Annotated in this window: 50 protein-coding genes and 1 pseudogene (2 of these 51 cut by a window edge); 43 read left to right on the forward strand and 8 right to left on the reverse strand. The window is 51.7% G+C overall.

Annotated features, from left to right (window positions below):
* From BLW34_RS00475 to BLW34_RS00585, 23 genes are all read left to right on the forward strand, one after another.
* A protein-coding gene (locus BLW34_RS00475) for an LOG family protein (protein WP_090574273.1) crosses the window boundary here: on the forward strand, positions 1-244 show its end. It extends 503 nt beyond the left edge of the window; 244 of the gene's 747 nt are visible here — the last part of the coding sequence; the start codon falls outside the window, past its left edge; the stop codon is at positions 242-244.
* A 109-nt stretch (positions 245-353) separates the two neighbouring features.
* Entirely contained in the window at positions 354-2,879 is a 2,526-nt protein-coding gene (locus BLW34_RS00480) for a glycogen/starch/alpha-glucan phosphorylase (protein WP_090574712.1), read from the forward strand.
* An 11-nt stretch (positions 2,880-2,890) separates the two neighbouring features.
* Positions 2,891-5,053: a glycogen debranching protein GlgX gene (glgX, locus tag BLW34_RS00485; RefSeq protein WP_090574715.1), complete on the forward strand. Its 2,163-nt coding sequence runs from the start codon at positions 2,891-2,893 to the stop codon at positions 5,051-5,053.
* The gene (locus BLW34_RS00490; protein WP_090574275.1) at positions 5,050-6,261 is read left to right on the forward strand and encodes an acetate/propionate family kinase; all 1,212 of its coding nucleotides are present in this window, start codon (positions 5,050-5,052) and stop codon (positions 6,259-6,261) included. The genes glgX and BLW34_RS00490 overlap by 4 nt, the downstream gene beginning before the upstream one ends.
* On the forward strand, positions 6,251-7,990 hold the full coding sequence (locus tag BLW34_RS00495) for a SulP family inorganic anion transporter (protein ID WP_218138704.1): 1,740 nt from the start codon (positions 6,251-6,253) through the stop codon (positions 7,988-7,990). The genes BLW34_RS00490 and BLW34_RS00495 overlap by 11 nt, the downstream gene beginning before the upstream one ends.
* The gene (ppk2, locus tag BLW34_RS00500) at positions 7,974-8,828 is read left to right on the forward strand and encodes a polyphosphate kinase 2 (RefSeq protein ID WP_090574277.1); all 855 of its coding nucleotides are present in this window, start codon (positions 7,974-7,976) and stop codon (positions 8,826-8,828) included. The genes BLW34_RS00495 and ppk2 overlap by 17 nt, the downstream gene beginning before the upstream one ends.
* 258 nt (positions 8,829-9,086) lie before the next feature.
* Complete coding sequence (locus tag BLW34_RS00505) at positions 9,087-10,163, forward strand: efflux RND transporter periplasmic adaptor subunit (protein ID WP_218138705.1); 1,077 nt, start codon at positions 9,087-9,089, stop codon at positions 10,161-10,163.
* 10 nt (positions 10,164-10,173) lie between these two features.
* On the forward strand, positions 10,174-13,365 hold the full coding sequence (locus BLW34_RS00510) for an efflux RND transporter permease subunit (RefSeq protein ID WP_090574282.1): 3,192 nt from the start codon (positions 10,174-10,176) through the stop codon (positions 13,363-13,365).
* Position 13,366: 1 nt separating this feature from the next.
* Complete coding sequence (locus tag BLW34_RS00515) at positions 13,367-14,833, forward strand: efflux transporter outer membrane subunit (protein WP_090574284.1); 1,467 nt, start codon at positions 13,367-13,369, stop codon at positions 14,831-14,833.
* 45 nt (positions 14,834-14,878) lie between these two features.
* Positions 14,879-16,525: a phosphoglucomutase (alpha-D-glucose-1,6-bisphosphate-dependent) gene (gene pgm / locus BLW34_RS00520; RefSeq protein ID WP_090574286.1), complete on the forward strand. Its 1,647-nt coding sequence runs from the start codon at positions 14,879-14,881 to the stop codon at positions 16,523-16,525.
* Positions 16,526-16,577: 52 nt separating this feature from the next.
* Positions 16,578-18,230, forward strand: a complete 1,653-nt coding sequence (gene pgi / locus BLW34_RS00525; RefSeq protein WP_090574288.1) for a glucose-6-phosphate isomerase — start codon at positions 16,578-16,580, stop codon at positions 18,228-18,230.
* Between the two features lie 47 nt (positions 18,231-18,277).
* Positions 18,278-18,460: a hypothetical protein gene (locus BLW34_RS15395; RefSeq protein ID WP_143037835.1), complete on the forward strand. Its 183-nt coding sequence runs from the start codon at positions 18,278-18,280 to the stop codon at positions 18,458-18,460.
* A 60-nt stretch (positions 18,461-18,520) separates the two neighbouring features.
* Positions 18,521-20,125 (forward strand): peroxidase family protein, encoded by a 1,605-nt coding sequence (locus tag BLW34_RS00530; RefSeq protein ID WP_090574290.1) that lies wholly within the window; start codon positions 18,521-18,523, stop codon positions 20,123-20,125.
* Positions 20,126-20,377: 252 nt separating this feature from the next.
* The gene (locus BLW34_RS00535; RefSeq protein ID WP_090574292.1) at positions 20,378-22,042 is read left to right on the forward strand and encodes a lipoxygenase family protein; all 1,665 of its coding nucleotides are present in this window, start codon (positions 20,378-20,380) and stop codon (positions 22,040-22,042) included.
* Between the two features lie 375 nt (positions 22,043-22,417).
* Positions 22,418-23,440 (forward strand): hypothetical protein, encoded by a 1,023-nt coding sequence (locus BLW34_RS00545; RefSeq protein ID WP_218138706.1) that lies wholly within the window; start codon positions 22,418-22,420, stop codon positions 23,438-23,440.
* A gap of 108 nt (positions 23,441-23,548) precedes the next feature.
* Positions 23,549-23,839: a hypothetical protein gene (locus tag BLW34_RS00550; protein ID WP_090574296.1), complete on the forward strand. Its 291-nt coding sequence runs from the start codon at positions 23,549-23,551 to the stop codon at positions 23,837-23,839.
* Between the two features lie 87 nt (positions 23,840-23,926).
* Entirely contained in the window at positions 23,927-24,712 is a 786-nt protein-coding gene (locus tag BLW34_RS00555; protein WP_090574298.1) for a hypothetical protein, read from the forward strand.
* A 37-nt stretch (positions 24,713-24,749) separates the two neighbouring features.
* Positions 24,750-25,550, forward strand: a complete 801-nt coding sequence (locus tag BLW34_RS00560) for a bestrophin-like domain (RefSeq protein ID WP_090574300.1) — start codon at positions 24,750-24,752, stop codon at positions 25,548-25,550.
* 431 nt (positions 25,551-25,981) lie between these two features.
* The gene (locus tag BLW34_RS00565) at positions 25,982-26,287 is read left to right on the forward strand and encodes a DUF2934 domain-containing protein (RefSeq protein WP_177165905.1); all 306 of its coding nucleotides are present in this window, start codon (positions 25,982-25,984) and stop codon (positions 26,285-26,287) included.
* Positions 26,288-26,318: 31 nt separating this feature from the next.
* The gene (locus BLW34_RS00570; RefSeq protein WP_090574304.1) at positions 26,319-26,879 is read left to right on the forward strand and encodes a lipid-binding SYLF domain-containing protein; all 561 of its coding nucleotides are present in this window, start codon (positions 26,319-26,321) and stop codon (positions 26,877-26,879) included.
* A gap of 34 nt (positions 26,880-26,913) precedes the next feature.
* Complete coding sequence (locus tag BLW34_RS00575) at positions 26,914-27,768, forward strand: DUF2092 domain-containing protein (protein ID WP_177165906.1); 855 nt, start codon at positions 26,914-26,916, stop codon at positions 27,766-27,768.
* A complete protein-coding gene (locus BLW34_RS00580; RefSeq protein WP_090574306.1) occupies positions 27,765-28,640 on the forward strand; it encodes a hypothetical protein in 876 nt (291 codons plus the stop codon). Before BLW34_RS00575 ends, BLW34_RS00580 begins: the two co-directional genes overlap by 4 nt.
* Positions 28,641-28,870: 230 nt before the next feature.
* Positions 28,871-29,803 carry a transporter gene (locus BLW34_RS00585; protein ID WP_090574308.1) on the forward strand — a complete coding sequence of 311 codons (933 nt, stop codon included), beginning with the start codon at positions 28,871-28,873 and terminating at the stop codon, positions 29,801-29,803.
* A gap of 84 nt (positions 29,804-29,887) precedes the next feature.
* Here BLW34_RS00585 and BLW34_RS00590 read toward each other — a convergent pair.
* The 4 genes and pseudogenes from BLW34_RS00590 to BLW34_RS16705 form a co-directional block, all read right to left on the reverse strand.
* Positions 29,888-30,046: pseudogene (locus tag BLW34_RS00590) on the reverse strand (DDE-type integrase/transposase/recombinase); the annotation flags it as partial.
* Between the two features lie 187 nt (positions 30,047-30,233).
* On the reverse strand, positions 30,234-30,989 hold the full coding sequence (locus tag BLW34_RS00595; protein ID WP_371263896.1) for a fatty acid desaturase family protein: 756 nt from the start codon (positions 30,987-30,989) through the stop codon (positions 30,234-30,236).
* A gap of 807 nt (positions 30,990-31,796) precedes the next feature.
* Complete coding sequence (locus tag BLW34_RS00600) at positions 31,797-32,195, reverse strand: hypothetical protein (RefSeq protein ID WP_218138707.1); 399 nt, start codon at positions 32,193-32,195, stop codon at positions 31,797-31,799.
* A gap of 301 nt (positions 32,196-32,496) precedes the next feature.
* Positions 32,497-32,631: a hypothetical protein gene (locus BLW34_RS16705; RefSeq protein WP_256203509.1), complete on the reverse strand. Its 135-nt coding sequence runs from the start codon at positions 32,629-32,631 to the stop codon at positions 32,497-32,499.
* Positions 32,632-32,847: 216 nt separating this feature from the next.
* On the opposite strand from BLW34_RS16705, the gene BLW34_RS00605 reads away from it, so the two are divergent.
* The 10 genes from BLW34_RS00605 to BLW34_RS00650 all read left to right on the forward strand — a co-directional run bounded on the left by BLW34_RS00605 (position 32,848) and on the right by BLW34_RS00650 (position 44,068).
* Complete coding sequence (locus tag BLW34_RS00605; RefSeq protein WP_090574315.1) at positions 32,848-33,912, forward strand: sulfotransferase family protein; 1,065 nt, start codon at positions 32,848-32,850, stop codon at positions 33,910-33,912.
* A gap of 74 nt (positions 33,913-33,986) precedes the next feature.
* Positions 33,987-36,578, forward strand: a complete 2,592-nt coding sequence (locus tag BLW34_RS00610) for an MGH1-like glycoside hydrolase domain-containing protein (RefSeq protein WP_218138708.1) — start codon at positions 33,987-33,989, stop codon at positions 36,576-36,578.
* Positions 36,544-38,022: an alpha-amylase family glycosyl hydrolase gene (locus BLW34_RS00615; RefSeq protein WP_090574317.1), complete on the forward strand. Its 1,479-nt coding sequence runs from the start codon at positions 36,544-36,546 to the stop codon at positions 38,020-38,022. The genes BLW34_RS00610 and BLW34_RS00615 overlap by 35 nt, the downstream gene beginning before the upstream one ends.
* Positions 38,023-38,112: 90 nt before the next feature.
* On the forward strand, positions 38,113-38,511 hold the full coding sequence (locus tag BLW34_RS00620) for a SemiSWEET family sugar transporter (protein WP_090540531.1): 399 nt from the start codon (positions 38,113-38,115) through the stop codon (positions 38,509-38,511).
* Between the two features lie 131 nt (positions 38,512-38,642).
* The gene (locus tag BLW34_RS00625; RefSeq protein ID WP_090574319.1) at positions 38,643-39,443 is read left to right on the forward strand and encodes a hypothetical protein; all 801 of its coding nucleotides are present in this window, start codon (positions 38,643-38,645) and stop codon (positions 39,441-39,443) included.
* 223 nt (positions 39,444-39,666) lie between these two features.
* Positions 39,667-40,092, forward strand: a complete 426-nt coding sequence (locus BLW34_RS00630) for a hypothetical protein (RefSeq protein WP_143037836.1) — start codon at positions 39,667-39,669, stop codon at positions 40,090-40,092.
* Between the two features lie 516 nt (positions 40,093-40,608).
* Positions 40,609-41,448: a glycosyltransferase family 2 protein gene (locus BLW34_RS00635; RefSeq protein ID WP_090574324.1), complete on the forward strand. Its 840-nt coding sequence runs from the start codon at positions 40,609-40,611 to the stop codon at positions 41,446-41,448.
* Between the two features lie 2 nt (positions 41,449-41,450).
* Positions 41,451-42,419: an NAD(P)-dependent oxidoreductase gene (locus BLW34_RS00640; protein ID WP_090574326.1), complete on the forward strand. Its 969-nt coding sequence runs from the start codon at positions 41,451-41,453 to the stop codon at positions 42,417-42,419.
* Positions 42,420-42,421: 2 nt separating this feature from the next.
* A complete protein-coding gene (locus BLW34_RS00645) occupies positions 42,422-43,258 on the forward strand; it encodes an aldolase/citrate lyase family protein (protein ID WP_090574328.1) in 837 nt (278 codons plus the stop codon).
* A gap of 174 nt (positions 43,259-43,432) precedes the next feature.
* The gene (locus tag BLW34_RS00650) at positions 43,433-44,068 is read left to right on the forward strand and encodes a glycosyltransferase family 2 protein (RefSeq protein ID WP_090574330.1); all 636 of its coding nucleotides are present in this window, start codon (positions 43,433-43,435) and stop codon (positions 44,066-44,068) included.
* A gap of 287 nt (positions 44,069-44,355) precedes the next feature.
* Here the strand turns inward: BLW34_RS00650 and BLW34_RS00655 are convergent, their stop codons facing one another.
* The 4 genes from BLW34_RS00655 to BLW34_RS00670 all read right to left on the reverse strand — a co-directional run bounded on the left by BLW34_RS00655 (position 44,356) and on the right by BLW34_RS00670 (position 47,982).
* On the reverse strand, positions 44,356-45,729 hold the full coding sequence (locus BLW34_RS00655) for a hypothetical protein (RefSeq protein WP_218138710.1): 1,374 nt from the start codon (positions 45,727-45,729) through the stop codon (positions 44,356-44,358).
* Positions 45,707-46,747, reverse strand: coding sequence for an Lnb N-terminal periplasmic domain-containing protein (locus BLW34_RS00660; RefSeq protein ID WP_090574332.1), 1,041 nt, complete (start codon positions 46,745-46,747; stop codon positions 45,707-45,709). The genes BLW34_RS00655 and BLW34_RS00660 overlap by 23 nt, the downstream gene beginning before the upstream one ends.
* A gap of 244 nt (positions 46,748-46,991) precedes the next feature.
* Complete coding sequence (locus tag BLW34_RS00665) at positions 46,992-47,426, reverse strand: YMGG-like glycine zipper-containing protein (protein ID WP_256203510.1); 435 nt, start codon at positions 47,424-47,426, stop codon at positions 46,992-46,994.
* 58 nt (positions 47,427-47,484) lie between these two features.
* Complete coding sequence (locus BLW34_RS00670) at positions 47,485-47,982, reverse strand: hypothetical protein (RefSeq protein WP_090540547.1); 498 nt, start codon at positions 47,980-47,982, stop codon at positions 47,485-47,487.
* Positions 47,983-48,693: 711 nt separating this feature from the next.
* On the opposite strand from BLW34_RS00670, the gene gspG reads away from it, so the two are divergent.
* The 10 genes in view from gspG to BLW34_RS00720 are tightly spaced (at most 9 nt apart) and all read left to right on the forward strand, a layout consistent with a single transcriptional unit that may run on beyond the window.
* Positions 48,694-49,128 carry a type II secretion system major pseudopilin GspG gene (gene gspG, locus BLW34_RS00675; RefSeq protein ID WP_090540549.1) on the forward strand — a complete coding sequence of 145 codons (435 nt, stop codon included), beginning with the start codon at positions 48,694-48,696 and terminating at the stop codon, positions 49,126-49,128.
* Between the two features lie 9 nt (positions 49,129-49,137).
* Positions 49,138-50,328 (forward strand): type II secretion system F family protein, encoded by a 1,191-nt coding sequence (locus tag BLW34_RS00680; protein ID WP_090574334.1) that lies wholly within the window; start codon positions 49,138-49,140, stop codon positions 50,326-50,328.
* Positions 50,325-52,016 (forward strand): GspE/PulE family protein, encoded by a 1,692-nt coding sequence (locus BLW34_RS00685; RefSeq protein WP_090574337.1) that lies wholly within the window; start codon positions 50,325-50,327, stop codon positions 52,014-52,016. Before BLW34_RS00680 ends, BLW34_RS00685 begins: the two co-directional genes overlap by 4 nt.
* A complete protein-coding gene (locus tag BLW34_RS00690) occupies positions 51,997-52,848 on the forward strand; it encodes a hypothetical protein (protein WP_090574339.1) in 852 nt (283 codons plus the stop codon). Before BLW34_RS00685 ends, BLW34_RS00690 begins: the two co-directional genes overlap by 20 nt.
* On the forward strand, positions 52,836-53,372 hold the full coding sequence (locus tag BLW34_RS00695) for a PilN domain-containing protein (RefSeq protein WP_090540625.1): 537 nt from the start codon (positions 52,836-52,838) through the stop codon (positions 53,370-53,372). Before BLW34_RS00690 ends, BLW34_RS00695 begins: the two co-directional genes overlap by 13 nt.
* Positions 53,354-53,908, forward strand: coding sequence for a hypothetical protein (locus BLW34_RS00700; protein ID WP_090574341.1), 555 nt, complete (start codon positions 53,354-53,356; stop codon positions 53,906-53,908). The genes BLW34_RS00695 and BLW34_RS00700 overlap by 19 nt, the downstream gene beginning before the upstream one ends.
* A 1-nt stretch (position 53,909) precedes the next feature.
* Entirely contained in the window at positions 53,910-54,503 is a 594-nt protein-coding gene (locus tag BLW34_RS00705; protein WP_090574731.1) for a hypothetical protein, read from the forward strand.
* Positions 54,500-56,788, forward strand: coding sequence for a FecR domain-containing protein (locus BLW34_RS00710; RefSeq protein WP_090574343.1), 2,289 nt, complete (start codon positions 54,500-54,502; stop codon positions 56,786-56,788). The genes BLW34_RS00705 and BLW34_RS00710 overlap by 4 nt, the downstream gene beginning before the upstream one ends.
* Positions 56,789-56,792: 4 nt before the next feature.
* On the forward strand, positions 56,793-57,299 hold the full coding sequence (locus BLW34_RS00715) for a type II secretion system protein (RefSeq protein WP_090574345.1): 507 nt from the start codon (positions 56,793-56,795) through the stop codon (positions 57,297-57,299).
* 6 nt (positions 57,300-57,305) lie between these two features.
* Positions 57,306-57,671, forward strand: the 5' portion of a protein-coding gene (locus BLW34_RS00720) for a type II secretion system protein (protein ID WP_090540629.1). Its footprint extends 18 nt past the window's final position; the window shows 366 of its 384 coding nt (coding positions 1-366); its start codon is at positions 57,306-57,308; the stop codon falls past the right edge of the window.

Below are 57,671 nucleotides of genomic sequence, written 5' to 3' on the forward strand. Positions count from 1 at the left end.
GATCTGGCAGCTGTTGCAGGTGAGGCATCTGCACGATACCCCGCTCATCTTTACCGGTCCCATGTGGAAGGGTCTGGTCGACTGGGCGACGCAGATGATGTTGCGCCCGGGATTCGAATTGGCCAACGCCGCAGACATGAAGATTCCACGTTGCGTGGATAGCGCCGATGAGGCGATTGCCCTTATTCGAGAACACCATGTGCTCTGGTTAGCCGAGCATGCTAAAAGCAAGACTGCGGGTTAGGTCATGAAGTCGCTGAGTGGATCGCATACTCACTGACGAGAATCAACTGCGGAACAAAGATGGCCGAAGCTGGACAGAGTTCAAAAAGACATCGAGAGGAATCAAAATCATGAACGGTAGAACACCCCCAAAACAAGCACAAGCAAAAACTGTGGAATCAGCGGCCGCTACCGGTCTGATCGATGCGGATGTGCGCACTGGCATGCAGGCTGCCGTGCTCAAGCAAGCGGTCATGGACCATCTGCACTATTCCGTTGGACGCCTGGCGGCGGTGGCGACTGCGCATGACTATTACCGCGCATTGGCGCTGGCGGTGCGCGATCGCATGCAGCAGCGCTGGATGAGCACCACCCAGACCTATTTTGATCTCAGCCGCAAGATTGCCTGCTATCTCTCGGCGGAATTTCTCATGGGGCCCCACCTGGGTAATAATCTGGTAAATCTCGACATCGAACAAGAAGCCCGCACCGCGCTGGCCGAGTTGGGTCAGGATCTCGACAATATCATGGCCTGCGAGGAAGAGCCGGGGCTGGGTAATGGCGGCCTGGGGAGGCTCGCCGCCTGTTATCTCGACTCGCTGGCGACATTGCAACGTCCTGCCATTGGCTACGGCATCCGCTATGAGTTCGGTATCTTTGACCAAGAGATCCAGGATGGCTGGCAGGCGGAGATCACCGACAAGTGGCTGCGCTACGGCAATCCGTGGGAGATTGCCAAGCCCGAAATTGCCTACTACGTCAATTGGGGGGGCCACACTGAACATTATCGCGATGAAGCGGGCAGCGATCGCGTGCGCTGGGTGCCGTACCGCGTGGTGAGGGGCGCTGCCTACGACACGCCTATTCAGGGTTATGGTGTCAATACCTGTAACACCTTGCGGCTGTGGAGCGCTGAAGCGGTGGAATCTTTCAACTTCCAGGCGTTCAATACCGGTGATTACTATCAGGCGGTGAATGACAAGGTGGTTTCCGAAACGGTCACCAAGGTGCTTTACCCCAACGACGAGCCGGAAATCGGCAAGCGGCTGCGCCTGGGACAGCAGTATTTTTTCGTTTCCTGCTCACTGCAGGATATGCTGCACCTGCTCGATCTCACGGGTGTTCCGGTGGAGCATTTTGCCCAACGGTTTGCCGTGCAGCTTAACGATACGCATCCTTCCATTGGGGTGGCTGAGCTGATGCGCTTGCTCGTGGACGAGCGGCGACTGGATTGGGATACGGCCTGGGTGATCACCGTGCAGACCTTCGGGTACACTAATCACACGCTGTTGCCCGAGGCGCTGGAAACCTGGCCGCTGCCGATGTTCCAGGCGTTGTTGCCGCGGCATCTGGAGATCATTCACGAAATCAACCGCCGTTTTCTCGATGAGGTGCGTGCCAGGTTTCCAGGCGATGAGGCGCGTGTGGCCAGGATGTCCTTAATTGGCGAAGGGGATGACAAACGGGTGCGCATGGCACATCTCGCCACCGTCGGCAGCCACGCCATCAATGGCGTCGCCGCGCTGCATTCCGATCTGCTCAAGGCCAGCGTGCTGAAGGATTTTTATGAACTGTGGCCGGAGCGCTTCAGTAATAAGACCAACGGCGTCACGCCGCGCCGTTTTCTGGTGCTCGCCAATCCGGAATTGCGCGGGTTGCTCAATGACACGCTTGGCGAGCAGTGGCCGGCGGATCTGGGACAGCTGCGCCAGCTTGAGGCCAAGGCCGATGATGCCGCCTTCCGGCACAAATGGCGCGTGGTCAAAGAAACCAATAAGAAGCGCCTAGCCGATTACATCCGGGCGCGCACCGGCATCGAGCTCGACCCCGGCTGGCTGTTCGATATTCAGGTTAAACGGATCCACGAATACAAGCGCCAGCATTTGAACGTATTGCACATCGTCACGCTCTACCGCCACCTCAAAGCGCATCCGGGACTAGCGATTCCGCCACGCGCGTTCATCTTCGGCGGTAAAGCCGCGCCAGGCTATTTCATGGCCAAGCGTATCATCAAGCTCATCAATGCCGTGGCTGAGACGGTTAATGCTGATGCGGATGTGAATACGCGCATGAAAGTAGCCTTTGTACCCAACTTTAATGTCCAGAATGCCCACCTTATCTATCCGGCTGCCGATCTGTCGGAGCAGATTTCCACTGCCGGCAAGGAGGCATCGGGTACCGGCAACATGAAGTTCATGCTCAACGGCGCGCTCACTATCGGCACGCTCGATGGCGCCAACGTGGAAATGCGCGAAGAAGTGGGGGCGGAGAACTTTTTCCTGTTTGGCTTGACCGCCGAGGAAGTGGAGCGCATCAAGCGTGAAGGCTACCGGCCGGCTGACTGCGTTGCTGGTAACGCCGAGTTGCGCATGACACTGGAACTCATCAGCAGCGGTCATTTTTCCCGGGGGGATAGCGAGGTATTTCGTTCCGTTGTCGACAACCTGACCCAGTCTGATCCGTTCCTGGTGCTGGCAGATTACGCCGCCTATATCGGGTGCCAGGAGCAAGTGAGTGCTGCGTGGCAGGATAAGGAAAACTGGACGCGCATGTCGATCCTCAATACCGCGCGCAGCGGTAAATTCTCCTCCGATCGCGCTATCGGCGAGTACTGCGACGAAATTTGGAATGTCCATCCGGTAACGGTGAAGTTGTAGGGAGCATGGCCATGTCGTCGCAAACTAAAGCGAGATCACCAAGCACGCGCAACGCAGACGAAACCGATTTGATATCGGCGATCGGTCACAAGACTTCGCCGCCTCATACGATCCAGTCGGGATCCCGGTTTCCGCCTGGCGCCACTGCCGGGGCGGGCGGCGTCAACTTCTGCATTTTCAGTCAATATGCGAGCCGGGTCGATCTGCTGTTGTATGCCAGTGCGGACAGTCTCGCGCCGTTTCAGATCATCCCGCTTGATTCCGAACAGAACCGCAGTTTCTTCTTCTGGCATGTATTCGTGGAGGGCTTGCCCGCCGGGACCTATTACACCTGGCGCATGGATGGCGCGGGCGACACTGCCACGACCGGGCGGCGTTTCTACCCTGAAAAAGAACTGCTTGATCCCTGGGCGCGGGCAGTGAGCGATGCGCTGTGGGATCGCGGGCTCGCCCGCACTGAGCAGGACAGTCGCTCGAATCGCTTGCGCGCCATCGTCGCCGAGCCGCTCCCGCGAGCAACATCTGCATCGCATTGGAAGCAGGTCAGCTTGGAAGGCGCGGTGATCTATGAGTTGCATGTGGGCGGTTTCACCCGCCATCCGTCGGCGGCAGTGGGACACCCTGGCAGCTTCGCCGCACTTAAGGAGAAGATTCCCTATCTGCAGGCGCTGGGTGTGACCCATGTCGAGCTGTTGCCGGTGATGGCTTTCGACACGCAGGATGTGCCGCCCGGTGTGGCGGAGCGTGGTCTGCATAATTATTGGGGTTACAGTACACACAGTTTCTGGGCGCCGCATCCGGGGTATTGCATTGATCCAGCGCGCGCCGCTCAGGAGTTCCGCGACTTGGTCGATGGGCTGCATGCGGCTGATATCGGTGTGCTGCTGGATGTGGTTTTCAACCACACGGCGGAGGGGGGCGAAGCGGGCCCGGTGATTCATTTCCGCGGGCTTGCCAACGACATTATTTACCACCTCGATGCCATCGACCAGCGCCGCTACCTTGATTTTACCGGTTGCGGCAACACTGTGAACTGCAATCATCCATTGGTGACGGCATTCATCGTACATTGCTTGGAATACTGGGTGGAGGTGCTCGGAGTGGACGGTTTCCGCTTCGATCTTGCCAGCGTCTTCGTGCGCGGTGACAATGGCGTACCACTCGCCAATCCGCCTTTGCCCTGGGTCATCGAATCCTCGCACATCCTTTCGCGGGTGCCGATGATCGCCGAGGCTTGGGATGCAGCCGGGTTGTATCAAGTCGGTGCTTTTCCCGGTATGGCCTGGTCGGAATGGAACGGCCGCTACCGGGATGTGATGCGCCGCTTTGTGCGCGGGGACCCCGGGCTCATTGGTGAAGTGGCGACACGTATCACCGGCAGTGCCGATCTATACGCCGACGACAAACGCAAGCCGGTTAGCAGTATTAATTTCATTACCTGCCACGACGGTTTCACTCTCTACGATTGGGTGAGCTACAACACTAAGCATAATGAAGCTAACGGGGAAGACAATCGTGATGGCAGCAACGACAATCTGAGCTGGAACTGCGGCGTTGAGGGCGAGACCGGCGATTCTGCCGTGAACGCATTGCGTATACGGCAGGCGAAAAATCTTTTGACCCTCCTGATGCTGTCGCGCGGGGTGCCCATGCTGCTGGCCGGTGACGAAGTGCTGCGCACGCAGCGCGGCAACAACAACGCCTATTGCCAGGACAACGCGCTTAGCTGGTTCGACTGGCGGTTCACCGAACGCAATGCCGGCATGCTGCGTTATACCCGTGAGCTGATCGCGTTGCGCCGCCGCCATCCCAGCCTTACCAGCGACCGGTTCTTTACGGGCGCACCGCTACCCGGGCGGGATATGCCCGATATCGCCTGGCATGGAGTGCGCCTCAACAAGCCGTCCTGGCACGATCCGCAGGCACGGCTGCTGGCTTATACGATCGCTGCTTTGCGCGATGACGAAGAGGACCTGCACGTGATCCTGAATATGTCGGATCAGTCCGTAGAAGCGCCTTTGCCGCTGATGCGCGGGCGGCGCTGGCATCTGGCGCTCGACACCGTTCAATCTTCTCCTGCCGATATTTTTGCTCGCGAGCGCCAACAGCCAGTCGTGGCAAGGGTTTACCCCGTGGCACCGCGCAGCGTGGTGGTGCTCGAGGCGCGCGCATGAGCAGCCGTATCGTTCTGGTCGTCAATGCGGGGTCATCGAGTCTGAAATTTTCGGTATTTCGCGCGGACGATGCGGCAACTTTACAGCTGGCCGCGCGCGGGCAAATCGATGGGATCGGTACGCGCCCGCGTCTGCGCGTAACAGATGCCACGGGGAGCGTCGTGGTCGAGCGCGATTTCGCGGTTGCCGAGGTCAGGGGTGTGAAAGACGCCATCAGGCTCGCCGGTGCCTGGCTGCACGAGCGCTTTCAACATGAACCACTGCTTGCCGTGGGCCATCGCGTCGTCCATGGCGGTGCCCAATTTTCCCATCCTCTGCTGATTGATGCCGAGGTGTTCGCGGCACTGGAGCAATTGATCCCGCTCGCGCCCCTGCACCAGCCGCACAACCTGGCGGCGATCCGCGCGGTGCGCGAGGCGCAACCGCAGGTGCCGCAGGTGGCGTGTTTCGACACGGCATTTCACCGAACGCATCCGCAGATTGCCGATCTCTATGCGCTGCCCTGGGAATACTATGAATCCGGCGTGCGGCATTATGGTTTCCACGGACTGTCCTACGAATACATCGCGGCGATGCTGCCGCAGGTCGCGCCCGGGATTTCCGACGGACGGGTGATCGTGGCGCATCTCGGCAGCGGGGCCAGCTTGTGCGCCCTGCGAGCAGGCAAGAGTGTAGATTCGACCATGGGCTTCTCGCCGCTCGATGGCGTGCCGATGGGAACGCGGCCAGGTGCGCTCGATCCGGGTGTATTGCTGCACCTCATCAATCAGCGCGGCCTGTCGGGTGCCGACCTGGAGAAGCTGCTGTACCGGGAATCGGGCTTGCTCGGTTTGTCCGGCATCAGCAACGACATGCGCGTGCTGCTGGAAAGCCAAGAGCCGCGTGCTCAGCTGGCGGTCGAGTATTTCGTGCACTACACCGTCAAACAGATCGGCGCGCTCGCGGCCGTGCTCGGCGGCGTGGACGGCTTGGTATTCACCGCCGGGATCGGCGAACGCTCGTCAGTGATCCGCGCGCATATTCTGCAGGCCTGCGCCTGGCTGGGCGTGTCGCTCGATACCGCTGCCAATGCGCGCGGCGGTCCGCGTATTTCAACGGAAGGCAGCGCCATCCCGGTCTGGGTCATTCCAACTGACGAAGAACTGATGATCGCGCGCCATACTTTGCTGCTGATAATCAGCGGAAAGGGTGGGCATCATGTTGACTGACTGGATACCGTTGTTGCGCGATCTGCGCCAGTATCGTAAGGAGTGGTTGACGCATGATGTGGTCGCCGGGCTGTCGGTGACAGCAGTGCAGGTGCCCACGGCGATTGCGTATGCCACCCTGGCGGGCTTTCCGCCTGAAGTCGGTCTTTACGCGAGCATACTGCCGGTGCTGGTTTATGCCTTGTTCGGTTCGTCGCGGCAGCTGGTGCTCGGGCCGGATGCGGCTACTTGCGCGATGATCGCTGCGCTGCTGCTGCCGATAGCGGAGGGCGATCTGAACTATTACCTGAAGCTCTCGGCTGCCATGGCGCTCACGGCGGGTCTGCTGATGGTCTTCGGTGGCATGACCCGCATGGGCTTCATCGTCAATTTCTTCTCGCGCCCGATCCTGATCGGTTTTCTCAACGGCATTGCGCTCAGCATCATCGCCGGACAGCTGGGCAAGCTGTTGGGTATCGCGGTGGTGAGCCGGGATTTTGGGCCGTCGCTGCTGGAACTGACCAAACGCCTCGGCGAGATACATGGTTACAGCCTGGGCGTGGGGCTGGCAACGTTGGCGCTGCTGGTTCTAACCCGGCGCTATCTTCCCCGGGCGCCGGCTGCGCTGATCGCGCTGCTGGCCACCAGTCTGGGTGTATTTCTGTTGGGGTTGGATGCGCGCGCGGTCAAGCTGGTCGGGGAGGTTCCGTCCGGACTGCCGTCATTCGCGCTGCCAGGTCTCGGTTATGAGGGGGTACAAGGGATTTTTATGAGCGCAGTCGGCCTGGTGATTGTCTGCTTTACCAGCGGCATGCTGACAGCGCGTAGCTTTGCAGCGCGCAATGGCTATAACATCAATGCCGATCAGGAGATGCGCGCGATCGGCTTCGCCAACATGGCATCGGGCCTGTGCGGTGGATTCGCGGTGACTGGCGCCGACTCGCGTACGGCGGTCAATGATGCCAGTGGTGGCAAGACTCAATTGGTTTCCGTGATTGCTGCGTTGGCCACGGCCGGGGTTGCGCTATTTCTGACACAACCGCTAGGACACTTGCCCATCCCGGCGTTGGCCGCGGTGCTGATCTTTTCCGCCTGGAGCCTGCTGGATGCGGCCGGTATACGCCGTCTGCGCGTGATCGATCGCTTCGAGTTCAGTTTGTCCTTGTTGACGACGATAGGGGTGCTGACCATCGGCGTGCTGCCGGGTGTAGTGATCGCTATCATGCTGGCGTTGCTGAATGTGCTCATCAAGATTTACCGGCCCGCAGATACGCTGCAGGGCATTGTTCCAGGCCTGGAAGGCTACAACGACCTCAGTTTTTCGGAGGACGCCCGGCCCGTTCCAGGCATGATCATCTACCGCTTCGATGCGCCGCTGCTGTTCTTTAATGCTGATTATTTCAAGGTGCGGATACTCTCTCTGGTGGATGGCGCCGAACCCAGGCCGCGCTGGTTCGTGCTCAACGCGGAATCCATCAGCCAGCTTGACAGTACCGGCGCACAGGCCGTCGACGATCTGGTCACCGAGTTGAAAATCCGCGGTGTGCATCTGGTGGTGGCGCGGCCGAAGTTGTATATGCGCAAGTACGGACAGCCAATGGGGTTAGGTCAGAAGATCGGTGCGGACAATATTTTCTTTTCCGTCCATTCTGCCGTCGAGACTATCCTGGCGCGGGAGGAACGGGGGAGTGCTGCAGATGATGGCAATTCATTACTAAAAGGAGTGAGTGAACATGAAAAAGGGGCATAACAATGAGTCTCCGGAAAAGGTTGGGGAGAAGGATGCAGAGACGCACGGCAAATCCAAATCCAAATTGAAACGTAAGGACTACGATAAGGGATTACTCGATTTGCAGGCGGAACTATGCGCCGTGCAGGATTGGGTCATCGCCACCGGTCAGCGCATCATGATTGTATTCGAGGGCCGTGACGCAGCCGGCAAGGGCGGCGTCATCAAGGCCATCGCCGAGCGCGTCAGTCCGCGCGTGTTCAGGGTCGTCGCCTTGCCGGCGCCTACCGACCGCGAGAAATCGCAGATGTACATTCAACGCTATATGGCGCATTTTCCCGCGGCGGGCGAGATCGTCATCTTTGACCGCAGCTGGTACAACCGCGCTGGCGTGGAGCATGTGATGGGTTTTTGTACCGAAGCGCAGCATCGCCGTTTCCTGGAGCTGACGCCATTTGTGGAAAAGCAAGTCGTGGAAAGCGGCATCCTCCTGCTCAAATACTGGCTGGAAGTCGGAGATGAGGAACAGGAGCGGCGCTTTCGCGCGCGCATCGATGATCCCGTGCGTCAATGGAAACTGTCGCCGATGGATCTGCCCTCGCGCGAGCGCTGGTACGACTATTCGCGCGCGCGCGACCAGATGCTAACCGCCACCGACACGGATTTCGCGCCCTGGCATATCGTGCATTCGGACGACAAGAAGCGCGCGCGCCTGAATCTGATTGCGCATCTGCTGAAGCAGATTCCCTACGAGCGCATACCGCACAAGAAGATCAAACTGCCCAAGCGCATCACGGAGCGTGCCTATGATGATCAGACGACCATGGTCGGCCGGCGCTGGATTCCAGAGATTTATTAAACCCTGCGTCTACGTATTTGTACGTATTTCTTTAACCAGCGTATTTTAATAAGCTATTAGAGAAACAGAGTGTAATCAAAGAGGGCGTTGATTTTTCCTGGACACCATTTTGAATGCCGGTGCGCCATACGGCGACCGCAAGGGAGTTTTTCTATGTGCACACGAGTCCTCGCTGTTATCCTTGCCCTTGTTGCTTTCGCCGCGCTCGCTGGCTGCTCAAAGGAAACGTCTGCACCACAGCCACGCCCGGCGCCCGAGGTGACCGTGCTGACCGTAACGCCACGGGATATTTCCTATACGCCCAGTTTCGTTGCGCAGACCGAAAGTTCGCGCCAAGTCGATATTGTCGCTCGCGTTTCGGGTTTCCTCGACCGCATTGCGTACCAGGAAGGTGATCTGGTGAAGGAAGGGCAAGTGCTGTTTCAGCTCGACCCCAAGCCGTTCAAGGCTCAACTGGAGGCTGCCCGCGGTGAGCTGCAGGCGCAGCAGGCAAGGTTTAAAACAGCGAGTGCCAATCTCAAGCGCGTCAAGCCGCTCACCGAGCAGGACGCACTTTCCCAGGCAGATCTGGATCGGGCGCAGGGCGAATTCGACGCATCGAAAGCGGCCGTGTTTGCGGCCAGCGCGAAAGTCAAAGAAGCTGAGCTGAATCTCAGTTATACGACCATCCATTCTCCGGTAACAGGTCTGGCGAGCCGCTCACTCCAGCGCGAGGGGGCGTATGTGAATGCGATGACGGAGACTGCGAACCTTACCTACGTTGCCGCGATCGATCCGATCTGGGTTACATTCAGCGTTTCGCAGAATCTGATGGCACGTTGGCGCGAGGAAAGCCAAAAAGAGCTGATTGTTATGCCAAAGAGCCTAGATTATGAGGTAGAGCTGGTTCTCCCTGACGGCACGCCATTTGCAGAGAGAGGCAAGATCAATTTTGCCGATCCCTCGTTCAGCCAGGATACCGGCTCGTTCATGGTGCGCGCGGTGCTGCCAAATCCAGAGAGGGAGCTCCGTCCCGGCATGTTCGTGACGGCATACCTGAAAGGTGCGCTGCGGCCCAACGCGGTCGTGGTGCCGCAGCTCTCGGTGCAGCAGGGCTCGAATGGTCACATTGTGTACGTGATCAAGCCGGACGGGACTGCAGAGGTGCGGCCAGTGGTGGTCGGTGACTACGAGGGCGAGAAAGACATCGTGATCGTGACTGGACTCCAGGCCGGAGACCGGATCGTGGTGGACGGCGTGCTCAAGGTGGTTCCCGGTCAGCCGGTCAAGATCATGGAGCCGGCTGCGGACAAGGATGAAGCAGTGGTGAATCCCGTCGCGGCTGGGCAGAAGTAGGGGCGGCGCCATGTTCACTCACTTTTTTATCGACCGTCCGATTCTCTCCGCTGTCATCTCGATCTTGATCGTACTCGCAGGCGCGGTGTCGATGTCTGTCTCGCCAATCGAGCAGTATCCCGATATGGCGCCACCGCAGGTTACGATTGATGCGCGCTATCCCGGCGCCACCGCTGAGGTGATCGCAAACAATGTAGCGGCGCCCATCGAGGCGCAACTGAACGGGCTGGACAATCTGCTCTATTTCTATTCAACCAGCTCCTCGAGCGGCAACGTGCAGATCGTCGTCGTGTTCAAGCAAGGCAGCAACCCGGATATTAATCAGGTCAACGTGCAGAACCGCTTAAGCCAGGCGATGCCTCAGTTGCCGGAGGTGGTGACCCAGCAGGGGATTACGGTAGATAAGAAATCGCCCAGCATCATGATGGTGGTGTCGGTCTACTCGCCCGACGAACGCTACGACTCAGCCTATATCGCCAACTATACCAATCTCTACGTGCTCGATGAGTTGAAGCGTGTGCCAGGGGCGAACCGCTCCTCGGTGTTCGGGCTCCCCGATATTGCGATGCGTGTATGGTTACGTCCTGACCGCATGGCCCAGCTTGGCATCACGGTGAGCGAAGTGAGTAGCGCGATCCAGAGTCAGAATCAAACTTTCGGCATTGGCCAGCTTGGCGCGCCACCGGTGCCGCCCTCTGTGGAGCAGCAGTTCGTGGTGACGGCGCAAGGCCTGCTCACCAAGCCGGAGGAGTTTGAGAACATCATCGTCCGCACTGCCAAGGAGGGTGCTGCCATCGTCCGCATCAAGGATATCGGGCGGGTCGAGCTTTCCCGGCGGGATTACTCCATGCCGAGCCGCATGAACGGCAAGACTGCGACCACGATCGGCGTCTATCAGCAGCCGGGCGCGAATGCAGTGGAAACTGCCAAGGGCGTACGCAAGAAAATGGAGGAGCTGAAGGCGAAATTTCCTACCGGCCTGGATTACAAGATCGTGCTCGATACTAGCCAGTTTACCCTCTACTCGATCGATAAGGTGGTGCATACCTTCTTTGAGGCGGTGGTGCTGGTGGTGCTGGTCGTGTTTGTCTTCCTGCAGTCACTGCGGGCGACCGTCATTCCGATCCTGGCGGTGCCGGTGTCGATCATTGGCACGTTCGTCGGCATGTATATGCTCGGGTTCTCGGTCAACATGCTGACCATGTTCGGTATGATTCTCGCGATCGGACTGGTGGTGGACGATGCCATCGTGGTGGTCGAGAACGTCGAAACAAACATCACCAAGAAAGGGTTAAGCCCACTGGCCGCCGCCAAAGAGGCAATGACAGAGATTGCGGGTGCGCTGATTTCGATTGTGCTGGTGCTGCTGGCAGTGTTCCTGCCAGTTGCATTTCTTGGCGGGGTGACTGGAACGCTGTACAAGCAGTTCGCGGTTACCATCGCCATTTCGATGGTGATCTCGGGAATCATTGCGTTGACTCTGTCACCGGCGCTGGCCGCAATCATCATCAAGGCGCATCACGGCAAGAAGAACCGGTTTTTCCAGGCATTCGAAAACACGTTCGAGTCTCTCCAGCGCGGATTCCTGAGTAACGTTGCTCGCGTCATGCAACTGTGGCCGGTTTCTCTCATTGTGTTCGGCGGGGTGGTGGTCGGCATCCTGCTGATGTTCCGTATTCTGCCGGCAAGCTTTGTGCCGGAAGAGGACCAGGGTTATTTCTTCGTGCTTGCCCAGGTTACCGACACGGCCAGTCTCAACGTCACGAGCCGTTTCAGCCAAGAACTGGAGCAGATCGTGCTCAAGGATCCCGCCGTACAGGATGTCGGTACGGTCAACGGTTACAGTTTTGTCGATGGTCAGCAGAACAACAGCGCTGCGCTCATGTTCGGTTTGCTGAAACCTTTTGAGGAACGCAAGGATGCGAGTCTGCTGTCATTCGATACACTGAAGCGGCTTAACGCGCAGTTCGCAACACACAAGGATGGCAAGGCTTTCGCGGTCAATCCGCCCTCGATCCCCGGCTTAGGCACCACGGGTGGTTTCGAGTTCTACATCCAGAACCGCGGTTCGGGTGATCCGCGCGCTACTGATGCTGCGCTCAAGGCGTTCCTTGCCAAGGCGCGCGAGCGCAAGGAATTGCAGGCAGTGAACACGACATTCAGTGCGAACAGCCAACAGCTGTTCGTCGATCTCGATCGTAACAAGGCCGAAGTGCTAGGCGTGCACGTGGCCGATGTCTTCAACACGATGCAGGCCTACTTCGGTTCCCAGGTGGCTGGCCAGTTCTCGCAGTTCAGTCGCGTATGGTTCGTCATTATCCAGGCTGATGCGACCTACCGTGTGAACCCGGAGGATTTCAGCAAGGTCTATGTTCGCTCGTCAAATGGCGCTAATGTGTCACTTTCATCGTTGATCACGACTCGCTATATTGCCTCGCCGAAGCTGATGACGCGCTTTAATGGCTTTCCGGCGGTGAAGATTACTGGCAGCCAGGCTCCCGGTTACAGCTCGGGAGACGCAATCCGGGCGATGGAGGAAGTGGCGCGCGATATACTGCCTGGCGACTTTGCCTACGCTTGGGCGGGACAGGCGCTGCAGGAAAAGGGTGCCGGGGGGACTTCTTCATCAGCTTTTATTTTCGGTCTGATCGTGGTGTTTCTGCTGCTCGCTGCGCAGTTCGAGAAGTGGACGCTTCCCATTGCAGTGGTGCTCACCGTTCCCTTCGCCGTCCTGGGTGCGCTGCTGCTGACCTGGCTGCTTGGGCTCGAGAACGATGTTTATTTCCAGGTCGGCTTGGTGACACTGGTCGGGCTGTCTGCAAAAAACGCGATTCTGATTTGCGAGTTTGCGATTGAGCGCGTCCGTCACGGCATGCCGCCGCGGGAGGCGGCTATTGAGGCGGCGGGACTGCGGTTGCGCGCCATCATGATGACCTCATTCGCCTTTATCCTTGGTTGCGTGCCGCTCGCGATCGCGACCGGGCCCGGCGCGAACAGTCTGCGCGCGATCGGCACCGGCGTGATTGGCGGGATGCTCGCGTCCACGCTGATCGCAATCTTTTTTGTGCCGCTGTTTTTCTGGTTGTTGGAATCGATGAGCGCGAAGTTCGCTGGCAAGAAAGCGCCTGAGGGGGGGCAGGATGAGGGTGCACCCGCATCCGCGCCCACAGAAGTATCGCCTGCAAAAGTGGAGGGCGATTGACATGCGCCGTATCGTTCTTCCCATGCTCGCAGCTGGTTTACTCACCGCATGTGCGGTGGGCCCCGATTATCTGCGTCCGGTGATCGAGACGCCCGAGAAATGGCGGGTTGACTATCCGCAGGCGGCAGCGGTCGCGAACGTCGGCTGGTGGGCTGAGTTCGGCGATCCGGCGCTCAACGCGCTCATTGAGACGGCGTTGCATGAAAACCGGGATATCCAGGCCGCCGCCGCTCGGGTGGATCAGTTCATCGGCGCGTTGCAAACCACCCGCGCGCAGTTCTACCCGCAGATCGGCTACAACGCGGACGCAAGCCGTAACCGCGCCACGGAACGTGGGCTGACCCCTCTTCCGCCGGGCACTGACCCCTATTACGCGCTCTATCGTGGCGCACTCAACGCGTCTTGGCAGATCGACCTGTTCGGGCGCATCCGCCGCCAGAGCGAAGCTGCCCAGGCGCTGGTATTTGCCAGCGAGCAGGGCCGCAGGGGGGTCATCCTCTCGGTTGTGACGAGCGTTGCGGCAAGTTACATTGGATTGCGCGCGCTCGACCGCCAGCTCGAGATCGTGCGTGCCAGCGCGGCCAACTACGCGAATACGCTGCGGATTTTCGAGCTGCGCTACCAAGGCGGCGTGGTGTCGCAGGTGGAACTCTCCCAGGCACTGTCGCAATACCAGCTGGCCCTCTCCGCGATTCCATCCATCGAGCAGCAGATCGTCGCGCAGGAGAATCTCATTTCGATCCTGCTCGGACGTAATCCCACTTCGATCCCGCGCGGCAGCACCATCGACGAACTCATCGCTCCAGCGGTTCCCCCGGACTTGCCTTCGACGCTGCTGGAGCGCCGGCCCGACATTGTGCAGGCCGAGCAGAACCTCGTAGCTGCCAATGCCAATGTTGGCGTGGCAAAGTCATTTTATTACCCGACCATCACGCTCACCGGTCTGCTCGGCTCGGCGAGCACCGCATTCGGCAACTTCCTGACAGGGCCGGCCAGCACATGGTCGGTGGCTGCCGGACTTGCGGGGCCGATCTTTACTTTCGGCGCGATCGAAGGACAGGTGAAAACCGCGGAAGCAGCCCAGCAGGAAGCGCTTGCCTTCTACCAGGCCATCATCCTCAACGCTTTCCGTGAAACGAACGACGCGCTTATTGGCGCAGTGAAGCGGCGCGAAGAAGCCGAGGCTCAGGCAAAGCGCGCCATGGCGCTTAAGGAGTACGCGCGTCTTTCCCGGCTCAAGTTCGATAACGGCTATGCGGACTATATCGAGGTGCTCTACTCGGAGAACGAACTCTTTAACGCAGAGCTTACCGCAGTGCGCTCGAAGGCCGCGCGTTATACTGAACTGGTGAACGTCTATAAGGCAACGGGCGGCGGTTGGATTGACGAAGCCGAGAAGCTCGCGCCGAAGCCACGGTTCATGACGGTGAAACCGGTGAGAGAGGATAGCTTGCCGGAAGATAAATGATTGTTTTAATTATGTTATGCTACTTATCATCAAAGGATACGAATTATGGCGATTTCCCCTGATGCAGGCAAACCGGCTCCCAAAGAGATACTCGTTGATTTGGCAAGACTTGAACGGGAGTATTACGCGCGCCGTCCCGACTTGACAGATACTGCCCAGTTAGTGAGTTTCGGCACCAGTGGGCATCGAGGTTCGCCGCTGCACGGATCATTCACCGAGGCGCACATTCTGGCGATTACCCAGGCCATTTGTGACTACCGGCAGGGCCGGGGTATTGACGGGCCGCTCTACCTGGGCAAAGACACGCACGCTTTGTCGGGGCCAGCTCAGCGGACTGCGCTGGAGGTGCTGGCAGCCAATGGTGTCACAACGATCATCCAGAAGAATGACGGCGTCACGCCGACACCGGTGATCTCACGGGCGATCCTCGTTTACAACCGGGATCGTAACGAACATCTCGCTGACGGTATCGTCATCACGCCCTCGCATAACCCGCCAGAGGATGGCGGTTTCAAGTACAACCCACCCCACGGTGGGCCCGCTGATGTCGATGTCACAAAGTGGGTCGAGCAGCGGGCCAACGAGCTATTGCGCCAAGAGAACCTCAGCGTCAAGCGGAAACCCTTCGCATCCGCTCTCCAGGCAGACACGACGCATCAGGATGATTTTGTGATGCCTTATGTCGAAGATCTGCGCAACGTGGTCGATATGGACGTCATCCGTGCAGCCGGTTTGAAGCTGGCTGCCGATCCGCTCGGCGGCGCGGCAGCACCTTACTGGGAGCCTATCAACGCCGTCTATCACTTGGATATTGCTGTCGTGAACCCGACGATCGATCCCACATTCTCATTCATGACGGTCGACCATGACGGCAAAATCCGCATGGATCCTTCCAGTCCCTACGCCATGGCCCGGCTCCTGGGTCTCAAGGATCAATACCGTCTCGCTTTTGCAAACGACGCGGACGCCGACCGGCATGGCGTGGTCGTGCCGTCCGTAGGGTTGATGAATGCCAACCACTACCTGGCGGTCGCTATTCACTACTTGCTAACTCACCGGAAATGGCCTGCCCACGTGGCTGTCGGCAAGACTCTGGTCAGCAGCAGCATGATTGACCGCGTGGTCAACAAGCTGGGCCATCCATTGTATGAGATGCCGGTGGGCTTCAAGTGGTTCGTGCCAGGGTTGCTTGACGGCTCGCTTTGTTTCGGTGGTGAAGAAAGCGCCGGAGCCAGCTTCCTGCGGCATGACAGCACCGTGTGGACCACGGACAAGGACGGTCTGATCATGGACTTGCTGGCGGCCGAGATCACGGCCAATACAGGAAAGGACCCCGGCGAGCATTACCAGGAACTGGAGGCCGAGTTTGGTACACTGTATTACACGCGGATCGATGCCCCTGCGACCCCTGCGCAGAAGGCGAAACTGGCAAAATTGTCAGCGGAAGCGGTTGCAGCACCCAAGCTCGCGGGCGAGCCCATCCGGATGAAGCTGACCAGTGCCCTGGGTAATAACGCGCCGATTGGCGGTCTCAAGGTGGTGACTGACAACGGGTGGTTTGCAGCCCGTCCCTCCGGCACCGAGAACATTTACAAAATTTATGCGGAGAGTTTTAAGGATCAGACTCACCTGGAGGCGATCGTGAGCGAGGCGCAGGAAATCGTGAGCGCTGCAGTGAGCGACGCATGGTAATGTTTCAAAGTGGCGCGGCCATGCAGACGGCAAATTAGAGGAGACTTTCATCATGACAACTGTAGTAGAACAAACCCTGCCCCTCGCCGAGCGTAATGCATGGAAAGCTTTGGCAGCGCATTACGAACATGTTCGCCACCTCCATCTCCGGACGCTCTTTGCCGATGATCCCCGGCGCGGCGAGCATATGACGGCCGAGGCGGCGGGTCTCTACCTTGATTACTCGAAAAACCTCATTACCGACGAAACGCTCAAGCTTTTAATGCAGCTCGCCGAAGAATGCGAACTTCGCCAGCGGATCGACGCCATGTTCTGCGGTGAGAAAATCAATATCACGGAGAACCGCGCTGTGCTGCATGTGGCGCTGCGCGCACCGAAAGGGGCTTCCATCATCGTGGACGGCGAAAACGTCGTTCCCCAGGTGCATGCCGTCCTCGACAAGATGGCTGACTTTTCCGACCGTGTTCGGAACGGCGCGTGGCAGGGGTATACCGGCAAACGCATTCGCAACGTCGTCAATATCGGCATCGGCGGCTCCGACCTCGGTCCGGTGATGGCCTATGAGGCACTGAAACATTACAGCGAGCGGACCATGACATTCCGCTTTGTATCGAATGTCGACGGCAGCGACTTCGCGGAAGCAGTCCACGATCTGGATCCGGCAGAGACCCTTTTTATCGTTTCTTCCAAGACTTTTACCACGCTCGAGACGATGACGAACGCCTACACGGCCCGCGACTGGTCACTCGCTGCTTTCGGGGGAGACCGCAAGGCGATCGCCAGGCATTTCGTCGCGGTATCGACGAATGCGGCGGAAGTGGCGAAGTTCGGTATCGATCCTGCCCAGATGTTCGGATTTTGGGACTGGGTGGGCGGGCGTTACTCCATGGCCTCGGCCATCGGTCTCTCGACCATGCTGGCGATCGGGCCAGTCCATTTCCGTGCCATGCTCAATGGTTTTCACCAGATGGACGAACACTTCCGGACGGCTTCATTCGAGAACAATCTGCCGGTGCTGATGGGCTTGCTCACGTTGTGGTACACCGATTTCTTCGGCACTCAGGCCGTGGCCGTGTTGCCCTATGAGCAGTACCTGAAACGATTCCCTGCCTATTTGCAGCAACTGACGATGGAGAGCAACGGCAAACAAGTTACGCTTGATGGATCCAGGGTCAGCTATAACACGAGCCCAATCTATTGGGGCGAACCGGGGACCAACGGCCAGCATTCCTTTTACCAGTTGATTCATCAAGGCACCCGGTTGATTCCTTGCGACTTTATCGCCTTCATCGAGACGCTTAACCCGCTCGGGCGGCACCACGATATCCTGATGTCAAACGTCTTTGCCCAATCTGAAGCCTTGGCCTTTGGCAAAACCAGCGAACAAGTGAAGGCTGAAGGCACACCAGATTGGCTTGTGCCGCATCGCATCTTTGAGGGTAACCGCCCGTCCAACACCCTCCTCGCCGAGCAGCTTACGCCCGAGACGCTCGGTAAGCTGGTCGCCCTCTATGAACACTCGGTCTTTACTCAGGGCGCGATTTGGGGAATCAATCCCTTCGACCAGTGGGGAGTGGAGCTGGGCAAGGTGCTGGCTCAGCGTATCATCCCGGAGTTGGAAAGCCAGGCAGAGCCTGTACTCGAACATGACAGTTCCACCAATCAACTGATCCGTCGCTATCGACGCTTCAAGGGGATTTCCTGATGAACCCGGCTGCCGTGGATTTGAGTGCCTGGAGAAAGGAATAGGCTATGCGACGCCTCCCTGCAACGGCACGGCATCTCCTGCCGCCTACCGGAGATCGAAAGCGGGCAGCTTGCGAAGAAAAGATTCAAGAAATAGCCTATCGGCTACATCCCTATCGATATCGTCGAAGTGTAGACGGAAGCAGGCAAACGCTATCTGTTCGTGACCATCGACCGCATATGTTTTAAGGACTAAGAAGAATGTAAGCCATCAATGATTTGCCACATAAATAAAAAGGGGGTGAGATTATGGACGAGTTTCTTTTTCAGATTGCTTTTCGGCTGGTAAATAGGTTTCCATGGATTGGCAGGATGGCCTCGCGCATAACCTGGCTGCGGCGGTTTATCAGTGACAATTATATCAATTGGCAGGCCTATGCCACGAACCCTCGTCCTAGACCGTTTTCCATGGCTGCACCTTATACAACATGGCAATCATTGACGGATAGAACATTCACTGGGCGGCATCTGCCAGAAGCGGAAGGAGAACAGAATCTTCCGAGTATGGGGAGAGTCGCTAATCTATGGAGAAGAAAAGAAAATAAAGAAATCCCGTCGGTCGATACCAGCATATTGTTTTCTTTCTTCGCCCAATGGTTTACTGACAGTTTTCTGAGGACGGATTTTCGCGATCGCCGGAGAAATACCTCAAATCACGAAATCGATCTTTGCCAGATCTATGGTTTGCGTGAAGAAATTACCCATTATTTGCGGCTAAAAAAAGATGGAAAGCTGAAGCATCAAATGATCGATGGAGAAATTTTTCCTCCTTACCTTTTTAACGTTGAAGAAACGACCACGGGTAATTGGGTGTTCGCTGATAAGGAATTTGAGAAGCTGCATCCCCGCTTTGTTTTGGAATTTGTTTTTAACAATGTTCCTGAGGAGCGGTTAAAACGCATGTTTGCCACAGGATTGGAGCACGGCAATTCGTCGATTGGCTATACTCTAATGAATACTATCATGCTGCGCGAACACAATCGAATTTGTGACTTGCTGAAAGAAACCTATTCAGAGTGGGATGATGAGCGCTTATTTCAGACAGCTAGAAACATCATGATTGTCCTGCTGATTAAAGTCGTCTTACGGGATTACGTTTCGCACTTTACACGGTTTGATTTTACCCTTGATCCCACACCGGGTATGGCGGAAAGGCAGCGCTGGTACCGCGCCAACTGGATCTCCTTGGAATTTAATCTCCTCTACCGATGGCACTCAATGGTGCCGGAATACTACATGGTCGGTAATAAGCGATTCAAGCTAGATGAATTTCGTAACAATACGCCTTTAGTAACGCAATATGGTGTTGGGCCATTGATAACGGCTGCTTCGATGCAAAGAGCCGGCCGTGTTGGGCTATACAACACCCCGGGTTTCTTTTTTGATCCGCTACCCATTGGTGATGATAATCGAAGTGTCATGGAGCACACCATTGAGATGGGACGGCAGGCCAAGTTGCGTTCATTCAATGATTATCGCGAGGCATTCAGCATGCCTCGCTTGAGGAGTTTTGAGGAACTCACGGATGATCCCGAACTACAGCGGGAACTGAAGGAACTCTATCATGACCGGATCGAGGATCTGGAATGGCAAGTCGGTATATTTGCCGAAGATCATGATGAAGGTTTTAGTCTTGGCCGCCTTATGGTACGTATGGTTGGGTACGATGCATTTACCCACGCGCTGACCAACCCCCTTGTATCGACCTATGTACATAACGAAATGACATTTTCGAAAGTTGGACAATTCGTTATCGAGGAAACAAACGCGCTTGAGGATATTGTTAAACGTAATGTAAAGGACAGCGACATCGTTGCAAGCTTCAGAACATCTGCTGTGTCATCAGACAGCTAACCCGAATATTTCATAAATTCGCGTGATGATCACGCAGGATTTTGATTAATAGGGAAGTTTTGAGAGAGAGGGGTGTAATGACTCATACACCCGACTGAGCAAAATCTTTCTTATTAATCAAAAGGCAAGTGAGGGCACGTGCCAATTTATGAAATATTCGGGTTAAGAGGTTGTTTAGCTTAAATGTGGAAGTGATAGCGAAATAATCCTGGAAACCGAACGAATTCCTCTTTTGTAAAGGAGCATCGCACGATGAATAAGCTACCACAAAATGAAGAAAATATACGCAAGATAGAAAATCGGAAAAATTATCTTCTTGATATGCAGGCTAAATATCAATACGCATATGAGTATGCCAATACTATCGCTGTCGTACGTAAGTTACCGTGCCGGGAGATACCCGGCATTGGGTATTGGCTGCGTGGAGGGTTAAATCTGTTACAGTTGATTCCAAGCTTGCCTAGCCTATTGGCTACTTATTTGCGCTATTTGCTCGGCAAGCCAATGGAAAGTTATCAAGACTATGTTTTTTATCCGTTTAGTCCGCCAAACCCAGATCTGGTCGATAGCTTCCAGCAAGATCTGATATTTGGTTTGCAACGTGTTATTGGGGTAAATCCAGTCGTATTGCGCGCCGTAACCCATCAGCATCCTCTACCAGAAAAACTGTCAGAATTTCAAATGCGACGCATTTTTGAGGATCAAATTGATGAGATTGATTATGCGGCGGCCATTGAACAAAAACGCGTGTATGTCCTGGACTATGCGGCCCTGGATATATTGCAGCTAAACCCCGGGCATATCGATGGTGGCCGCAAGCAATATGTCACAACGCCGATTGTAGTGTTATTTCTGCAATCAGATGGCATGTTGCGACCGATCGCAATACAGCTATATCAAGATCCTGGGCCCGACAATCCAATCTATACTTCAAAAGACGGCAATCTTTGGTTGGCGGCAAAAATGTTTGCTCAAATTGCTGACGGCAACCACCACATACTTTATACCCATGCGACCCGTATTCATTATGTCATGGAAGCCATCATTATGGCCTCACGTAGGCAGCTTTATAAATCTCATCCACTCTATGTTCTATTAAATCCACATCTTCAATATACACTCAATGTTAATCACCAGCACACTTTCCTGAAAGATCGAAAGGGACGTCCTGGCCGGTTCGGGGAGTTATTTGCTGGAGATTATGACGCGACGATTCAGTGCATGGCCAATGGCATGACGAGCTTTAACTTTAGAGCATCCGCTTTTCCTAATGATATTGCGAACCGGGAAGTCGATAATCCTGATCTTTTTTATCCTTATCGCGATGATGGAATTTTGTTATGGAACGCAATTCAAAGCTTTGTCAAAGAATATGTCGATGTATATTACAAATCTGAAGCAGATGTTACCGAGGACTATGAAATTCAGGCATGGGCAAATGATATCAGCGTACAAGATCGCGGTAGAATCCCCGGGTTTCCTGCCAAATTCGAGTCTAAGCAAGAACTCACCGAGACGCTTGGTCATATCATTTTTCTATGCACTGCTTTTCATTCGTGCATTCATTTCAATCAATACAAATATCCGGGATTTGTTCCCAATATGCCGTATTCGGCTTATGCGCCCCCTCCGATGGGAAAAAACACTGGAATCGATGCGGCTGAACTATTGAAGTTCCAACCAGCATTCCGGGCTGCTTATTCGCAAACGTGGACCTATTTCCTGACAAATTTCCGTGTCAACCGGATTGGGCAGTACCCCCTGCAGCAATTCGATCCTGAAGCACGCGATGCGATAACGCGGTTCAGAAACCAGTTAGAGAAAATAGAGGAACAAATTGATCGAAGAAATAACAACCGCTCGGTCACTTATGATCGCATGAATCCAAGGTTAATCCCAAACGGTGTAACTGTTTAATGAAGTGGATTCAAGATTGCATTGCAGAACTTATGATGGCTTGACCGTCACTGAGCGATACGCCGAAGCGTGCCTCAATGTGAGCTAGTACATTCCTATAACCGTCATTGACTACATTCTTATCTGGATTATAAAAGTCCGATCCAATTTGAAGCTGAAATGGCAGCAACTTAAAAAAGTTACTTAACTGGATGATTACAAAATACTTGATCAGGTCAATTTCTTGATCATTTGTCAATAAAGCTTGTCCCTACGTGTTTATACGTATTCTTTTAATCAGCCTATTCTAATAATCTATTGAAGCATCAGGGGTTAATAACAAAGACTGCTTATTTTTTCCTATAAGCGATCCTCAATCTTATAACGAGGTAGCGTATGTTGCGTTTTCTGAGTTCGCTGTTCACAACGCCAGCGGAGCGGACGGAAGGTCTGGATGAGGCCTTGATCGAGACAGCCATCGAGCGAGCAGTGGACGGCACGGATCGGCGTATCCGTGCCATTGGGCAGTATCGAAAACGGCTTCATCAGCCTGCGGAACGCGCTGTCACCTACGTGATCTCCCTTGTCGACGCCTTGCCTGCACCGATAGAAATAAGTCCGCGGGCATTTGGCGCGAATCCATTTTTACGCACATTCTTTGTTTCCACCGACCACTTGCGCGAAGTTTTCGGGGGCTTCAAAACTGTACGCGATTACCTGACGAATTTGACCGGGCCGGTTCCCGAGCAGATTTTCGGTCTGCTGAGTATGGACATGGAGGAGCGCAAGGTGTTCGGGGTAGAACTCGTTGGTGACACCCTGCGCCGCGATGTCATGCAAGTCACTGTGAATTTTTTCAATTATCGTTACCTTGGGCCCGCCAGCAGTGAGCTGGATACTCGCCGCGAACTGAAGAAACGCGCCTTTGATTTTTTGATCGAAAAGGCTCTGGAGCGCATTGCAGGTGAGCAAGGCAAACGCAGGGAGCTGGATCGCCAACGGCATCTCCTGAAACAAAAGCTCGCAGCCATGAAGACAGGAAGTTGGGGGCTTGATGCAATGCTGACCGATCTCGAGCGGCAGCACCCTGACCTTGCCGCTCTGGAAGCGGAGATCGAAACCATTGATGGGGAACTTGGACAATTTCATACCGATAATCTTGATCTGGAAGAGAGCCTTGCTTGTGTTGTTGATACCTTAAGCCATCCTGCAGCCTGGCTTGCCTCTCGTGAGATTCGCCTGCGCCTTGATTCCATGGGAATCAAGATTGAAGATTCATCAGCAGCATCAAAAGAAATTGTGTTGACCGAGATTTTTTCAGGTACGGGGGAGCGAAGAATCATACTTTTAGGACGTATTGCACGAGCTGACATACCGGAACCGCGGGATCTCTGGCGGGAGGCGCAACGTTACCTGTAAACGCAGTGCTGGCGGGAACAAAGCGTTGCATGATTTTTGTTACTACGACAGCTGTTGCAGCGAGGGCTGCCAGCGCGATCTTTTTAAATCCATTATGAGGAGGAAAACATGACCGGCAATGAGAAAGATCTTGGGGTGGGGATAGCGCTTTTGGAGCGACTTACCACGCAGACACTGCCAAGAGCCTTTGAAATCAAGAAAAAGGTTGACCGTGGCGAGCAATTGATCGAGTGGGATATCGATTTTCTCCAGAAGCTGCTCGAGCGAGCCGAAGAGATTAAGCCCCTCGTTGACCGGAATCCGGAATACCAGGGGGTGTATGCACAGGCGGTGCATCTTTATAAAGAGATTACTGAGCGGGCGCTCCTCAACGAGAAAGAATCCGCGCCGCCCGGATAAATTCAATCGACTTGAGATCGGCGCGCAACAAAGGAGTATCCGCTAAGCTGCCAGCAATTTTTGATAAACAAACCAGGAGTTAAATCAATGAAAACCAATATAGGGTCTTCTCTGTTTGTATTTATGATCCTTGCGTTGCAGGGTGGTCTTGCTCAATCCGCAGGAGATGGCTCAGTAATTCCTTTGCCGGAAGAGGATCGCCTGGCGATCGAGAAGTATTTGGGAAAGGGGGTTGTTGGGGAAGCTATTCCTGCGCCAGCGCTTGCCGATACTACCCGGTATCTTGCTATTAATGTTAGCGCTAGAAACTATCGTCTCGTGAGCGGGCCGGATAAAGGCAAAGTCGAGCATCATCAAACTACTCTGCTGAAACAAGACGGCGGCGGAACGACCTGGCGATATGACACCGGAGCCAGGTTCATTTTTTTCATCAACGCGAAGGCTAATGGCGATTATATCGTGACGGGTGCTACCGATAACGAGGAAGGCGTCATGACTCAGTATTTGCCTGGCGAGCCTTTGATGCTGCAAGGATTGGCGCCTGGTAAGGAACGTAACATAACGGTCGGTATGAAAGTCTTCGACTTGAGCAACCCGGACGAACAAACTCACACGGGCTCGTTGAACATCGATTACCGTTACATGGGCGCCTATAAAGTCACGGTACCGGCAGGCAGCTTCGATGCGGTTCTGGTCAAATGGACCTTCAAGGGAAAGATAGGTCCTGCCTCGCTCAATGATACCCAGTACCGGTTTTTTGTAGCTGATGTCGGCATGGTTGCGGCTGTCGAGCAAATGGATGTTTCAGCCATGCTCATCTATAACAAACAGAGGAAAATTGCGAGGGTGCTGGTCGACAAGCCGAAATCCTGACAAGGTATAAAACCAGATAGGCAGGGTAAATTAACAGATGAATTACACTGAATACACTCAAATTGTAAGTATTGTGGGCTTCTCTTCACTAGGGTTATTCATCGGCCTGCTGCTTGCCTTTGGGATTGGCCGGTATATAGGCGCTCGATGGCTGCCAGAATCGGAAAGCGAGCACACTTCCTCGGGGCTGCTCGACGGTGCCATCTTCGGGCTGTTGGGGTTGCTGATTGCCTTCACTTTCTCCGGAGCCGTTTCAAGATTTGATGATCGGAAAGATTTGGTGATCAAAGAGGCGAATGCCATCGGAACTGCTTACCTCCGGCTGGATTTGTTGTCGGTCGGAGCGCAGCCGGCACTGCGCGCTTTGTTTCGGCAATACCTGGATGCGCGTCTGGAGGTTTATCAGAAGCTACCTGATCTGGCAGCTTCGGAAGCTGCCTTGGTTCGCGCGAATGCGCTGCAAGGTGAAATTTGGTCAGCAGCGGTAAAAGCCTACCAGGAGACGGAATCAATTCCACCTGCCCTCTTGCTGTTGGCGGCATTAAATGAAATGTTCGACATCGCTACGCAACGCACTATTGTTGCGCTGGAGATGCATCCACCGACCATCATCTTCGTGATGCTATTCAGTCTGGCGTTGATAAGTTCGGTATTGGCCGGTTATACGACGGCAGGCGCACGGGGACATAGCTTGACTCATGCGGTGATATTCGCCGCCATCATTGCGGGCACGGTCTATGTGATCCTCAATATCGAATACCCTCGTTTAGGTCTGATTCGGATCGATTCCGTGGATCGGGTGTTGGTAGCCCTCAGAAAAAGTATGGAATCACCTTGAAAGTCAAAAACTGGCAAAAGGAGCGAGGAGGCGTGGAGAATTTGAGGTGACGGGTGCTGCCAATACCTATTGGGTATGGGTTACCACTTCTGGTGATTGGGCAGATCCGCCTGAAAGGCAGGAAGGCATCAAGCTTTTGACGTATTGCATAGCTTGAGTCCAAAAAAGATTTTTTGATCGCTGGTTAATAAAGGTTGCTTCTACGTGTTTGCACGTATTTTTTTAGTGAGCATATTTCGATAATCTAGTAAAGCATCAAAGCTTAATAAAAAAAGACGTTTATTTTTTCTATATACCAAAGGCCCTGGTCGGTGTGGTTAGGGCTGTCAAGCTAACCTGACAGCCCCGAAGGGTGCTAAGGGGTGCTTAGCAGGCGGGCGTAGCCTGTCCGCGCTTCGTACCCCTCATCTTCAACGATGGAGGACACAAATATGACTAAACAGACACGCATCGTGATTAACCAGCAAAGCGATCCCAAGATGATGTGGCGAGAGACTGTAAATGTTGAGCAGCACGAAGCGATGATTCGCGCGGCTGCCTACTATCACTACGCAAAGCGTGGCTACACTCCCGATCATGATCCCGATGACTGGCTTGCGGCTAAAGCCGAGCTTAAGCGTTGGATGCCCAAGTCCCAGGAATTGCCGCTTGCGTTATTTCTTCGTGCCGCCATTGAGATATTTCCTCACTCTTCACTGTTCGGCGACATAACCAGATCAAAAGAAGAATCAGTATGAAAACCAACGTAACATCAAAAGGAGAAGCAGTATGAAAACCAACTTAATGATTTGCTCAATTTTGATTATTGCTTCGATGCTAGTTAGCTGCGCTACCGGCAGCGGGCAAGGAGATCTAAAGGCTGCGGCAGAGATTGACCGTGAAGTCGATATCGCTTTAGCGCAGCTTTATCAGAATCAGCCCGAGGCAAGGGACTTGGCGGCGCGCGCGAAAGGGATCCTGGTGTTTCCACATATTCTCAAGGCAGGATTTATCGCGGGGGCTCAGTACGGGAAAGGCGCGATGCGTAAAGGGGGTAGAACAACCGGGTACTATAACATTGTTGCGGGCTCATACGGTTTGCAAGCCGGCGTACAGTCGTTTAGCTATGCGATGTTCTTCATGAACGACAAGGTGCTTGCCGCTCTTGATAGCAGCGCTGGATTTGAAGTCGGCATAGGCCCGAGTGTCGTGATTGTGGATGCTGGCGTGGCCAAGACGTTAACTACTACGACGCTTAAGGATGATGTCTATGCCTATATTTTTGGGCAGCAAGGTTTAATGGCTGGCCTGGGTTTGCAGGGGTCTAAGATCTCCCGGATTACACCCTGACCGGATCGATATTATCAGTTAAAGGAGATGGCCCATGAAGACCCAAAGACAAACGTGCATACGTACTTTACTGTACGTATCGGTCCTGATGACCACCCTAGGTTGTGCCCATCAACATGCGCTGACACGACCCGAGCCTTTGGTAGCCCCGCAAGCGGGTACGGAAGTGGTCGCAGAGCTGACAGCAAAGGATATCCTCATGGGCATGGCCGAATTCCTGGCCAAGACGCCACGGTTCAGTGTTAACCTCGAATCGAGCTATGAAGTGCTGCAGGAATCCGGTCAGAAGATTGAATTCGGCGAGAGCCGGAAAGTCATCGTGAGCCGGCCTAACGGACTGCGCGTCGAAGTAGAGCATAGCGATGGCGAGCAGCATCTGGTCCAGTACGATGGCAAGGAAATCACTGTATTCAGTCCGTCAAAGAATGTTTATGCGCAGACATCCAAACCCGGCGGGATCGATGAGGCAATCAGGTATTTTCTCAGGGATCTCGGTATGAGGTTGCCGCTCGCTATGCTCCTGACAAGCCAGTTCCCAACAGAACTCGATCGCCGTACCCAGGAGCTTGATTATGTGGAGAGTACCGTTATTGATGGGGTTCTAACCCATCATTTGGCAGGACGCACTGAAACGGTCGATTATCAGGTCTGGATTGCTGATGACGTTCAACCATTGCCGCTTCGGATAGTGTTGACTTATAAAAATGCAGAAGGTCAGCCGGCTTACCGGGCACAGTTTTCCAACTGGAATCTGACGCCTGAGGTTAAGGATTCCCTGTTTGCATTTACCCCGCCTAAGGGGGGGCAGAGGATTTCCTTTGCCGCAGAGTTGCCCAAAATTGCAGCGGAGAGATTAACCAATCCAGCGAAAACCGGGGGGCGGAAATGAAGACCAAATCTTACTTGATCATGACCGTGATCGCGGTCACACTCATTTTTTTGATAGGTACCGTGGCTGAGGCCGAGGCCCGTACGCGTGGCGGCGGTGGAGGGGGGGGAAGGGCATCCACTGGCGGGGCGAAGAAGGCTAGTGGCAGTTTTTCTCGTAGTGGCGCTGCCGCGAGCGGCAGCTTCTCGTCCGGTTCTAGGCAAGCACAAGCCGGCGCAAGGAGTGCCGGAACTCCGGCTCAAGCCGGCGCAAGGAGCACCGGAGCTCCAGCCGCCTCCGCATCGAGAACGGCCAGCCGTTCGCAGGCTGCGCAGACCGCATCGCGAACAACCAGCCGATCTCAGACCGCGCAGACGGCCAGCCGATCTCAGGCCGCGCAAACCGCGTCCACAAGCCGAGGGGAGACCCGGCAAGGCCGGCAGCAGGCTTCGACTGAGAAGGCTGGCGTACACGAGGAGGGACGTACAGAACGCACACAGTCCCGGCAGGAGGGCAGTACGGAACGCGCTCAAGCCCGGGCGGATACCCGGCAGACTTATGCGGAGCACCGCGGCGATTATTACGGCGATCATGGACACTACGATGATGGCGATGACTGGGATGACGGTGAAGTGGCAGCGCTCGCGATTGGTGCTGCAGTGGTAGGTGGGGTGGTCGGGTATGCAGCGGGTCAGTCATCCGCCGAGCAGACTGCGGCACCTTCTTCAACAGTCGTTTATACCGCTCCTCCTTCCGGTTCCGCAGGCTTGCCCTGCACCCCCAACACGACCGTTGTCAGCGGAGTGACCTACTATCAATGTGGGACTGCCTGGTATACTCAGGCTTACGGGAGCAGTGGCGTCATGTATATGCCTGTACCCGCACCCTTTTAGGCAATGAGTCGAGGGGCCGCTTACTTCGACTAGGCATATTGAAAGATCAAATCTTTTGGGCCGGGGGTAATACCCCGGCCCTTTTTGCAATCAACTAAAAAAGGTTTGCCATCGATAGGTTATCCTGAAGCCTTTTAGCCCGAATATTTCATAAATTCGCACGTGCCAATTTATGAAATATTCGGGCTAGAGCAGTACCACCGCATCTTATTTATTGACTACGGGGTCGAATGAGTAGGCTTTATCGGCATGAAGGCTTAAGGTTAATTCGGTTTGCTGCAGCGATGCTTGCTCTGACTGCGTTGGCTGCCAAAGGGCAGGAAATCGAACCGCGCGCCTATACCAATGCCCCGGTAGGGCTTAATTTTCTGATTGCGGGCTACAACTATACAACAGGCGGCGTGGCTACCGATCCTGCTCTGCCGATTGAGAATACCCAGGTTGAGATTCATACCACGCTTTTTGCGTACGCGCGTTCGCTGGATTTCTTTGGTAAGTCCGCCAAGTTCGATGTGGTGCAGCCCTATGCCTGGGCCTCGGGCAGTGCCACGGTTAAGGACCAATCTGGCGAGCGTGAAGTATCCGGACCTGCCGATACAAGATTTCGCTTTGCAGTCAATCTTTATGGCGCGCCCGCACTTTCCATGAAAGATTTTGCAAACTACAGACAGGATACGATAGTCGGCGCGAGTGTAGAGGTGACCGCACCCAGCGGCCAGTATGACGAAGACCATCTGCTCAATATCGGCACCAACCGCTGGTCGATCAAGCCGGAGATCGGGGTTTCCAAGAGCCTGGGGCGCTTGACATTAGAGTTAGCCGGAGGCATCCGGTTTTACACAGAAAACGACGATTTTTTCGGTGGCAGAGCCCGCGAACAGGATCCGCTCTATTCTCTGCAGGGGCACCTCACTTACAGCTTCGGCTACGGTATCTGGGCAGCGGTGGATGGCACCTTTTATACTGGCGGACGAACCACGCTCGATGGTGTGGAAAATAACGACAAGCTGGAAAATTCACGCATAGGTGCTACGCTTGCGCTGCCTGTGAACCGCTATAACTCGGTCAAGATTTTCTTCCATACCGGTGTCTCGGTTCGTACTGGCAGTGATTTCAGCGCAATGGGAATTAACTGGCAATACCGCTTCGGTGGAGAACATTAATTCATGTTGCCAGTTCAGCAAAGATCAAAGCCCATTGTTGGATCGAATGCGAGAGATCATTGACATTAATTCCGCTATTTACAAGTCGATCGTGTTGCCGCACTTATCAATGGCTTTGTATAGATGCGTCCACTTTCCTTTGACCTTCACATAAGTCTCATCCACCCGCCAGCTATAGCCCATGGTCGGTTTCCACAGCCACCGCAGGCGTTTTTCCATCGCTGGAGCATAATACTGAACCCAATGATTCTACTCTTCTTATTTTCTGCAACAGAGCCCAAAATAGGCAAAAGGAAGATCCTTACGCAAGCGTAGCTGATGGCTCAGGAAGAATTCGTGGTAGCAACCGCAGTTATGATGGCATCGTAAAGCCACGGCTTGCCCTTGTTTAGCACCGTAGGAATCACCTTTCTTCAGGCAGGTGAGGACGTCAAAATGAGTTTACAACTACACGAGCAGCGTTGAGTTTTTTATTTTGTTCTAGACTTTCCGGTCCTCTTATCATGGCATTCAAAAAGACAGAAAAATAACTTTTATCAATAATTGCGTTTTGACGTTCGATTTCAGGCAACATCAAAGCATGTAATTTCTGGAGGTTATACCAAGGTACAGCAGGATATACATGATGCCCAATATGGTAATTAATATTATTCCAAAACCAAGAATTTATCGGATTACTGATAATGGTTCGAGTGCCGGCAAGTTGTCCAGAGTTCCAGGGCGTTCCGTAATGCTCTGCCACAAAGCGAATGCTATTAAAAAATCCAAAAAATATGAGTGGCCAAAACCAAATTGCAAAAACTTCAGATGCGATGCTTTGATTAGATGCCCAGTAAAAAACGGCGACCATTAAAGTTATATGCAGTACAATTTCAGTCCAATGAATCAGAGCCTTGACACCTCTAAATTTTTGTACTGGAAAAATAAACGTAAACTGAATCGCAGTAAGAAATATTCCCACCAAGGCGTACGCATAGAAAAGGATATAATCACCAATCTCACGTTTGCCCATTGTAAATGCATCGGGGTCTTTTTGAGTACGATTATGGCGATGATGAATGAGATGATCTTCTTTGAATGAAATGAATGAAATAAACATGGGTATGATGGCGAAAGTACCAAATGCCCAATTCTTCCACGTTGCTTTGAATAGAACGCTATGAGTGCATTCATGCATAAAAGTCATGATACCCATCTGCATGTACCCCATTGCAAGATAACACAGCCACGTAATAATCCAGTGGGGAGAATTCCAACAAACTACTCCCAATCCGATCCAGATTAAGTAAAATAAAGGTATCTTTAGGTTGGGTTGCCAGCGTTGTTGATAAAGTTTTCTCAGTTCAACATTATTGATTTTCAATCTGCCTTAAAGTAAGAAATACTCCAAAAACCATTATCATGGTAGGTAATTTTATTGTAATTACCTTCATAAGTATGAAGCTGACTCAGTTTTAGATCGAAAGAATCCGTTCTTTCTGTTTGCTCCCTTAACTAGATTGTAAATTACACAACCGGTTTACTATACGCCTACTAAGAACTGCTTAATATCATTGTCGCATGATTTATTTTGACTCCCCCCAGACCAGAGCTCGAACCTGGGATTTGAGAATTCAGTTTGAAGCGTCAAATATCTTACTCAAATCGTCAAGCAAGATCATTCTGCAATAAAGTTCAGGTGATCTGGATAATCGAGGCAGTATCCCGAAGGGCAAGCAGGGCAAAATTGAAGAGACCCAACATGCTACCACTTAACCCGAATATTTCATAAATTCGCGTGATGATCACGCAGGATTTTGATTAATAGGGAAGTTTTGAGAAAGAGGGGTGTAGTGATTCATACACCCGACTGAGCAAAATCTTTCTTATTAATCAAAAGGCAAGTGAGGACACGTGCCAATTTATGAAATACTCGGGTTAACTATTTTATGCGCGGCTTCTCACGAATATAGTTAAATAGGGCTTCCTCGGCCAGATCAGGTATTTTCCACTGCTAATATTTGATGTCCTGTCCTTCCTTGCGAGCATCCTGCTTGGTCTCGCGCTTGTCCTGCCGGCATTCCGCCCGAGATTTTTCATCTCCCGCTTTGCATTCAGCCTTGGTCTCTCTTGCCTTCTGGCGGGCATCCTGCTTTATGTCTCGGGCTTCGCGGCGTTGCTCACCTTGTTCGGTTGCGTAGCTCGTCAACGGTGCTATCAATAATGCAGTTGCAATGGCTAAGTTGGATACGACAGCTTGAAAACTTGCTTTTCTATTCATTCTCTTGCTCCTTGATATGAGATCAATTTCACATTTACTGTCCAGACAAGCCAGCAACAACAATGCCAACTCCGCTCTAAAATCTTCAGTAAAACAACGTATAGGAAAAATAGATACCGTTTTCTTTGACATATCGTAACACTTCAATAAATTATCAAAATACGCTGACTAAATAAATACGTGTGAACACGTAGGTATAATCCTTATTAACAAGTGATAAAAAATCTATTCTTTTTGACTAGGGTCTATTGACATTTCACATAGGTAGCCACTTGAACAGCAGTTCACGGTTGTTCGTCTTCCTTGATCCATACCTGATGCATTAAAGCACCTTTTCCATAACGCTCACGACCCAGGCTCTTGACCAGGGCCGCTTATGGTGGTTTGCAACCTGCTCCTGCAAGCCGATTGCGAGGGGCCATGCTTTCATCTCTTACGCCGCTTGCTGCGGCACACTGATATCTCCACCCTGGAAATTCACTTCAACAGTGCGCTTCTTTACATCTGGAAAATTAAATGATTCCTGGATACACTTTGTCACTGGCAATTCCTTTTCTTTATTCGGCATAGGTAACTGAATTATAAAGAATTATAAGAGAACTGACATTTCCCTTCGTGCAATATTGGGGTTGGCTGCGTCAGCTATTAGGAATTCCCTAAACCACAGAATTTTTTGATGGCTTGTCTATAAAGAGTATCCCTACGTGCTCGTACGTATTTCTTTAATCAGCATATTTTAATAGTCTGTTAAAGCACGAGCGCTTAATAAAAAGGGCATATATTTATGCAAGCTAATCAGCAGATAATTCAATTTTCTCGCTTTCCTGATTTCTTCGTGGTGGGTGCGCCGCGCTGTGGCACCACATCGTTCTGCCGTTACCTTGCGCGCAACCCGCAGATAGGCTTCTCGCAGCCGAAAGAAACACACTACTTCGCTCGGCTCGATAATGAGCCTTCCGAGACTGAGCTGCGGCGGGACTACCTTGATCGCTATTTCGGTCATTGCGCTGCTGATTGCCGCGTCGTGGGCGAGGGGTCGGTAACATACCTCTACCTGCCCGAAGCGATTGAACAAATTCTGCGCTTTAATCCTAATGCACGGTTCATCGTCCTGGTTCGCGATCCGCTGACGATGCTACCCTCCTATCACCAGCGGCTGCGGTACCTGCTGCAAGAGGATGAACCGGATTTCGGGAAAGCGTGGGCGCTCCAGCAGGCGCGCGCCCGAGGGGAGAACATCCCGAAGCAATGTCTCGATGCCCGGCTGCTGATATATAGTGAGATCGCAAAGTTTGGTGCGCAAGTACAGCGACTCTATTCCATCGCCGGGCGTGAACGAACGCACGTCATCGTTTTCGATGATCTCGTAACCGACCCGCTCAACGTCTACCGGCGTGCCCTCGAGTTCCTTCAAGTCGACTATGACGGCCAGACGCGTTTCGAGCGGAAATACCCGAGTCGTATGTATCGGTATCGCTGGCTGCAGCAGCTGCTTTACCTGCCAGTGATGCGCCGTGGAAAAGTAATCGATACGTTGCGGCGCCACAAAGCCAATTACCATCAGGATGGTTCAAAGCGCCGGAGTCTGATCAGCCGGGTGGCTGGTTGGAATACGATCGCCGAATCGCCCGCACCGTTGACCCCTCAGGTGGCCGCCGTCGTGCGCGAGACGCTGCGACCCGACGTCCAGCTTCTGTCCCGATTGCTAGACCGCGATTTGAGTTCCTGGCTCGCCGGAAAAATAGATCGTGTTACGTATCGCTTGCTGCCATATTGGGGCAGTACAGCATCTGATCCAGGAGGGGGCAGGCCACCCGCATTGCAAAAGTTTTCACCGAAGTCGATGTAACGGCAACCGGCAGCACCCATTGCTCGAGTAACTAAGCTAATTTATCTGAATGTATTAATAAAACGGAGGATCAAATGTCAATTCCGAAAAGTAATATAGAAAAGAAGCGACTCGATGAATGTAGCAGGCATAGCCGAACAGGTGGGACTGAAGGCATGCCATGGAAGAAGTGGGGTCCCTATCTCTCGGAGCGTCAATGGGGGACGGTGCGCGAGGATTACAGCGAAGGGGGGGATGCCTGGAATTTCTTCACTCACGATCAAGCCCGCTCACGCGCCTACCGCTGGGGAGAGGACGGCATCGCTGGCATTTCTGATGACGAGCAGCACCTCTGCTTCAGCCTGGCTCTGTGGAACGGCAAGGATCCTATTCTCAAGGAGAGGCTGTTCGGATTGACCAACAGCGAAGGCAACCACGGCGAAGATGTGAAAGAATACTACTTCTATCTCGACAGCACGCCGACGCACTCTTACATGAGGTATCTCTACAAGTATCCCCAAACGGCCTATCCTTACGTCGATTTGGTGGAGACGAATCGACGGCGTTCGCGGAATGAGTTCGAGTACGAATTGCTCGACACGGGTGTTTTCAATGACAATCGCTACTTCGACGTCTTCGTGGAGTATGCCAAAGCCGGTCCGGAAGACATTCTGGTGAAGATCACGGCAACCAACCGAGGACCGGAAGCGGCTGGGTTGCACCTCCTGCCGACACTGTGGTTTCGCAACGATTGGTCGTCGTGGATTGCTGAATCCAACAGATCACCCGAGAAACCCAATCTCAAGCAGATCAAGGAAGCGAAAGACACGAGCGCGGTTACAGCAATGCATCCGTTGCTGGGTGAATTCATCCTTTCCTGCGAAGGCGAGGTGCCGCTGCTCTTCACCGATAACGTAACGAACAACGATCGGCTCTTTCCTGGGTATCCGAACGAGGGTCCGTACGTCAAGGACGGCATCAATGATTATGTGGTGCAAGGTCGACAAGAAGCGGTCAATCCTGGCAAGCAGGGTACCAAGGTTGCGGCGCATTACCAGGTCAATATTGTCGCCGGTCAGACCACAATGATTCGCCTGCGGCTCTCCAGGAGTTCTCCAGAGCAGAAGAACAAATCCTTTGGCAAGGATTTTGACAGAGTCTTCGACGACAGGCTCCAGGAAGCCGATGAGTTTTACCAGTCCGTGACGCCACCATCAGTGAGTAAAGATACGGCCAACGTGATGCGCCAAGCCATCGCCGGCATGCTGTGGAGCAAGCAGTTCTTCTTCTTCGACGGTTACAACTGGCTGAGCGAGCACAACTCTAATCCGCTGCATACTGGGTATCGAAATGCCCGGAACACGGAGTGGTTCCACATGTTGAACAAGGACGTCATCTCCATGCCTGACAAGTGGGAGTATCCGTGGTATGCGGCCTGGGACCTGGCCTTCCATACGCTTCCGATCTCGATCGTCGATCCCGACTTCGCCAAGGATCAGATGAAACTGATGCTGCGCGGCGTCTACCTGCATCCTAGCGGTCAGATGCCCGCCTATGAGTGGAATTTCAGCGATGTGAACCCCCCGGTGCACGCCTTCGCGACCCTGTTCCTGCACCGTACCGAGCAGGGTCTGCACGGGAAGACGGACGTGGAGTTCCTCAAATTGGCGTTCAACAAGCTGCTGCTGAACTTCACTTGGTGGACAAACCGCAAGGATCGTTTCGGCAAGAACGTGTTCGAGGGCGGCTTCCTCGGCCTCGATAACATCGGCGTGTTCGACCGCAGCGCGCCACTGCCCACTGGTGGTCACCTGGAGCAGGCGGATGGCACCGCCTGGATGGCTCTCTTCAGCCAGAATATGTTGGAACTTGCCGTCGAGTTGGCCACTCACGACCCGACCTACGAGGACATGGTGCTGAAGTTTGCAGAGCACTTCTACTATATTGCTGCGGCCATGAACCGTCCCGGCCAGGAGGGGATGTGGGACGAGGAGGACGGCTTCTACTACGACCTGCTGCGGCTGCCCGATGGCAGCGCCACGCGGCTCAAGGTGCGCTCGATGGTGGGGTTGCTGCCCTTGTGCGCGACGACAGTTATCGAGGCGTGGCAGCGGGAGCGCATCCCGCAGGCGCTTACCCTCATGGTGGAACGCCTGCGCCGAATTCCCGAACTCATGAATACCATGCACCCTACCGGCCCTGGGCACTACGGTGTCGCGGATCGCGGGATCGCGGCCATGGTCACCCCAGATCGGCTAAGACGGATTCTGACCAAGATGCTCGACGAAAATGAATTCCTCAGCCCCTACGGCCTGCGCGCGCTGTCCAAGTTCCACGAGCAGCATCCGTATGTCTTCCACGTGAGCGGTCAGGAGTATCGCGTGGATTACCTGCCGGCGGAGTCGAACACGGCCAACGCCCTGTGTATGGCGGCAACGAGATGTTCCAGAACGACCCGCACTGGCGCGACTACATCCTGTTCTATGAATACTTCCACGGCGACAACGGTGCCGGATTGGGTGCGAGCCATCAGACCGGTTGGACCGGGTGCGTGGCAAAACTCATCCAACTGTTCGGCTTCCTGGATGCCAAGCGGGCTCTGGAAGGGGGTAAGCAGGCTGCGTTCACAAAGGCTGCCGAAGGAAGTAACGTATGAATACCTGGCCGAAGTACCCGCTGATCTATGAGATCAATACCTGGGTGTGGTTGAGTGAGTTGAGCCGGACACATCGGCAGCCCGTGACCCTGGCCACGGTTCCCGATCAAGAATGGGATGCGCTTGCCGCGTTCCACTTTGATGCGGTCTGGTTCATGGGCGTATGGGAGCGGAGTCCTGCCGGCATCGCCATTTCGATGCGAAACGAAGGGCTGCTTGCGGATTTCCGCCGGGCTCTTCCCGATTTTGCGCCAGAGGACAATGTCGGTTCACCTTATTGCGTGCGGCGCTACGTCGTGGATGCCCATCTGGGAGGCCCGGAGGGGCTTGCCGCTGCCAGAGAGAAGCTGGCCAAGAGGGGGCTGCGACTGATCCTGGATTTCGTCCCGAATCACGTGGCGCCGGATCATCCCTGGGTCATGGAGCATCCTGATTATTTCATCCAGGGCAACAGTGATGATCTGGCACAGAAGCCGGGAGAATTTTTCGAGGCCGGCGGCAAGGTCCTGGCGCTGGGGAGAGATCCGTTCTTTGCGCCTTGGCCTGATGTGGTGCAGTTCAACGGCTTTCATCCGGGATTGCGCCAGGCGATCATCGAGACTGTGGGATCGATTGCCGGGCAATGCGACGGCATGCGCTGCGATATGGCGATGCTGCTTATGACGCCCATTTTCGAGCGCACCTGGGGCTCCCGCGCCGGGCCGCGTCCCGAGAAAGAATACTGGTCGGAGGTGATCCAAGGGGTGCGGCAGCATTACCCCGATGTCCTCTTCATGGCTGAAGCTTACTGGGACAAGGAATGGGAGCTTCAGCAGCAGGGTTTCGACTATTGCTACGACAAGCGCCTTTATGATCGTCTTGAGCATGGTCCGGCCGAGAGCGTGCGCCTGCATCTCTGTGCCGATCTGCCCTACCAGGAGAAGCTCGTTCGCTTCATCAAGAACCACGATGAACCGCGCGCCGCTGCGACGTTTACTGAACAGAAGGCGCGGGCGGCTGCAGTGACGTTTGCAACGCTACCTGGCGCTAGACTGTTTCACGAAGGGCAATTCGAGGGACGCCGCGTGAGACTCCCTGTGTTCCTGCGCCGCCGTCCCGATGAAACTCCGGACCAGAATCTTCAGCAGTTCTACCACACTCTTCTTGAAACCCTTCGCAGCAAAGACTTCAGGGACGGGGAGTGGAGACTGTGTGAGCGGATCGGTTGGCCGGACAATGACATTTTTTCGAACGTGGTCGCCTGGTGCTGGCAGAAAGAAGCTGATCGCCACCTGATCGTCATCAATCTTTCAGCAAGCCGTTCCCAGGCGCAAATTAGGCTGCCATGGGGGGATCTCGCGGACTGTTCCTGGCGGTTGACTGATCCGCTACAGAAAACAGTGTTTGATCGGGCGGGTGATGAACTTCAAACATCGGGTCTGCACGTGGATCTGGAGCCGTGGGGTTGTCACGTTCTTCACTGCGAGAGCCGTTGATCAAACAGGATTCAGGTAACGGTGATAACGATAGGAGGTTTTGAGGGAATGGTATGAGCTGATTGGCAGTCACCTAAAACGGAGGTAAACATGGTTTCTCTTAAGAGTATTCGGTTGTTTTGTATCTTTTTCAGCACGTTCATGCTTGCGGGCTGTGGGGAATTAGCCATTCACGATGTGAATAGTCTATTATTCCCCGGTTTTTATAGGTCTGAAGTCGTCGGTTTTGTGGCGGGATTAGGCACAACCTTTGCCGCCCTGCCGGATTTGATCGGGATGCTCAGGCGGAGATCAAGCAAAGGCATAAATCCGAGGATGGCTGCCATTATGGGCACTTTCCAAATCCTGTGGGTTTACTACGGATTGCTGATTCTTTCAAGGCCCGTGATTCTTTGGAATACCATCGCGGTGATAACCAATTTCTTCGTGGTGGGCGCCTATTTTTACTTTGCCCGCAGAGAAAATATGGGCCAAAGTGAATCAAGTTAACGAATAAGATTGGATTGCGCGAGCGAAGCGGCGCCACAATCTGAACCGGTTGTTGGACCAGCCCGGTTCCAAGATATCTTATTATTTGTGGGCCTGATCTATCGAATGATGACGGACGAGTAAGTCCATTCATGGAATTACAACAATCGGCATTCATCCGTGCAGGAGGCATTGGTGATATGACTCACACCTTTTTTTTGCGGACAGAGATCAGGGTAGCAGGACTTGTCCTTCTCATTCTTTTCATGACAGGGTGTGAAAGTCTCCAGCCCAGGTGGACGGTGCGCACCACGTCGACACTGTTTTCTTCCCCATCGGATCTGGCAAGCCTGGAACAGGAAGCGGTGGCACTGTTCACGCCCTTGGCACCGGCGCCCCTCCTTCGGGGGGATGAAGCAGGATTGGGTCTTTACCTTGCTGAATCCATCAAGAAAGTCGCCCCGGCTTGGAAGATTATAGACGAACAGCAAACGATCGGTCTGATCAACCGTCACGGCCTGAGAGAAGAATATACGCGCTTGCGCCAGGGTGCTGATCAGAGCCATATACTGGATCGAGAGCTGCTTCAAAAAATCGGAAAGAGTATCGGAGCACGGTACGTGCTTCAGCCCCGGGTGGCATATATTTCACAAACCATGACGAACCGTTTGGAAGCGCCGGTCGCGCCATTCCTGGTCTTGCAGACTCGTTCTGCCGTCATGAGACTTTCCCTGCAACTGTGGGACACCGTGAGCGGCGAACCCATTTGGTCCTCTGCGGCTGAATCTGCCGTGCTAAACGAAACAGCGAGTCTGGATCCCATGTTTATTAAAGATGCTGCACGAGCCGCGTTCGGTAGTATGTTAACCGACTTGCTGACCAGAAAAACATCGTCGAAGTATACTCGTCTGGATCAATTTCTTGACAATTTGGCTCACGAGAAGAACGAATGAGATATGTAGGACGGGAGTGTATGGGGATCGGCCAGCATGGGGCGCGCATTGCGTGGTTTCTGCTGACGCATAACACGACCGCCACTCGATAGATGCGGAAGTCTCAAGCAACGGTTGAGGAGACGCCATGACACACGCTGGAAAGAAAATTCTTCTTGCCATGGTCTGGGTCACGGCGCTTTCGGTCCCTTTTCATGGGAAGGCGTTCTGCGATCTTGAATCGATGACATTCCAATCGAAGGTGTTTCAGGCTGGCCCCGTGACACTTGCGCAGGGTGAGTATCGCGCGTCCGCCGCGCCAGAGTCTGCGTCCGAAGTGGTGGTGAAGCTTACCGATAAGCGAGCATTCGGAATGCTGAACGGCAGATCAGTGGGTGCGATCATGGTGGTAACGACCCTGGACGGAACGGGTACGTTCTATGAGCTGGCATTGTTAATTGAAAGCGCTCAAGGCTGGACGAATACTGACACAGTTCTTCTGGGTGACCGAGTCAAGGTGCATTCGGTGGCAATCGAACGTGACCGCGTTGCAGTTGCGATGACGACGCACGGCCCGCAAGATCCGATGTGCTGCCCGACGCTGGAGATAATAAAACACTTTGTCGTTCAGAATGACCGGCTAGTCGCACCTAGCCCGAATATTTTATAAGCCAATTTATGAAATATTCGGGCTAGACAGGGGGCAGGTTATGCAGACCTTGGTCCCATGCAGCTTTGCAAGCTTTTTAAAAAGAAACCTAAATTTACTCGTATCTAGTATAGTCTCGTAAATGCCGCTACATTAGCTCGTGCCTGCTTTTGCTATGTAGCCCGAATATTTCATAAATTGGCACGTGCCCTCACTTGCCTTTTGATTAATAAGAAAGATTTTGCTCAGTCGGGTGTATGAATTACTACACCCCTCTTTCTCAAAACTTCCCTATCAATCAAAATCCTGCGTGATCATCACGCGAATTTATGAAATATTCGGGGTAGCGTGGCGTCCTTTTATCATATATGCAATGTGGGTGCGGATTCATGTTCCGTTTGATGGAGGGAGGTATCGATTTCATTGGGTCAAGGCATTTGTGTGACGCTCCACTGGCATGATCGTATAGTGAGATCAAGATCATAGTGTGAGTGTACTTCCAATTAATTCGGATGCGCTATCTGGAGTTCAAGATATATGATTGTTCATATTTATTCGCTCTGCTGGAATGAGGAAAGAATGCTTCCTTATTACTTTCGGCACTATGACGCCATTGCCGATCGCTTTTTCATTTTTGACGACGCTTCTACGGATGCGTCCCTTGATATTTTAGGCAAGCAACCAAAGGTTGAAATCGACCGCTTTCACAAGCAATCTAATTCATTAGTGGCAAGCGCTACTGTCTTTAATGACAATATTTGGAAACGAAGCCGCAACAAAGCAGACTGGGTAATCCTTTGTAGTATGGATGAGCACCTTTATCATGCTAATTTACTCCGCTATCTCAAACAGTGCCAGGATGCTGGAATCACCGCTATTCCAGCAGAGGGTTATCAGATGGTTTCAGATTCCTTCCCGGACGCTGCTGGACGATTATGCGATCTGATTACTCGCGGCATGCGCTATAAGAAGATGGATAAACTTTGCATATTTAATCCTGATGCCATCGAGGAGACTAATTTTATTCCAGGTCGACATAGAGCCAATCCAACCGGCCGGGTGGTGCTTCCTGAAAAAAGAGATCTCAAGTTGCTCCACTACAAATATCTTGGACTTGATTATCTTGTTACACGCTATGCGGAACTTCGCACAGGACTGAGTCAGGTAGACATCGAAAAAAAGTGGGGGCATCAGTACCTTTTAGATAAGGAAAGAATTGAAAAAGAATTCCTGGCTGTTCAGGAGGCTTCTTCTGAAATACCGCTTTCAACAGTATCGTCCCAAGTAAAAGCGATGGGAAGAATTGAATTTCAACTCCGCAAATTCCTGGAAAGATATACAGAGCTTCGGCGTATTCTTAAAAAATCGAGCAAATAGAAATGAGCAAGCTTTTACTTATGTACAGTAATCTACGGCCCTCTCAGGAGCATATCGAGCGGTTAAAAGCGCTGCGCGAAGATATGGAAGTGGTTGTTGCTGATTCAGAAGAGATTGCCGTTCGCCATGCTGCCGATACTGAGATCATCCTGGGGCACCGTTATTTGCGCCAAACACTTCCACATGTGCGATGCCTGAAATGGATTCAAAGTACTGCGGCCGGACCGCATCATTTGCTATCTTCTGACTTACGCAGGGTTAATCCCATACTAACCCGTTGTACTGCTTTCTCAGATATCGTTGCATGGCACGCCTTTACACTGGCGCTAACCATGGTGCGACGTATCCCCGAGGCGATTAAGGCCCAGCAACAAGGCATATGGGCGCATTCGCCTTTCAATATGCTGCCAATTCCTCAAACCGCTATGGTTTTCGGTGTGGGTTGTATCGGAAGAGAATTGGCCAGGATTCTCCGTAGAAATGGATTAACAGTCCTTGGTGTGACGAGAAAGTATTCTCCTGAAGCAAAGGCTGTCTGCGATGAATTATTTTGCGCCAATAACAACTGGCGTGAACATTTACGTCGTGCGGATCTCTGCTTTATTACGCTGCCATTGACCAAAGATACCCACCATCTTTTTGATGAAACTATTTTGCGAGCACTTCCCCAGCATGCTGTACTTGTTAACGTTGGCCGAGGTGGAGTGGTTGATACCGATGCGCTGGTTAGCATACTGCGGGAAGGGCGTCTGGGAGGTGCTGCACTTGATGTCATTGACCCTATTCCTTCTTCTCCGGCCGACCCAATCTGGGCTACACCCCACCTGCTTATTACGCCCAAGGTGGCAGTATTTCATCCGGAATACCAAAAGAAACTGGAAGCATTTATTGAAAATCAGGTTAGAAGCTATTTGAAAGGCGAAGCACTGCTGGATATGATTACTCTGGATGATTTGGCTGGAGGGGGCTGAGGATGAGTTACGGAAATGATTTTGTATTGACACTTTTTACCAATGATAGTGAATTGGCTAGCCGCGCTGATGCGGCAGGAATCAACCGCATTGGCCTTGATCTTGAAATGCTGGGTAAAGCTGAACGGCAGCAGCATTTGAATACCTGGATTTCTGATCATAAGGAAGAGCAGCTACCCGCTTTGCGGCAGACCCTGAAGAAAGCTAAACTTTTTGTGCGAACCAATCCACCCCATCCCGGCTTGCGTGATGAAGTTGATCGTTACATTGAGGTTGGCGCAGAAGTGCTCATGCTCCCAATGTTCCGTACCGCTGAAGAAGCTGCAGATTTCATTAGCTATGTTGATGGTCGAGCAGAAGTTTCGCTACTGATCGAAACAGCCGCCGCCGCCGTGCGTATTGATGATATTGTGCGGCTTAAAGGAATTGATGAGATTCATATTGGACTGAACGATTTGCATCTTGATCTTGGTTTGAAGAGTCACTTCGAACTCCTGCGCTACCAATTTATGAATACCCTTTCAGACATCGTTCATAACGCAGGTCTTCCTTTTGGTTTTGGTGGCATTGGTCGGGTAAAAGATGATCGCCTGCCTATTCCATCTGACCTCATCTACGCCCAATATCCACGTTTGAGGGCTGACCGGGCGCTCGTATCCAGAGTTTTTACCTCTCCAGACTATACTTGTCTTGATCTAACCCGAGAAGTTGCGGCTTTCCGCAACCGTATGGATGAGTGGTATGAACGCCCGCAGCAGGACCTGATGGAAGCATGGGACAAGCTTTGGGTAGCGGCAAGTACTATTCAAACTAATAAAAAATTAGGCAAAAAATTTTAATTGAGATGTGACGTTGCTAATCGAGATGTTTCATGCAGGAAATAGCCTATACTGTGGCATTTTTCAAGCCCATAATAATCTGCGAAATTCTTCGGGAAAATGAAAAGGCTCCGGACTGATTCCGGAGTGAATTTTCTACACTTAACACAATAAAGTCTATAAAAACATCATATTATGAAAATAGGAATCGTCCTGGCTTACCACAATTTTGTGAACAAATTCATATTGCCATGTTTAAATTCTATAGTTGATCACATTAAGTGTGAAAAATTCGTCTGTGTATTCGATAACGAATCCAGCCATAAAGACAATTTTAAAGTTGCAGATTTTTGTAATGCCAGAAATGACTTTCGCTATATTCGGGTAGATGATCAAAATAAAAATGGTGGCTTGACGGGTGCCTGGAATAAAGGAGTCGATTTATGCATTCAAAACGACTGCGAAATTATTTTTATCATGAATGATGATATTTTAATTAATGAAACATGGGAGCACTTTGTTTCGTCCCTCATTGCTGATGATGTTATTTATGGACCGATCACAAATAATCCTGGTCATGCCTGGGTTAACAAGAGCAGGCGTTGGACATTCAATCATCTTTTTCATCAAAGTGAGAAAAAACAATATTCTCATAACGGCAGAAGTAGAAATGAAAATCCAATAAAAGTCGGGTTTGTTAATGGTTTTTGCTTTGGGTGTACGACAAAAACATTTATCAACAATAGATATGACGATAAACATTACTTCAATCCAGCGTTTCCTTTTGAAGGGAATGAAACCGAATTTCAAATAAGGTTATTTAACCTATAGCCAACTAACGACAATCAACAGAATAAGAGAATTTTAAATTCATTATCTGCTCATGACAGGGCAATAGTTGTCCCAAGATGTTATGTTGATCATTATAAAAATCACGCCTGGAGAACACAGGGAGGTGGCAGGTATGCCAAGGAGCAATTTACTTGATATTCAGCAGCGTGCTGTGACGCCATACCGGATTCTCAATTTTTCTGGAAATTGTATATTTTGAATTTAACCGGGATTTTCCTAATGGAAAATCCCGGTTAACGATGATGTGTTCTTGCAATAGCAATCACTTACTCGGCTATTTTGGTAAATTCACACCTTTCTTTAATAAGCGGGGATGTATTGGGATTGCCGATCCCATTGGCAATCAGTGCGATCACCCGTTCATCATTGGTATAGCCCACATGGGCTTCCAGCGGATTAGCAAGACCCTGAACATTAAACGCATTAATGATTTTGGCCACATTTATAGTGACATTGGTGATGCTGGCACATAATCTGGAATCGAGATATTTCTCACTAAAATCCCTGGATATTCCATAACTTAATAGATCATTGGGATCACTAAAGGCGATAATGGATGTTTCACTAAGCATGCGCTGACTGTAATGTGCGCCTTCAGGTTCACAATACGCCGCTTCCTGCCCAATCACCTCGGGAAGCTCTCTGCCCAATTGCAGTACGGGGAGTTGATTAGATAACATGAAAACAGGGACGTGTTTGTTTCGGAGTACTTCCATTGCTTTGGTAGAGGCTGCGGTCTTAAGTTTCTGCCGGTCTTCTGGTAGTAAACTAAAATACTTTTCCGGGTTTTCCAACATATCGGCAATACGCTGGAAACCATCAATCGTGATACGACTACCTAGGCTATGTGAGATAACAACATAATCATCATGGCTTAACTTGTCGATATGCTCATCGCCCAAGCCTTGGCACACATGTTTGCCCTCCTTAGGGAGATCTTGCCAATATTGTGTTGCCATCCAACAGAATGACTGGCCAAATGCCGCCAGGATAAGTTGCCTGCTTTTTCCTAAATAAATAATGGGATCGGGCGTGGTGTCATTGATGAATGTTTTTAGCACGCTGTTAATTCTGGCTCTCCGAAACTCGTGTTCTCCAGAGTTATCGAAAGCTAGCAATGCTTTTTCTGGTCGGGAAATTTCCGACCAGGTGAGTTCATAAAAGGTAAGTTTCTTGCTGGCATCTTCATTCAGCAGGTGCGTTATGCGCAAATTACCAAGGCTTTGGTCGGGAAACAATGGGGCGGCCAAAGCGATATTCTTGGAATCTCCCGAACGACTGTTCAAGTTTAATGCCTTGCCTAATTTTTCCAAAAATTCAGTGGAATATCCCGGAATATGATAACCTACACCATGCACCATCAGGACTTTGGTCTCTCCCTCTTTTTTGCCCAGCCTTGGTTCAATCCCTGCAAAAGGTTTACCTTGCACTTGACATATTCGGGTATCTTCACTTTCAGCTTTTTCCAGGAGAGCTTGCGTCACCCCTTTACTGATGCTGGCGCAACCTGATAAAAAAATGGCGATTGAGAGAAAGATAATTAACCCTATAATCTTTATACTTGAATGGTAAGCGTTTATCATCATGGTTTTATGAGTTAAGCGGTTATTTCTGGACTCAGTGCGTTGCTGGAGCGTCATTTCTAAACTCCTCTCGAATACGACGTGAAAAATCCGCGGTATCATCAGCTGGCTGCGCGCGGGCATTGATATGAGACTTCTGTTGTAATTCAGAAAAAGATAAATCGCCGGCATCCAAGCGACCGTATTCATATAACAGTTCCGGTACATAACCACTTGCCAGAATTTTCCAGCTGAATGGCGGATGCGTCGGATTGACGCGAGTGTTCAGCCATATGCTCGTCGTACAGTTGGTCGTCAGTGTGTTGTAAAACTCGGGTTGGGTCTTTAGTGCATTGATTTTGCGCATATACTCAAGGAACAACCGGCGACCATTCTCGATCGATCCGGAGATCCTGTAAATATAAACATCCTCCGGTGGATCATGACGATAGTTGGTGCGCAACCGTATTACGTCGCGTTCATCGGCCACTACGTAGATGAGTTCATATTGCCGGAAGAAACCCTTGATGGAGGAATAATCCTCGCCTTTCTCCTTGCGTGTTTCGATGGAAATGGCGAGATTGCCGCCACCAGTAAAGGCGAAGCTCAAGAATATATGTGCAATGGCAGGCCCCATCCAATAGGAGGCGACCATATCCACTGCCTCCAGTTCGCGCAAGTCGAAGTGTTTGTCGTAGTAGGCCGGCGTGTAATCAGTTTCACTGCGGTAATCGAAGTTGCGGATGTTGTGCACGGTAATCAAGTCACCTTCGATCGTAGCATACGGCAGCACCGCGACGTCCATTTGCCAGTCTCGCTCATTGGATGGTTCAATGCTGAGCCACCATACTAATAGCACTGTGAATAGCGCGAAGTAACCGGCAACAGCTTGCCAGCGCCAACGGCGAGAGCCCAATGCAATCAACGCTGCGAGCGATACACCCGCAAATGCTGCGGCCAGAATACTGCGCACCATATCGCTGGATGACCCTGAAAAAATGAGGGCGAGCACACCCCATCCGCCAGCCGTTATCGTCAGCAAACTGAGCAACACTAGGCCCGCAATGTGGGTAAATCGAATCCGCGGGCTCTTCATGAGGAGAAGCCTGCCGGCCTGATATTGCTTCCAAGGTCGCCGCTGCAAGCAGAATGGAAGCAACATGACAAGTTTGTTCGTCGAGTGAAGACCACGTTCATATCTGCGCCTCCCTTATTGCAACATATCGTCACCACTGGAATGATCAGGCGCCGAAAAGCGCTAGTGCTGTCGCCATAGTGTTCCCACAACGTCAGCGACTCGGCTCAGCGTGACCCGTTATTTTACCGTGTAACCCCGGCCTTCAAAGCAGGTAGCATAGGCACGTTGAAAGTGTTGTTGCTGCTGTGCTATAGCCTGCTGCTGTTGAGTTTGCTGCCTGTTCATTACTCGCTTGCTTGTGGCGTTGCCTTGCGCCGCCTAGCAGCGTTCCTCCTACTGCGCCAATCGCAGCACCTTTTCCAGCGTCACCTGCAATCGCGCCAATCGCGGCGCCGCCCAGCGCTCCGCGAGCAGCGCCGCCTACCCGTTCACCACCAACGCTTTGTTGTGCTGGCAGCGTGGCTTGCACTGGATCATAGCCCGACTGCTCCTTAGCCCAGGCATAGCACTCGGCCTCATCCTTCTGCTGTTGTTCTATTGACTGCTCCTTTGCAGGATAAACAGTCAGTTGCGCACTCGCCGGGGCGCTGACAAGGGCTGCAAACATCATGAGTGATAGGATGGATTTCGAAATCATTTTCTTTGCCTCTTGTATATATTCAAAAAATACCTGAAGCGTGGTTACTCTGAGTGTCTTACTCCACCAATGGAATCAATTCCGCAAGCTCGTACCGTACGATGGCTCGAACCTTGTTCTCGATCTGAATGTAACGCGCCACTTTTGTGCCAGGAAGAACTTTGCTGAGTTTGGGCACATATAACCGTTTTAAATTAGCTTCGGCCATTTCGATGGCAATGGCTTCATCAATCAATTGAGTCGCTGTTTCATTTAACATCGCACCTTTATTGAAGGCCGTGGCATAGTCATTAATCACCTTATTCAGGCGCTGATCAATCTGCTGGAGGTCCTTCTGGTAGGCGTCGTAGACAGGCCAGAACGCCTTTGCTTCCGCTTCGGTCAGATTCATATTGCTGGCAACCAGCAATTTTTTATCCGCGATGATCTTCTGACGTAAGATTTCCATATTGCTGGTTGCATTGCCTTCTTCTTCAGCGTAGGTGGGCAGCGTCAGCGTTGCAGCAAAAATCAATAAAGCAAGACACAGTATGTTCACCCAATATTGCCTTTTCATGTTTTTCTCCCCATCAGAAATGAAAGCCAGTGGTCCGATTGCCGAAATGTTTTCTTGATACCATGATCATTGTTTCTTATCTTCATTACCATCGCAATACGTGTAAACACCTAGCCGGGCTATTTCATCAGGCTGGTCTATAATATGATGCAAAGGCTGATATAGACTTATTTGCGGGCGAGTTTTGAGCGAAGTGGCTAACGCGGTGTGGCCAATAATGAAATTAGAAATATAAACGTACAGTTTCCAACAGACTTTCTGCGGAGCGTTATTAGCGTAATTCACGTTATTTCAACGGATTGCCAAAAATCGGCAAATATGTTCTGGTTTGGGTTCTGGGAATATAATATCGAGTTTGGATAAAGACTTGTGGGTGCCATGAAAACCTTGCTGTCTCTCTATACATTTTTCAGTAAGATGGATAAACGAGGTGCAATTCATCAAAATTGATACAATGTATAGTGATTTATAATTTGTATACTTTCAAATATCAAATTGAGAAATGTTCATAGGCATAAAAGCTTTTGATATATCAGTCAAATTCATATCCATTTTTTTATCCTCATATTTTCTAATGAAAAATCTGATTTTAATAATTCTTGGATAGACTTAGCTTTTAGCAGCATTGGGCTAAGTAGCATATTATTATCCCTGATTGCATTGATTACATTAATACAAGTCAAAATAGTTACTTTAGTTGAGAGGTCAAAAATGGAGTACTGCTCTAAGAATTCGCGCAAAAGTTCCGTCCGTGGGTTTACCCTGCTTGAGTTACTGGTGGTGATGGTCATCATAGGTTTGCTGGCTGCCTATGTTGGTCCCAAATATTTTTCGCAGGTAGGCAAGTCAGAAGTCAAAATGGCGCAGGCCCAGATTGATTCACTTGAAAAAGCCTTGCATCAATACCGTTTGGATGTAGGCAGTTATCCCACTACCGACCAAGGATTGAACGCGCTTGTGGCACGACCTGGTAGCGAGCCAAAATGGCAGGGACCTTATCTTAGTAAAACACCTCCCTCTGATCCATGGGGAAAACCCTATCAATACAAGTATCCGGGTGAGCATGCAGAGTTTGATCTATTTTCATTAGGAAAAGATGGGCAGCCAGGCGGTACGGGTGAGGCTGCCGATATCGCCAACTGGTAGAAAGGGTCAATGCGTTATACTGTAAAAGCAGTTCTTGCTAAACAAGGCACAGTATCTCTCAAACTAGATGCGGCCAGTGAGCAGGAAGTTCGGCACCAGATTGCTGCTCAGGGTGGGATGGTGCTGAGTGTGCAACGGAGCTTCGTGGATTGGCTTCCCAAACCCGGAACCAGAACGCGTTTTCCACTGACCCATTTCAGCCAGGAGCTCCTTTCTCTGTTAACGGCAGGTCTCAGTTTGGTAGAAAGCATCGAGACACTCATCGAGAAAGAAGAAGATAGTGGCATACGCAAGATTATCCAGGAAATTCTCGCGCGCTTGTATGAAGGTATGACCTTTTCGCATGCATTAGAGACTCACCCCCAGATATTTCCCGCATTGTATGTTGCAACAGTCAGGGCAAGCGAACGAACCGGTGATTTACCTGAAGCGTTGACGCGTTTTATCGCCTATCAGACGCAAATGGATTTGGCGCGTAAGAAACTGGTGGGTGCTTCAATTTATCCGGTTTTGCTCTTAGTGCTTGGACTGCTTGTGGCCGTTTTTCTGCTGCTTGTTGTAGTGCCTAAATTCAGTGCCATCTATGAAGATATCGGTGCGGATTTGCCCTGGCTATCCGTTATGTTGATTAAATGGGGGCGTTTGGTGCACGAAAGTGGCTGGATGCTAGCGGGAATCGTTACCGCCATCCTCGCTTTGACCACTTATGGTTTCACGCGGCCTGCGTTTCGAGCGCGCTTAATGCAGTTGTTATGGCGTATCCCAGCCATTGGTGAGCGTATGCGGGTTTATCAACTCGCCCGGTTTTATAAAACACTGGGAATGTTATTGCGAGGGGGTATTCCGATCACTAAAGCATTGGAAATGGTGAGCAATCTTTTGCAGCCTCATTTCCGGCCCAGGGTCATCGCGGCGGCAGCCCACATCCGTGAAGGCAAAACCATCTCCAGTGCGATGCAGATGGCAGAGTTAACGACTCCAGTAGGCAGTCGGATGTTGCGCGTAGGCGAACGGACGGGTCTCATGGGAGACATGATGGAGCGTATTGGTGGTTTTCATGATGAAGAAATCGCGCGCTGGGTCGAGTGGGCAACCAAGTTGATTGAGCCGCTGCTGATGGCGGTTATCGGCACGGTGATCGGTGGTATCATTATTTTAATGTATATGCCTATTTTTGAATTGGCAGGAAGTATCAATTGATTGAAGCAAGTTTACAGTCTCTTGCAAGACCACCTATCGATCTGCATCAGCTTGGCCAAGCGCGCCAGCAGGCTTTAGCCCAGAAAACCCCTGTCATTAAAGTACTGGAGGAAATGTGTGATTACTCATCCAGTGAACTGATGGTCGAGTTGGGCCGGCTGCTGCGGATGCCAGTGCTCAGGATGGAGGATTTGCACGAATTGCATCCCGCTTTTGAAATTTTGCCTTTTGCCGAAGCCGTCAAACAGGAATGCGTGTTATTTCATAAAGATCAAGAGTACTTGCTTGCGATAGCTGACCCATTTTTACCTAATTTGCACGCCTGGGCGGATGAATACATTGCAGTCGGTGCGGTCTGGTATTTAGTGCACCCGGCTGATCTGTCAGCCTTTTTCACCCGGCAAGAAAAGAATATGCGGGCGATGGATAACGTGCTGCCAGCGGAGCAACACGGCATGGCGCAGGCAGGAATCGAAGACCTGTCGTTAAAGACGATTCATGAAGGTACGAGCCAGGTGGTGAGATTGGTTCATTCCACTTTGTATGATGCGCATAAATCACAGGCAAGCGATATTCATCTTGAAACGACGCCGGGTGCATTGGCGATAAAATACCGGATTGACGGTGTATTGACCACGATCGGTGTGATGCAGGGCCATGATTTGGCGGAGCAGGTGATTTCGCGCATCAAAGTCATGTCTGATCTCGATATCGCAGAGCGCCGCATTCCTCAGGATGGCCGCTTCAAGGTTTCCATTCAGGGGCGGGAAATCGATTTTCGTGTATCGATCATGCCGAGTATTTTTGGTGAAGATGCAGTGTTGCGGATTCTGGACCGGCAGGCACTTACGGATCATGTCGAGGGATTGACATTGAACCAGCTGGGTTTCAATCAGGCCGCCATTACCAGTATCCGCCGGTTGAGTTCGGAACCTTACGGCATGTTGCTGGTAACCGGACCTACCGGAAGTGGCAAGACGACTTCACTTTATGCCGCAATCTCAGAAGTTAATCGTGGTGATGACAAAATTATTACAATTGAAGATCCCATCGAATATCAATTGCCTGGCGTTCTGCAAATACCTGTCAATGAAAAGAAGGGGCTTACTTTCGCGCGGGGATTACGCTCAATTTTGCGACATGATCCGGATAAAATCATGGTGGGTGAAATCCGTGATGCGGAAACAGCCCAAATTGCCATACAGGCTGCACTGACTGGTCACCTTGTTTTTACCACGGTGCATGCCAACAATGTATTCGACGTGATCGGAAGGTTTTCCCATATGGGGGTGGATCCCTATAGTTTTGTATCAGCCTTGAACGGTATTGTTGCGCAAAGATTGGTCCGTTTGTTGTGCCCTCACTGTATGGTCGAGGAGCGCCCCGAGGATCAATTGATTGCAGAATCGGGCATTCCTTCCGAACAAGTGGAGCACTATAAGTTTCGTGTCAGCAAAGGATGTGGTCAATGTCGCGGAAGTGGTTATCGGGGGCGGAGTGCGATTGCCGAGATATTGTTATTGAATGACGAGATTCGTGAGCTGATTATCGCGCAGGCTACCATTCGCCGCATCAAAGAAGCAGCCAGGCTGAATGGGACCCATTTTTTGCGGGAAGCTGCGCTTGAGATGGTCAAAACAGGACAAACCAGTTTGCAGGAGGCTAATCGTGTCACGATTGTGGCGTGATCAGATTCAGATTTTTTTTGCTCCTGGACGCGTGGATATGGTGAGGACGTTCCGTGGTATGAAAGCCAGGCAGTCGCCCAGAATCTCGAGAGTCTATGACGATCAACAAGCTGCTGCCATGTGGAAACCCTCTTTGCAGCAGCTTGAACAAATGCTTGAGGAGGAGAATGCTTCCTCAGCTCTGAAGGGCGCTGAGCTGAGGATTACGCTTTCAAATCATTTCATGCGGTATGTTGTTGTTCCGCCGCAGCAAGAAATTACCGATCCTGCTGAGTTGTTGGCTTATGCCAATTTTCGCATGCGTGAAGTTTACGGGGAGCGAGTTGATGGCTGGGTCATGAGTATCAGTGATTGGGACCCCTATCGGGGTACAGTGTGCGCCGCGATCGCGCGTGACTTATATCATGAGCTTGAAGCGCTGGCATTACGTTTTAGTATTAAGTTGAAACAGGTAGAACCCTATTTGACTGCCGCTTTTGATCAATGGTGTAACGCATTTAATGATAAGCGATTTTGGTTCGTGGTAATTGAGCCTGGGCGACTGTGTATGCTTCCATTTGCTAACGGCGAGTGGCAGGGAATTCGCAATCAGCGGATAGTGCATTCAGTTGAAACTGAGTTACTTGCCGCACTTGAACAGGAGATCATTAATTCTGGTTATCGGGAACCCATTGAGCAGGTATATCTATTTTCACCAGAACATTCAGATTTGGATTTGCCAGCCGATAAAGGGTGGCAATTTGCTTATTTACCCAATGAAAAAATACCGGCGCCAGTTTATTTTCCTTCTCCTACTATGGCTGGCAGTGAGGCGAAATCATGCGTAGTCTGAAACTGAGGTTTCCCTATGCAGGGCAGCAAGCACGTAGTATCGATTATATTTTGCTAGGAATAGGTTGTCTTGTTTTCGTTGTATGCTTTTATCAGTTGAGATTGATCATGGAAGAAATTGCGCATTGGGACGCACGTATCCATCGTCTTGAACAGCAACAGCAGCATAAAAAGACACCTAGAGCACCCATTGCACGAATTACTCAGGAAACGCAACAGGAACTTAAACAGGCAAGGGAAATCTTGCGACAGATCAATTTACCATGGGAAGCATTATTTGATTCTCTGGAGTATGCCGTCAGCAAAGAAATTGCATTATTATCCGTACAACCGAATGTAGCCAATCGAACGATACGAATCAGTGGTGAGGCAAGAAATCTGGTGGCGCTGACTGATTTTGTCGAAGCGATGGAGCGCGAAGATGTTTTTGAAAATGCCCATTTGCTCAACTATAAAGTGAAGCAAGAGAATCCCTATCGACCCATTGCTTTTTCTCTGACCACCACATGGATCGACTTACCCTAGAAAGACTGCTGATCCAAATACGCTGGCAAACAACACGACTGAGCTTAATTGGAAAAATAGGCGTGGGTTTGCTGGTACTTTCAACCGTATTTTTTTGGGCAGCCGTTTTGCCGCAAAAAGAAGAGCTGCATAAATTTAAAGAACAAGCAGCATCCCTGCAACAGCAGACGCAGATTGAATCTGTCGAACGCGCCAAGTTGGATGATAGCCAGTCGTTACAGGTTTTTTATGATTTTTTTCCAAGCATCGACTCCTCGCCTTATTGGGTCAAGGAATTGGATAGGGTTGCTAAAAAGCGTGGCATTGAACTAAGTGGCAGTGAATATCGGTTAATGCAAGAGCAGGGATCAAAATTGGCGCGCTATGAGGTGGTTTTACCTATCCGCGGCAGTTATCCGCAAGTTCGTGCGTTCATCGCCGATGCGCTGGAAACCGTTCCAGCAATAGCGTTGGTTGATGTGGTGATTAAACGTCAAGATATCAAATCGGGCAAACTGGATGTGCGCCTTAGCATGAATCTTTATCTGCATGGCTGAAATGGAAAAACAGACGTCCAATACCCGCAAGTTGATTCTAGGTGGCGCATTAGCGGCAACCCTGCTTGCAGTGGTATGGCTAGAAGAGAGTGATGTCGAGGTGGAAGAGACTGTGCAGCCGATCTTGCCAGCCAGGCCTGCGTCCAGTAGTGCACGTAGCAAGAAAAGTGATATGGGTCATCTGCCAATTGATCAATTGGGGCAACGTAAATTCAGCGCTGAAGCGGATGATATCTTTGCGTCTACGTCATGGGAACCGAAACGATCCCTTGCGGGTTCTTCCCAGTCACCATTCGGTCTCGGGCCGGATGGCAGACCTGCACTTTCCCCTCCACCCGCTCCCGTTCTTGCGCCTCCACCACCGGTAGCGCCACCTTTGCAATTTAAATATGTGGGCAGAATTACGGAAGGAAAGATAACCAGCGTATTTCTTTCCATGGCAGAGAATAACTATATTGCAAAAGTAGGGGAGCGTATCGAGGCAAAGTATCGGGTCGATCGGATTAAGGATGACGCGATCGAGTTTACTTATCTACCGTTGGGTATCAAACAAACCCTTCTTATCAATAACAATAATCCTGGAAAGTTTCAATGAAATCAGGCAGATTTGTCTTTATTGCGTTACTGCTGATGTTATTAACGAGCTGTGCGCCATTAACCACCAGAAATCGGGCATTTACAGAAGGCCAGCAATTGATTGCTCAAGGTCAATTAGATGCCGGCTTGAAGAAACTGGAGCAAGCAGCCTATGAAGAGCCTGATAACAAGGAAATTCGCGCCGTACTGTCGCGCCAGCGTGATGCGATCATTGCTCAAAGAATCAATGAAGCAGAAAATGCTCGAATGGTAGGGAATCTTGATGTTGCTGAGCAGAAGTACCGCCATGTACTGGAAATTAATGGTAATAACGAGCGTGCCAAAGCTGGATTAGAGGCGCTGAGTCTGGAGCGGCATCAAATTGCCATGATTAGGGAAGCCAGGGAACTGCTTGCCCAGAACGATGTGGAAGGTGCGGAAGCAGCCGCCCGTGCGGTGCTACAGGAAAATCCGATGCATCGAGATGGTCGTCAATTGATCAAGGAGATTAATGAGCGGATTAGCCGTACTGAAGATCCTGAGCTGAAATTAATCACTGCTTTTAACAAGCCCATTACGATGGAATTCCGTGATGCGACCTTGAAGTCCATTTTTGAGCTGATATCACGTACTGCAGGGATCAATTTCATTTTTGATAAAAATGTCCAGCAGGAATCGAAGACGTCTATTTTTGTGCGCGATAACAGAATTGAAGATGTTTTGAAATTGCTGCTGATGACCAATCAGCTTGCTTACAAGATTTTGAACGATAATTCATTGCTGATCTATCCGGATACGCCAGCTAAGCAGAAAGAATATCAGGAATTGGTCGTGCGCAGTTTCCATGTGATCAATACCGATGTCAAACAGATGGTTGCGATGATCAGGGGACTGGTCAAGGCTAAGGATATTTACGTCAATGAGAAACTCAATCTTTTTGTCATGCGCGATACCCTGGAAGCAATAAGGTTGGTAGAGCGCTTGGTTGCAGTCAATGATTTTCCTGATCCGGAAGTGATGCTTGATGTCGAGGTATTGGAAATCAACCGGAATAGCCTGACTAAACTTGGCCCTAATTTTCCAGGAAGCGTCACTTATACTCCGACACCTTCCCCATCCGGTAATCCTCTTGAAGCTGCCACCGCAACTACACTTGATCAATTTACCTTTGGTTTGCAGAATTTCGCGATCAGTAACAGAGTTGCGATAGATCTTAGAAAAGATCTGAGTTTTGGTGACTTGCTCGCTAATCCTCGTATTCGTGTGAAAAATCGCGAAAAGGCTAAAATTCTGATTGGCAGCAGGCAACCGATTATCACTTCCAATGTCACGGGTACCGCTGCTACCGTCTCTCAATCGGTTACCTTCATTGATGTGGGGCTGAAGCTGGAAGTTGAACCCGTCATTGCTCCAAATGACGAAGTGTCCATCAAAGTTGCACTCGAAGTGAGTTCTATTACGGGTTTCGAAAGAGGTACCACAGAGGGTAGTAGATTTCCAGTGGTAGGGACGCGTACCGCAGAAACTTTACTTTCCTCAAGAGATGGTGAAACCCATATACTGGCAGGCTTGATTAACGATAATGACAAGCGAGATCTCGGGGGAATACCAGGCTTGATCGATACGCCGATACTGAACCGGTTATTTGGTAATCAACTTCTGAACCGGGAAAAGACGGAAGTTGTGCTGTTAATTACACCGCGCATTGTCCGTAACGTTACGCAACCGACCAAATTGGAGAGTGAGTTTCACTCCGGTACGGCCAATGCTGCAGGAAGATTGCCTACAACTATCCGGAAAACATTGCCACGATCGCTGGCTCTAGCTCCCTCCGGTCCCGCATCCAATGTCCGTTCTGTTTTTGGTGGAGCAGCCCAGCCAACGCCTACTGCGGATGGATCTGATGCTGCTCCTAATCCTTTTGCAGCAGCGGCGGCGGCTGCGTCATCTACTCCCTCTTCCCCGACACTAACCTTACTGGCTCCAGCGACCGTAGCCATGGATCGGGAATTTACCGCTACGGTGAGACTCGTTACTCAGAATACCAACCTAGTGAGTGAGCTTAACCTGACATACGATAAGAATATGCTGGAAGTATTGGATGGCGGTGAGAAGACCGGAATGCGTACTATCAAGCTGGGTAGGGAAGAGCCAAATGGAATGACAACAGTTTTGCGTTTTAAAGCAGTGAGCACAAATCCGGGAACCACTGACATCACTATTCAGAGTTTGACCACACAAGATGAAAAGGGTAATCCGGTAGAAGTCAGCTTGCCGCCGGCGGTTAGCATCGAAATTCATTAGAGGTATGCTAAAACGAGGTTCTAGATTATTACTATCTGCTTATCGGGGATTTTCCCTGGTTGAATTGATGGTAGTGGTGGCTATCGTCGCTATATTGGCTTCTGCCGCGATGCCGTTGCGTGAGATTGCCATAAAGCGTGAGAAGGAACAAGAATTGCGCCTTGCCTTGCGGCAGGTTCGTACAGCGATCGATGCTTATAAACAGGCTGCGGATGAGGGGATGGTGGAAAAGAAAACAGACGAGTCGGGCTATCCTCGGAAGTTGGAAGACTTGGTAAAGGGGGTGCCAAATATTAAGGATCCTAAAAAAAATATGATCTATTTTTTGCGACGATTACCGCGAGATCCGATGTTTGCAGATACCGATCTGGAGGTGCCAGATGCTGACACATGGGGAAAGCGCAGCTACGAAAGTCCGCCCGATAATCCGGAAGAAGGCGATGATGTTTTTGATATCTATTCGCGTTCCGAGCGGATAGGGCTGAATGGGAAACCCTATAATCTGTGGTGAATGAGAATGCCTGATTTTTGCCGGCGTACCGGTTTTACTCTAATCGAGTTATTGGTTGTCATGGCGGTGATAGCTACTTTACTCAGTATCGTTGCGCCGAGATATTTTAATTCGGTCGATCGAGCAAAAGAAGCTGTGCTGCGACAAAATCTGAGCATCATGCGCGATGCGATCGATAAATTCTACGCTGATAGAGGAGCCTATCCAGTTAACTTGGAGCAGTTAGTGGAAGAGCGCTATGTTCGCGCCATTCCAATGGATCCGATGACCGACAGCGCTTTGACTTGGATCGAAATCCCTTCCCCTGATGAAGAGGTTGAGGGAGTGTATGATATACACAGTAGCTCTGATAAACAGGCGTTAGACGGAACA

It is taken from the genome of Nitrosomonas sp. Nm58, assembly GCF_900107335.1.
Taxonomy (GTDB): Bacteria; Pseudomonadota; Gammaproteobacteria; order Burkholderiales; family Nitrosomonadaceae; genus Nitrosomonas.

Excerpts from the sequence above, each read along its gene's own strand:
- BLW34_RS00595 (WP_371263896.1), bottom strand. The coding sequence starts at position 30,989 with ATGACTTTTATGCATGAATGCACTCATAGCGTTCTATTCAAAGCAACG.
- pgm (WP_090574286.1), top strand. The coding sequence starts at position 14,879 with ATGGCGATTTCCCCTGATGCAGGCAAACCGGCTCCCAAAGAGATACTC.
- BLW34_RS00705 (WP_090574731.1), top strand. The coding sequence starts at position 53,910 with ATGGAAAAACAGACGTCCAATACCCGCAAGTTGATTCTAGGTGGCGCA.
- ppk2 (WP_090574277.1), top strand. The coding sequence starts at position 7,974 with ATGAAAAAGGGGCATAACAATGAGTCTCCGGAAAAGGTTGGGGAGAAG.
- BLW34_RS00680 (WP_090574334.1), top strand. The coding sequence starts at position 49,138 with ATGCGTTATACTGTAAAAGCAGTTCTTGCTAAACAAGGCACAGTATCT.
- BLW34_RS00570 (WP_090574304.1), top strand. The coding sequence starts at position 26,319 with ATGAAAACCAACTTAATGATTTGCTCAATTTTGATTATTGCTTCGATG.
- BLW34_RS00555 (WP_090574298.1), top strand. The coding sequence starts at position 23,927 with ATGAAAACCAATATAGGGTCTTCTCTGTTTGTATTTATGATCCTTGCG.
- BLW34_RS00695 (WP_090540625.1), top strand. The coding sequence starts at position 52,836 with ATGCGTAGTCTGAAACTGAGGTTTCCCTATGCAGGGCAGCAAGCACGT.
- BLW34_RS00495 (WP_218138704.1), top strand. The coding sequence starts at position 6,251 with ATGTTGACTGACTGGATACCGTTGTTGCGCGATCTGCGCCAGTATCGT.
- BLW34_RS00710 (WP_090574343.1), top strand. The coding sequence starts at position 54,500 with ATGAAATCAGGCAGATTTGTCTTTATTGCGTTACTGCTGATGTTATTA.
- BLW34_RS00490 (WP_090574275.1), top strand. The coding sequence starts at position 5,050 with ATGAGCAGCCGTATCGTTCTGGTCGTCAATGCGGGGTCATCGAGTCTG.
- BLW34_RS00575 (WP_177165906.1), top strand. The coding sequence starts at position 26,914 with ATGAAGACCCAAAGACAAACGTGCATACGTACTTTACTGTACGTATCG.
- BLW34_RS00550 (WP_090574296.1), top strand. The coding sequence starts at position 23,549 with ATGACCGGCAATGAGAAAGATCTTGGGGTGGGGATAGCGCTTTTGGAG.
- BLW34_RS00665 (WP_256203510.1), bottom strand. The coding sequence starts at position 47,426 with ATGATTTCGAAATCCATCCTATCACTCATGATGTTTGCAGCCCTTGTC.
- BLW34_RS00545 (WP_218138706.1), top strand. The coding sequence starts at position 22,418 with ATGTTGCGTTTTCTGAGTTCGCTGTTCACAACGCCAGCGGAGCGGACG.
- pgi (WP_090574288.1), top strand. The coding sequence starts at position 16,578 with ATGACAACTGTAGTAGAACAAACCCTGCCCCTCGCCGAGCGTAATGCA.
- BLW34_RS00535 (WP_090574292.1), top strand. The coding sequence starts at position 20,378 with ATGAATAAGCTACCACAAAATGAAGAAAATATACGCAAGATAGAAAAT.
- BLW34_RS00515 (WP_090574284.1), top strand. The coding sequence starts at position 13,367 with ATGCGCCGTATCGTTCTTCCCATGCTCGCAGCTGGTTTACTCACCGCA.
- gspG (WP_090540549.1), top strand. The coding sequence starts at position 48,694 with ATGGAGTACTGCTCTAAGAATTCGCGCAAAAGTTCCGTCCGTGGGTTT.
- BLW34_RS00615 (WP_090574317.1), top strand. The coding sequence starts at position 36,544 with ATGAATACCTGGCCGAAGTACCCGCTGATCTATGAGATCAATACCTGG.
- BLW34_RS00620 (WP_090540531.1), top strand. The coding sequence starts at position 38,113 with ATGGTTTCTCTTAAGAGTATTCGGTTGTTTTGTATCTTTTTCAGCACG.
- BLW34_RS00585 (WP_090574308.1), top strand. The coding sequence starts at position 28,871 with ATGAGTAGGCTTTATCGGCATGAAGGCTTAAGGTTAATTCGGTTTGCT.
- BLW34_RS00655 (WP_218138710.1), bottom strand. The coding sequence starts at position 45,729 with ATGACGCTCCAGCAACGCACTGAGTCCAGAAATAACCGCTTAACTCAT.
- BLW34_RS00600 (WP_218138707.1), bottom strand. The coding sequence starts at position 32,195 with ATGTCAAAGAAAACGGTATCTATTTTTCCTATACGTTGTTTTACTGAA.
- BLW34_RS00640 (WP_090574326.1), top strand. The coding sequence starts at position 41,451 with ATGAGCAAGCTTTTACTTATGTACAGTAATCTACGGCCCTCTCAGGAG.
- BLW34_RS00565 (WP_177165905.1), top strand. The coding sequence starts at position 25,982 with ATGACTAAACAGACACGCATCGTGATTAACCAGCAAAGCGATCCCAAG.
- BLW34_RS00650 (WP_090574330.1), top strand. The coding sequence starts at position 43,433 with ATGAAAATAGGAATCGTCCTGGCTTACCACAATTTTGTGAACAAATTC.
- BLW34_RS00610 (WP_218138708.1), top strand. The coding sequence starts at position 33,987 with ATGTCAATTCCGAAAAGTAATATAGAAAAGAAGCGACTCGATGAATGT.
- BLW34_RS00700 (WP_090574341.1), top strand. The coding sequence starts at position 53,354 with ATGGATCGACTTACCCTAGAAAGACTGCTGATCCAAATACGCTGGCAA.
- BLW34_RS16705 (WP_256203509.1), bottom strand. The coding sequence starts at position 32,631 with ATGCCGAATAAAGAAAAGGAATTGCCAGTGACAAAGTGTATCCAGGAA.
- BLW34_RS00635 (WP_090574324.1), top strand. The coding sequence starts at position 40,609 with ATGATTGTTCATATTTATTCGCTCTGCTGGAATGAGGAAAGAATGCTT.
- BLW34_RS00660 (WP_090574332.1), bottom strand. The coding sequence starts at position 46,747 with ATGAAGAGCCCGCGGATTCGATTTACCCACATTGCGGGCCTAGTGTTG.
- BLW34_RS00510 (WP_090574282.1), top strand. The coding sequence starts at position 10,174 with ATGTTCACTCACTTTTTTATCGACCGTCCGATTCTCTCCGCTGTCATC.
- BLW34_RS00605 (WP_090574315.1), top strand. The coding sequence starts at position 32,848 with ATGCAAGCTAATCAGCAGATAATTCAATTTTCTCGCTTTCCTGATTTC.
- BLW34_RS00630 (WP_143037836.1), top strand. The coding sequence starts at position 39,667 with ATGACATTCCAATCGAAGGTGTTTCAGGCTGGCCCCGTGACACTTGCG.
- BLW34_RS15395 (WP_143037835.1), top strand. The coding sequence starts at position 18,278 with ATGCGACGCCTCCCTGCAACGGCACGGCATCTCCTGCCGCCTACCGGA.
- BLW34_RS00480 (WP_090574712.1), top strand. The coding sequence starts at position 354 with ATGAACGGTAGAACACCCCCAAAACAAGCACAAGCAAAAACTGTGGAA.
- glgX (WP_090574715.1), top strand. The coding sequence starts at position 2,891 with ATGTCGTCGCAAACTAAAGCGAGATCACCAAGCACGCGCAACGCAGAC.
- BLW34_RS00580 (WP_090574306.1), top strand. The coding sequence starts at position 27,765 with ATGAAGACCAAATCTTACTTGATCATGACCGTGATCGCGGTCACACTC.
- BLW34_RS00560 (WP_090574300.1), top strand. The coding sequence starts at position 24,750 with ATGAATTACACTGAATACACTCAAATTGTAAGTATTGTGGGCTTCTCT.
- BLW34_RS00715 (WP_090574345.1), top strand. The coding sequence starts at position 56,793 with ATGCTAAAACGAGGTTCTAGATTATTACTATCTGCTTATCGGGGATTT.
- BLW34_RS00530 (WP_090574290.1), top strand. The coding sequence starts at position 18,521 with ATGGACGAGTTTCTTTTTCAGATTGCTTTTCGGCTGGTAAATAGGTTT.
- BLW34_RS00670 (WP_090540547.1), bottom strand. The coding sequence starts at position 47,982 with ATGAAAAGGCAATATTGGGTGAACATACTGTGTCTTGCTTTATTGATT.
- BLW34_RS00645 (WP_090574328.1), top strand. The coding sequence starts at position 42,422 with ATGAGTTACGGAAATGATTTTGTATTGACACTTTTTACCAATGATAGT.
- BLW34_RS00625 (WP_090574319.1), top strand. The coding sequence starts at position 38,643 with ATGGAATTACAACAATCGGCATTCATCCGTGCAGGAGGCATTGGTGAT.